The organism is Saccharophagus sp. K07, assembly GCF_014336955.1.
Taxonomy (GTDB): domain Bacteria; phylum Pseudomonadota; class Gammaproteobacteria; order Pseudomonadales; family Cellvibrionaceae; genus UBA5868.
The window spans coordinates 1-57,347 of record NZ_QRAI01000008.1; the positions used below are offsets into that span (position 1 = coordinate 1).

53 protein-coding genes, 1 tRNA gene and 1 CRISPR repeat array (1 of these 55 running past the window's edge) are annotated in these 57,347 nt (G+C 50.4%); of the genes, 14 read left to right on the forward strand and 40 right to left on the reverse strand.

The genetic code is table 11. From position 1 onward, the window contains the following. Positions 1-776: 776 nt before the first annotated feature. Positions 777-938 carry an integrase core domain-containing protein gene (locus DWB84_RS19450; protein ID WP_187411160.1) on the reverse strand — a complete coding sequence of 54 codons (162 nt, stop codon included), beginning with the start codon at positions 936-938 and terminating at the stop codon, positions 777-779. A 1,307-nt stretch (positions 939-2,245) separates the two neighbouring features. Then, positions 2,246-3,604 (reverse strand): RICIN domain-containing protein, encoded by a 1,359-nt coding sequence (locus tag DWB84_RS17755; protein WP_187411161.1) that lies wholly within the window; start codon positions 3,602-3,604, stop codon positions 2,246-2,248. Between DWB84_RS17755 and DWB84_RS17760 the strand changes: the two genes are divergently transcribed. Both DWB84_RS17760 and fumC read left to right on the forward strand, forming a co-directional pair. Further along, positions 3,567-3,902, forward strand: coding sequence for a hypothetical protein (locus DWB84_RS17760; RefSeq protein ID WP_187411162.1), 336 nt, complete (start codon positions 3,567-3,569; stop codon positions 3,900-3,902). The two genes, DWB84_RS17755 and DWB84_RS17760, sit on opposite strands and share 38 nt — an antisense overlap. A gap of 139 nt (positions 3,903-4,041) precedes the next feature. Then, a complete protein-coding gene (fumC, locus tag DWB84_RS17765; protein ID WP_187411163.1) occupies positions 4,042-5,451 on the forward strand; it encodes a class II fumarate hydratase in 1,410 nt (469 codons plus the stop codon). A gap of 128 nt (positions 5,452-5,579) precedes the next feature. On the opposite strand, the gene acnA is transcribed toward fumC, so the two are convergent. Beyond that, positions 5,580-8,249: an aconitate hydratase AcnA gene (acnA, locus tag DWB84_RS17770; protein WP_187411164.1), complete on the reverse strand. Its 2,670-nt coding sequence runs from the start codon at positions 8,247-8,249 to the stop codon at positions 5,580-5,582. 188 nt (positions 8,250-8,437) lie between these two features. On the opposite strand from acnA, the gene DWB84_RS17775 reads away from it, so the two are divergent. Next, on the forward strand, positions 8,438-9,841 hold the full coding sequence (locus tag DWB84_RS17775; protein WP_187411165.1) for an MFS transporter: 1,404 nt from the start codon (positions 8,438-8,440) through the stop codon (positions 9,839-9,841). A 232-nt stretch (positions 9,842-10,073) separates the two neighbouring features. Here DWB84_RS17775 and DWB84_RS17780 read toward each other — a convergent pair whose 3' ends face one another. From DWB84_RS17780 to DWB84_RS17800, 5 genes are all read right to left on the reverse strand, one after another. Then, complete coding sequence (locus tag DWB84_RS17780) at positions 10,074-11,621, reverse strand: DHA2 family efflux MFS transporter permease subunit (protein WP_187411166.1); 1,548 nt, start codon at positions 11,619-11,621, stop codon at positions 10,074-10,076. Positions 11,622-11,629: 8 nt separating this feature from the next. Further along, complete coding sequence (locus DWB84_RS17785; protein WP_187411167.1) at positions 11,630-12,703, reverse strand: HlyD family secretion protein; 1,074 nt, start codon at positions 12,701-12,703, stop codon at positions 11,630-11,632. 21 nt (positions 12,704-12,724) lie between these two features. Next, positions 12,725-13,153, reverse strand: coding sequence for a MarR family winged helix-turn-helix transcriptional regulator (locus DWB84_RS17790; protein WP_187411168.1), 429 nt, complete (start codon positions 13,151-13,153; stop codon positions 12,725-12,727). A 142-nt stretch (positions 13,154-13,295) separates the two neighbouring features. After that, complete coding sequence (locus tag DWB84_RS17795; protein WP_187411169.1) at positions 13,296-14,048, reverse strand: TIGR03915 family putative DNA repair protein; 753 nt, start codon at positions 14,046-14,048, stop codon at positions 13,296-13,298. Continuing rightward, positions 14,048-15,286, reverse strand: a complete 1,239-nt coding sequence (locus DWB84_RS17800) for a putative DNA modification/repair radical SAM protein (protein WP_187411170.1) — start codon at positions 15,284-15,286, stop codon at positions 14,048-14,050. The genes DWB84_RS17795 and DWB84_RS17800 overlap by 1 nt, the downstream gene beginning before the upstream one ends. Before the next feature lie 194 nt (positions 15,287-15,480). On the opposite strand from DWB84_RS17800, the gene DWB84_RS17805 reads away from it, so the two are divergent. The 3 genes from DWB84_RS17805 to DWB84_RS17815 all read left to right on the forward strand — a co-directional run bounded on the left by DWB84_RS17805 (position 15,481) and on the right by DWB84_RS17815 (position 17,832). Continuing rightward, positions 15,481-16,545: a glycosyltransferase family 4 protein gene (locus DWB84_RS17805; protein ID WP_187411171.1), complete on the forward strand. Its 1,065-nt coding sequence runs from the start codon at positions 15,481-15,483 to the stop codon at positions 16,543-16,545. A 108-nt stretch (positions 16,546-16,653) separates the two neighbouring features. Continuing rightward, positions 16,654-17,556 carry a DUF72 domain-containing protein gene (locus DWB84_RS17810; RefSeq protein WP_187411172.1) on the forward strand — a complete coding sequence of 301 codons (903 nt, stop codon included), beginning with the start codon at positions 16,654-16,656 and terminating at the stop codon, positions 17,554-17,556. 78 nt (positions 17,557-17,634) lie between these two features. Continuing rightward, the gene (locus DWB84_RS17815; protein ID WP_187411173.1) at positions 17,635-17,832 is read left to right on the forward strand and encodes a type II toxin-antitoxin system ParD family antitoxin; all 198 of its coding nucleotides are present in this window, start codon (positions 17,635-17,637) and stop codon (positions 17,830-17,832) included. 434 nt (positions 17,833-18,266) lie between these two features. Here the strand turns inward: DWB84_RS17815 and cas2 (DWB84_RS17820) are convergent, their stop codons facing one another. The 23 genes from cas2 (DWB84_RS17820) to DWB84_RS17930 all read right to left on the reverse strand — a co-directional run bounded on the left by cas2 (DWB84_RS17820) (position 18,267) and on the right by DWB84_RS17930 (position 42,837). Beyond that, on the reverse strand, positions 18,267-18,533 hold the full coding sequence (cas2, locus tag DWB84_RS17820; protein ID WP_187411174.1) for a CRISPR-associated endonuclease Cas2: 267 nt from the start codon (positions 18,531-18,533) through the stop codon (positions 18,267-18,269). Positions 18,534-18,544: 11 nt separating this feature from the next. Further along, positions 18,545-19,297 (reverse strand): CRISPR-associated endonuclease Cas1, encoded by a 753-nt coding sequence (locus DWB84_RS17825; RefSeq protein ID WP_187411175.1) that lies wholly within the window; start codon positions 19,295-19,297, stop codon positions 18,545-18,547. Positions 19,298-19,301: 4 nt separating this feature from the next. Beyond that, a complete protein-coding gene (gene cas1 / locus DWB84_RS17830) occupies positions 19,302-20,261 on the reverse strand; it encodes a CRISPR-associated endonuclease Cas1 (protein ID WP_187411176.1) in 960 nt (319 codons plus the stop codon). A gap of 11 nt (positions 20,262-20,272) precedes the next feature. Next, positions 20,273-20,554, reverse strand: a complete 282-nt coding sequence (cas2, locus tag DWB84_RS17835; protein WP_187411177.1) for a CRISPR-associated endonuclease Cas2 — start codon at positions 20,552-20,554, stop codon at positions 20,273-20,275. After that, positions 20,547-20,891, reverse strand: coding sequence for a CRISPR-associated protein Csx16 (csx16, locus tag DWB84_RS17840; protein ID WP_187411178.1), 345 nt, complete (start codon positions 20,889-20,891; stop codon positions 20,547-20,549). The genes cas2 (DWB84_RS17835) and csx16 overlap by 8 nt, the downstream gene beginning before the upstream one ends. Positions 20,892-21,055: 164 nt before the next feature. Beyond that, a CRISPR array of direct repeats spans positions 21,056-22,263; the repeat unit is 36 nt; unit sequence GTCTTAATCCCTTCTTTATCAGGGCATTTTTCCAAC. Positions 22,264-22,364: 101 nt separating this feature from the next. Next, positions 22,365-23,504, reverse strand: a complete 1,140-nt coding sequence (locus tag DWB84_RS17845; protein WP_187411179.1) for a Card1-like endonuclease domain-containing protein — start codon at positions 23,502-23,504, stop codon at positions 22,365-22,367. Further along, a complete protein-coding gene (cas6, locus tag DWB84_RS17850; protein ID WP_187411180.1) occupies positions 23,497-24,498 on the reverse strand; it encodes a CRISPR system precrRNA processing endoribonuclease RAMP protein Cas6 in 1,002 nt (333 codons plus the stop codon). Before cas6 ends, DWB84_RS17845 begins: the two co-directional genes overlap by 8 nt. Beyond that, positions 24,495-24,947 (reverse strand): putative toxin-antitoxin system toxin component, PIN family, encoded by a 453-nt coding sequence (locus DWB84_RS17855; RefSeq protein ID WP_187411181.1) that lies wholly within the window; start codon positions 24,945-24,947, stop codon positions 24,495-24,497. The genes cas6 and DWB84_RS17855 overlap by 4 nt, the downstream gene beginning before the upstream one ends. Then, positions 24,944-25,231 (reverse strand): type II toxin-antitoxin system Phd/YefM family antitoxin, encoded by a 288-nt coding sequence (locus tag DWB84_RS17860; RefSeq protein ID WP_187411182.1) that lies wholly within the window; start codon positions 25,229-25,231, stop codon positions 24,944-24,946. The genes DWB84_RS17855 and DWB84_RS17860 overlap by 4 nt, the downstream gene beginning before the upstream one ends. Positions 25,232-25,279: 48 nt before the next feature. Beyond that, positions 25,280-27,400, reverse strand: a complete 2,121-nt coding sequence (locus DWB84_RS17865) for a CRISPR-associated ring nuclease (RefSeq protein WP_187411183.1) — start codon at positions 27,398-27,400, stop codon at positions 25,280-25,282. Between the two features lie 21 nt (positions 27,401-27,421). Continuing rightward, positions 27,422-27,667 (reverse strand): hypothetical protein, encoded by a 246-nt coding sequence (locus DWB84_RS17870; protein WP_187411184.1) that lies wholly within the window; start codon positions 27,665-27,667, stop codon positions 27,422-27,424. A 125-nt stretch (positions 27,668-27,792) separates the two neighbouring features. Continuing rightward, a complete protein-coding gene (locus DWB84_RS17875; protein ID WP_187411185.1) occupies positions 27,793-29,391 on the reverse strand; it encodes an RAMP superfamily CRISPR-associated protein in 1,599 nt (532 codons plus the stop codon). Beyond that, positions 29,388-30,365 (reverse strand): CRISPR-associated protein Csm4, encoded by a 978-nt coding sequence (locus DWB84_RS17880; RefSeq protein WP_187411186.1) that lies wholly within the window; start codon positions 30,363-30,365, stop codon positions 29,388-29,390. Before DWB84_RS17880 ends, DWB84_RS17875 begins: the two co-directional genes overlap by 4 nt. Positions 30,366-30,375: 10 nt before the next feature. Next, positions 30,376-31,122 (reverse strand): type III-A CRISPR-associated RAMP protein Csm3, encoded by a 747-nt coding sequence (gene csm3, locus DWB84_RS17885; RefSeq protein ID WP_187411187.1) that lies wholly within the window; start codon positions 31,120-31,122, stop codon positions 30,376-30,378. A 41-nt stretch (positions 31,123-31,163) separates the two neighbouring features. Then, a complete protein-coding gene (gene csm2, locus DWB84_RS17890) occupies positions 31,164-31,610 on the reverse strand; it encodes a type III-A CRISPR-associated protein Csm2 (RefSeq protein ID WP_187411188.1) in 447 nt (148 codons plus the stop codon). Positions 31,611-31,630: 20 nt separating this feature from the next. Then, on the reverse strand, positions 31,631-34,306 hold the full coding sequence (gene cas10, locus DWB84_RS17895; RefSeq protein WP_187411189.1) for a type III-A CRISPR-associated protein Cas10/Csm1: 2,676 nt from the start codon (positions 34,304-34,306) through the stop codon (positions 31,631-31,633). 9 nt (positions 34,307-34,315) lie between these two features. Continuing rightward, the gene (csm6, locus tag DWB84_RS17900; RefSeq protein ID WP_187411190.1) at positions 34,316-35,497 is read right to left on the reverse strand and encodes a CRISPR-associated ring nuclease Csm6; all 1,182 of its coding nucleotides are present in this window, start codon (positions 35,495-35,497) and stop codon (positions 34,316-34,318) included. 196 nt (positions 35,498-35,693) lie between these two features. Next, complete coding sequence (locus DWB84_RS17905) at positions 35,694-36,740, reverse strand: ABC transporter ATP-binding protein (protein ID WP_187411191.1); 1,047 nt, start codon at positions 36,738-36,740, stop codon at positions 35,694-35,696. 7 nt (positions 36,741-36,747) lie between these two features. Further along, positions 36,748-37,725: an ABC transporter ATP-binding protein gene (locus DWB84_RS17910; protein ID WP_187411192.1), complete on the reverse strand. Its 978-nt coding sequence runs from the start codon at positions 37,723-37,725 to the stop codon at positions 36,748-36,750. A 193-nt stretch (positions 37,726-37,918) separates the two neighbouring features. Further along, a complete protein-coding gene (locus DWB84_RS17915) occupies positions 37,919-38,761 on the reverse strand; it encodes an ABC transporter permease (protein WP_187411193.1) in 843 nt (280 codons plus the stop codon). Further along, positions 38,758-39,783: an ABC transporter permease gene (locus tag DWB84_RS17920; RefSeq protein WP_187411194.1), complete on the reverse strand. Its 1,026-nt coding sequence runs from the start codon at positions 39,781-39,783 to the stop codon at positions 38,758-38,760. Before DWB84_RS17920 ends, DWB84_RS17915 begins: the two co-directional genes overlap by 4 nt. A gap of 154 nt (positions 39,784-39,937) precedes the next feature. Beyond that, a complete protein-coding gene (locus tag DWB84_RS17925) occupies positions 39,938-41,146 on the reverse strand; it encodes an alginate export family protein (RefSeq protein WP_187411195.1) in 1,209 nt (402 codons plus the stop codon). 47 nt (positions 41,147-41,193) lie between these two features. Then, positions 41,194-42,837 (reverse strand): ABC transporter substrate-binding protein, encoded by a 1,644-nt coding sequence (locus DWB84_RS17930; RefSeq protein ID WP_187411196.1) that lies wholly within the window; start codon positions 42,835-42,837, stop codon positions 41,194-41,196. 258 nt (positions 42,838-43,095) lie between these two features. Here DWB84_RS17930 and DWB84_RS17935 point away from each other — a divergent pair, with 258 nt between their 5' ends. The 5 genes from DWB84_RS17935 to DWB84_RS17955 all read left to right on the forward strand — a co-directional run bounded on the left by DWB84_RS17935 (position 43,096) and on the right by DWB84_RS17955 (position 49,609). Continuing rightward, the gene (locus DWB84_RS17935; protein ID WP_187411197.1) at positions 43,096-45,585 is read left to right on the forward strand and encodes a CHASE domain-containing protein; all 2,490 of its coding nucleotides are present in this window, start codon (positions 43,096-43,098) and stop codon (positions 45,583-45,585) included. After that, positions 45,578-47,059, forward strand: a complete 1,482-nt coding sequence (locus tag DWB84_RS17940) for a sigma-54 dependent transcriptional regulator (protein ID WP_187411198.1) — start codon at positions 45,578-45,580, stop codon at positions 47,057-47,059. The genes DWB84_RS17935 and DWB84_RS17940 overlap by 8 nt, the downstream gene beginning before the upstream one ends. A 143-nt stretch (positions 47,060-47,202) precedes the next feature. Continuing rightward, positions 47,203-47,490 carry a PepSY domain-containing protein gene (locus DWB84_RS17945; protein WP_187411199.1) on the forward strand — a complete coding sequence of 96 codons (288 nt, stop codon included), beginning with the start codon at positions 47,203-47,205 and terminating at the stop codon, positions 47,488-47,490. A 135-nt stretch (positions 47,491-47,625) separates the two neighbouring features. Beyond that, positions 47,626-48,303, forward strand: a complete 678-nt coding sequence (locus tag DWB84_RS17950; protein WP_187411200.1) for a response regulator transcription factor — start codon at positions 47,626-47,628, stop codon at positions 48,301-48,303. Beyond that, a complete protein-coding gene (locus DWB84_RS17955; protein ID WP_187411201.1) occupies positions 48,290-49,609 on the forward strand; it encodes a HAMP domain-containing sensor histidine kinase in 1,320 nt (439 codons plus the stop codon). The genes DWB84_RS17950 and DWB84_RS17955 overlap by 14 nt, the downstream gene beginning before the upstream one ends. Before the next feature lie 40 nt (positions 49,610-49,649). Here DWB84_RS17955 and minE read toward each other — a convergent pair whose 3' ends face one another. From minE to DWB84_RS17985, 6 genes are all read right to left on the reverse strand, one after another. After that, positions 49,650-49,931, reverse strand: coding sequence for a cell division topological specificity factor MinE (gene minE / locus DWB84_RS17960; RefSeq protein ID WP_187411286.1), 282 nt, complete (start codon positions 49,929-49,931; stop codon positions 49,650-49,652). Continuing rightward, positions 49,931-50,746, reverse strand: coding sequence for a septum site-determining protein MinD (gene minD / locus DWB84_RS17965; RefSeq protein ID WP_187411202.1), 816 nt, complete (start codon positions 50,744-50,746; stop codon positions 49,931-49,933). The genes minE and minD overlap by 1 nt, the downstream gene beginning before the upstream one ends. A gap of 21 nt (positions 50,747-50,767) precedes the next feature. Then, complete coding sequence (minC, locus tag DWB84_RS17970) at positions 50,768-51,523, reverse strand: septum site-determining protein MinC (protein WP_187411203.1); 756 nt, start codon at positions 51,521-51,523, stop codon at positions 50,768-50,770. A 287-nt stretch (positions 51,524-51,810) separates the two neighbouring features. Beyond that, complete coding sequence (hpf, locus tag DWB84_RS17975; protein ID WP_187411204.1) at positions 51,811-52,119, reverse strand: ribosome hibernation-promoting factor, HPF/YfiA family; 309 nt, start codon at positions 52,117-52,119, stop codon at positions 51,811-51,813. A 295-nt stretch (positions 52,120-52,414) separates the two neighbouring features. Further along, on the reverse strand, positions 52,415-53,125 hold the full coding sequence (locus DWB84_RS17980; RefSeq protein WP_187411205.1) for a 16S rRNA (uracil(1498)-N(3))-methyltransferase: 711 nt from the start codon (positions 53,123-53,125) through the stop codon (positions 52,415-52,417). Positions 53,126-53,138: 13 nt separating this feature from the next. Further along, positions 53,139-53,213: transfer RNA gene (locus tag DWB84_RS17985), tRNA-Arg, on the reverse strand. A gap of 69 nt (positions 53,214-53,282) precedes the next feature. Here DWB84_RS17985 and DWB84_RS17990 point away from each other — a divergent pair. Further along, positions 53,283-54,023 carry a glycosyltransferase gene (locus tag DWB84_RS17990; RefSeq protein ID WP_187411206.1) on the forward strand — a complete coding sequence of 247 codons (741 nt, stop codon included), beginning with the start codon at positions 53,283-53,285 and terminating at the stop codon, positions 54,021-54,023. A 59-nt stretch (positions 54,024-54,082) separates the two neighbouring features. Here the strand turns inward: DWB84_RS17990 and DWB84_RS17995 are convergent, their stop codons facing one another. The 3 genes from DWB84_RS17995 to flgA form a co-directional block, all read right to left on the reverse strand. Next, entirely contained in the window at positions 54,083-54,568 is a 486-nt protein-coding gene (locus tag DWB84_RS17995) for a flagella synthesis protein FlgN (protein WP_187411207.1), read from the reverse strand. Between the two features lie 19 nt (positions 54,569-54,587). Next, positions 54,588-54,902 carry a flagellar biosynthesis anti-sigma factor FlgM gene (gene flgM, locus DWB84_RS18000; protein ID WP_187411208.1) on the reverse strand — a complete coding sequence of 105 codons (315 nt, stop codon included), beginning with the start codon at positions 54,900-54,902 and terminating at the stop codon, positions 54,588-54,590. A 100-nt stretch (positions 54,903-55,002) separates the two neighbouring features. Then, entirely contained in the window at positions 55,003-55,713 is a 711-nt protein-coding gene (flgA, locus tag DWB84_RS18005; protein ID WP_187411209.1) for a flagellar basal body P-ring formation chaperone FlgA, read from the reverse strand. A gap of 264 nt (positions 55,714-55,977) precedes the next feature. Between flgA and DWB84_RS18010 the strand changes: the two genes are divergently transcribed. Together DWB84_RS18010 and DWB84_RS18015 are read left to right on the forward strand one after the other, a co-directional pair. Continuing rightward, a complete protein-coding gene (locus DWB84_RS18010; protein WP_187411287.1) occupies positions 55,978-56,916 on the forward strand; it encodes a chemotaxis protein CheV in 939 nt (312 codons plus the stop codon). Between the two features lie 165 nt (positions 56,917-57,081). Beyond that, on the forward strand, positions 57,082-57,347 hold the beginning of the coding sequence (locus DWB84_RS18015) for a protein-glutamate O-methyltransferase CheR (RefSeq protein ID WP_187411210.1). The gene runs 604 nt beyond the window's last position; only the first 266 of its 870 coding nucleotides appear in the window; the start codon lies at positions 57,082-57,084; its stop codon lies off the right edge, out of view.

Below are 57,347 nucleotides of genomic sequence, written 5' to 3' on the forward strand. Positions count from 1 at the left end.
TTATGTTTTGGGTTACTACAGCCAGACAAGGCCGCATCAACATAATGGTGGATTGCCGCCAGTGTTGGCCGAACAGCGGTATGTAAGTAACTCTTAAATCGTGGCCAAATTCACTTGACCACTACACTCCCGAAGAGGCGTGCGAAGCATTTGCACTCATTCATGATTCTTGGGATTACGGATGGACGTACCGTAGAACAGAGGGGTCTTCATGCGTCGTTGCAGCGGGAGGGTATGATGAGGGAGAGGAATTTGACCATGTCTACGTTCCGATGCATAGCGAGAGAGAATGTCGCTAGGATCAAGATTAATTGTTCACGTATTCTCACGCCTTGTTAGCCCAACGGTTCGACCCATTATAGATAATGGCGGGGTTGCGGCGCCTCGCAACTGCGCGATAAAAAATTGTAGAAGCATCGACTTAATCTGACGCTGATCTTGAAAAAGACGGGGTTACCGGGTTTGATGGTCGTGCGACCAATCATCCACCCCATAGGGGAGTAATCCGGAAAGGTGCCGCAAATCAAATTTAGCGAAAATCTCGCGACCTAATTGTTGGTGATTCCAATTGCAATGAGCGATCTTATCCAGCGACAATGTGAGCGACATGCTCTTGCCCAATTTCTACGGTGCCTTGATGTAAAGTGACCCTCCAATCTCAGTACCACTTCAAGGATGAGATTTTCATGTTAAACCGCCAGCTTGGCAAAAGCCACGGGCGGCAAGTAATTCAGTGAACTGTGTGGCCGTTGGTTGTTGTAGGGTCGTGCCACAGGTTAATCTCGTAAAGCGCTTCTTCTATCGTTCTGAACCAGTGTAGATTCAGACATTCGTTTCTGAATTTTTCCATTTACACTCTCAACAAAAGCATTTTGGGTGGGTTTGCCAGGCTGGATAAATTGCAATTCAATCCCCCGTTCTTTACCCCAGAAGAACATGGCTTTGCTTGTAAGCTCGGTCTCGTTATCGCAGACAATCCAATTGGGTGCTCCTCACGTCTCAATCAGCTGTTAAGAAAGCGAGCCACCTGCTATCCACTAATTGAAAACATAACCAACTGGCCAACCAGCTCTCTGTAATAGTCGTCAATCACATTGAGCATCCGAAAGTGCCTACCATTTGCCAATTGGTCATATACAAAAATCCATCGACCAGCCTCATTCACTTGCTTTAAAGCATCGTTGGTTGGTGTGGCGCTGGAGACGCTTTCGTTTCTTTGTGCGCACCGTTGCAATAAATGCGGTAGGTTCGCTTTTTATTGATGACTATGCCTTCTCTGCGCAGCAAGCTTTGAAGCATCAAATAGCTATATTGGGGATATTGCGCTGCCAACGCTTTTAATGGACCACAAAGATTGTCGTCGCAGCTCATTGTTGGCGAGTATCGATGTGAGCTTCGACTAATACCGATGAGCCTGCATGCCGCGCGTTCCTCAACATATAGTGCTTCATCAAGTGATTTACCATGTGGCGCTTGGCTGCAGGCTTTACCACTTTTTTGAAAACATCCTTAAGCGAGGTCAACTTTTAAGTTCTTGTGTTCCTTTTGCATTTTGCCAAGACATGTTTAGAGTATTCCGCGATAAATGTCTTGCAGAGAATCTTCGGAAAGAGCGATGCGATGTATATCCGCGTTTCTTGAATAGCTTGATCAGAAATTGAAAGGTCATGTAATAGGGATAAATGTTGTTTTTCCAGCTAGGAAGTGCGAATTTTTTGTGTTCTCTAAAGCAAGAATTTCTGATGTCATTGGATTTTTGGTGGTTGTAAAGTTGTTGGTAAAAAATAGATATTGCATGTGAAAAGTTTTTGCTGAGCGCATGTGCAGGCTTGTTTTTGGGTTTGGTTCATAACGGATTTGGATAAGAATTTTGGGGCCACGGACAGTCCTCCTGTTTGGTTGCGACAAGCCTAATCGCAATCTTTCTCCAGAGCCGAGCGAACCTATTTCACGGGTTATTTGTTAAAAGAAATATTGGATGTGTGAAATAGGGCGGCAAAAAATGCCGTTCTGGAGGTGTCGAAGTGAATTCTGTGATAAAGGCAGCAGTTTGCTTTGTCAAAGAGTTGCAGTATGGAGCTGCCGCCTTAGTCAGAACTGGTTCGATTTGCCCTTCGATTGTTTAATCGAAGGGTAGATACAATGGCTCTGATTCAGGCGGTGCTTTTATGCCTCATGCTGAGAGCATTTTTCAACTGGAAAGTCTTCCGTTATCCGCGGCTTTGTGAAAAAGCCGCGGTGCTTTTCAATATTCCTCAAATTTCTGATTTTCTCTTCCTAAACATTCCCATTGCTGCAGGTTGCCACCGTTTTCCGTGCTCCATTTTTCGACATCTAAACATTTACCGCTGTGTTTGGCGATCAGTGAGAAAGATCCATCTGCATGGTTTTGGATTTGCCAGAGTTGGTGATCCTCGCCGTTGCAAGACCATTGCAGGACGTTGGCGCCGTTGTCTTGTTTGCCAGCGGCAACATCCATGCATTGGCTGCTATGCAAGGCTTTGATCTGGAAGTAACCGGGTTGAGCTTCGATAAAGCGCCAGCGTTGGTTGTGGCCGGAGCCGCAGGTCCATTGGAGAATATTGGCGTGCTCGGCGAGGCTTTCGTCGGAAACGTCGACGCATTTACCGCTGTGACGCGAGCGGATGCGCACTTCTTCCATGCCGCTGCCAAATAATTCGCCAGTGTTGACGTCAACAGCGATGCGCGTGGACCAGTTGAGCGACATAGTGTCGCGGGTGGGGAAGGTGATGGGCAGCCAGACGTATTTGGAAGCCTGATAGGTCGGGTCCATCCAGCGATCGCCCATATATAAATAGGACGTGGTTTCGCTGCCTTCGATAGGCAATATGTAGGTCGGCTGAGAATCGTAGGTTGTGCCATTTCCGACGGCTTTGGTGGAACTCCAAGTGCCGGAAAGGCTGGTTGCAGTGCCGTAACGGGCTTGGTTGGGATCCCAGCCGGAGGTGCCGGATGTCAGCAGAAAATAAACGTCGTTGTGTTTAACCAGGGCCGGCGCTTCGCGATGTTGTCCCACCCAGATTTTTTGCACTAAGTGAGAAATTTGCGTGTAATCGTCCGTTAGGCGATAGAGATGTAAATCGGCATTTTCATTGGCGGCAGAGAGGAAATAACCTGCGCCGTCATCGTCCACAAATGCGGTGCAATCGCGGGACATATGATTCAACGGACGGAAGCTGCCGAGATATTGGTAATCGCCGTCGATGCGATCTGATACGGCTACAGCTGCGCGCGCTTGGCCGTAATTATCGCCGCCTTCTTTATGCATCCACATAACATAACGATTGGTTCTTTTGTTGTAGATGATTTTTGGGCGTTCGATTTTGGCGTAATTCAAATCCGCATCGGATTTATCGGTCAGAATATCTTTGACAAATTCCCAATCTTTTAAATTGCGCGAACGGTAAAGGCGTACACTTTTGAAGGATTGATTGTCGTAACGGTTTTCGCCGTACCAGTAATAAAACTCGCCGACTTTAATCATGCCTGCGCCGTGGGCATGCAAAATATTGCCGGACGTGTCGCGCAGGGTTAGGCCATTTTCGATGATTGAAGGCGAAAATTTGGCGGAAGCCGATGCCATCCAGGGTTCTAAAGGTGCGCCGCTGGAAGACGAAGATGAAGAACTGGAGGATGATGAGCTGGATGAAGATGCAGAGCTCGATGATGCAGAGCTTGAACTCGATGACGAGCTGGAGGAAGCTGAGGAGCTTGACGAACTGGACGATGAACTCTTCTCCGCTCCGCCTCCGCACGCGACCAACCCTATACTCAACAGAATCGTCAGCCAGGTTTTATGGGTTATTTGTCTGATCACAGCCATGCAGCCTCTAGGTTTTTATCCGGGAAATCTTGCCGGTTTGTTGGCGCTCTGTCTGTGATTCATATCCAAGTAACGGCGCGAAGCAGGCGTGATAAAGGACGAAAGAAAATGGTCATATGAAACGAATGGTCGGAACCTGAGTAATTGAACGCTTTGATGCGGCTGAATAAGGCATAAGCAAAAACGAGGAATAACGCATGAGCAAGGCAAGAGTTCGAATCGAGACGGATACGCTGGGAAGCGTCGAGGTACCGGAGGAGTGTTATTGGGGAGCTCAGACGCAAAGATCGGTGGAGAATTTCCCCATCGGCGGGCAAAAATTTTCGTCCATTTTTATTCGCGCCTTATTTGTTGTTAAAGCGGCTGCGGCGCATACCAACAAAATATTGGGAAAACTGGATGAAACCTTGGCTAGCTATATCATTCAAGCGTGCGAAGAAGGATTGGCCGGAAAATTCGACGATCAATTTCCTCTGGTGGTCTGGCAAACGGGCAGTGGCACTCAGACCAATATGAATGCCAATGAAGTGATCGCCAATCGCGCCAATGAAATTGCCGGTTTTGCGCGCGGTGGAAAAAAGCCGGTGCATCCCAACGATCACGTCAATTTATCCCAATCTTCCAACGATGCTTTTCCCACGGCTATGCATATTGCAGCGGTTCTTGCGCTTAATGAGCGACTGTTGCCGGCGTTGGAAAAATTAATCGCCAGTTTACAAGCGCGCAGCGAGGAATTTTCTGACATCGTAAAAATCGGTCGGACCCATATGATGGATGCCACACCGCTGACCTTGGGGCAGGAATTTTCCGGTTATGTGGCGCAATTGGAGCTAGCACGTCACAGCATCGAGCAGGCTCGTCACGATTTATACGATTTGGCATTGGGCGGAACAGCAGTTGGTACGGGTTTGAACAGTCACACCGAATGGGCGGTTTCGGTTGCGCTTGCCATCAGTCGTTTAACCAGTCTGCCATTTCGCAGTGCGCCTAATAAATTTATGGCGCTTTCCGCGCATGATGCACTGCTAAAAACCAGCGCCGCATTGCGGCAGTTGGCCAGCGCCTGTTTGGTGATTGGCAATAATTTGCGTTTATTGGCGAGCGGGCCACGCTGTGGTTTAGGCGAATTAATTTTGCCGGCAAATGAGCCTGGCAGCTCAATTATGCCGGGCAAAGTGAATCCGACGCAGATCGAAGCTCTGACCATGGTGGCGGCGCAGGTGATCGGCAACGATACAGCGGTGACAATTGCCGCATCGCAAGCGCATTTGCAATTAAATGTATTTAAGCCGGTGATTATTCACAATGTGCTGCAATCCATCGATTTACTCGCGGATACCTTTGACAGTTTCCGTTTGCGTTGTGTCGATGGCATGAAAGCAAATGAAGAAACCATTAAAAATCATCTGCACAACTCCCTGATGTTGGTAACTGCTCTGACGCCTAAAATTGGTTACGACATGGCCGCAGCTGTGGCAAAACAGGCTTATGCAGAAAATAAAACCTTATGGGATGTGGTGCAGGAGAAAAATCTGATGGATCGGGAAACATTTAATAACTTAACGGATCCAACGCCTATGACAGGGCCGGGTGGGGAGGAGGGCTAATATTCCTTCTGGATTTTTATTTATCTCCCCTGCACGTTTTAATTTGACCCCCTCCCGGCCTCCCTTGCCAGGGGGAGGGGCACTGTTACCTATGTGGCCGGTTTATATAGCTACCTCTCGAGAAAAAATTAACTCTTTGCCAACTGCCGCAACACATAATGCAAAATGCCGCCGTGGCGGTAGTACTCCCATTCCACTGCCGTATCGATGCGCACTTGCACAGTAAATTCCTTGGTTGCGCCATCGGATGACATGGCAGTTACCGTCAATTCTTTCGGCGTTCCTTCAATTGCGCCTATAGAGAAAAATTCATCGCCTTTTAATCCCAGGCTATCGGCGCTTTCACCGGGCAAAAATTGCAGTGGCAGAACGCCAAAACCCACCAAATTTGAGCGGTGAATGCGTTCAAAGCTTTGGGCGATGACGGCTTTTACGCCGAGCAAATTGGTGCCTTTGGCGGCCCAGTCGCGGCTGGAGCCGGTGCCGTATTCCAATCCTGCGAGAATTATGAGCGGTACTTTATCTGCGGCATAACGCATGGCCGCGTCGTAAATACTGGTTTGTTCGTTGGTCGGTAAATAAGTGGTGTAGCCGCCTTCGGTGCCGGGTGCGAGTTGGTTGCGCAGGCGCACATTCGCAAAGGTTCCGCGCACCATCACTTCGTGGTTGCCGCGGCGTGAACCATAGCTGTTGAAATCTGCTGGTTCTACACCGTGAGAAATTAAATATTCACCAGCGGGGCTTTTTTTCTTGATCGAACCTGCGGGCGAAATATGGTCGGTGGTGATGGAATCGCCGACTTTCACCAGACAACGCGCATTGATAATCGGCGGCGGCGGTGAAACCTCCATGGTCATGCCGTCAAAGTAGGGCGGTTTTTTGACGTAGGTGGATTCCGGCCAGGAATACACTTCGTCCTCCGGCACTGGCAGGCTGCGCCATTGTTCGCTGCCGGCAAAAACGTCTGCGTATTTTTCCCGATACAGTTGCGCGGAGATATTGCGCGCTATGCAATTGCTGATTTCCTGCTGGCTCGGCCAGATCTCTTTGAGATAAACCGGTTTGCCGTCCTGGCCTGTGCCCAGCGGCTCTTTGGTGAGGTCGATATTCATATTGCCCGCGAGAGCGTAGGCGACCACCAGCGGCGGGGAGGCGAGGTAATTGGCTTTAACGTCCTGATGAATACGGCCTTCAAAATTGCGGTTGCCGGATAAAACGGCGGCGACCAGCAAATCGTTATCGTAAATGGCTTGTTGCACGGCGTCCGGCAGTGGGCCGGAGTTGCCGATACAGGTAGTGCAGCCAAATCCCACAATATCAAAACCGAGTTTGCTCAGCGGCTCGAGCAAACCGGCCTTTTCCATATAGGCCGGCACCACTTGCGAGCCGGGTGCGAAAGAAGTTTTGACCCAGGGCTGGGTTTTCAAGCCGCGTTCGTAGGCATTTTTCGCCAATAAACCTGCGGCGATCAGCACAGCGGGGTTGGAGGTGTTGGTGCAGGAGGTAATTGCGGCTATAACGACCGCTCCATCTTTTAATTCCAATCCTGCGCTGTTGGATTTTTTCGCGCCGCGATCGCTGGCCAAGGTGGTGGAGCGACGGGTTTGTTCGGCTTGTAATAATTCGCGAAATTCCGCTGCCACTCTGCCAAGAGCTATACGGTCCTGCGGGCGTTTAGGACCGGCGAGGCTGGGCTCGACGGTGCTTAAGTCCAATTCCAGTACAGAGCTGTAGTGCGCCTCTGGTGTGGAATCGTCGCGCCAAATGCCTTGTGCTTTTGCATAGGCTTCCACCAGCTCGATCTGCTGCGGATCGCGGCCGGAGAGGGCGAGGTAATTTAGGGTTTCCTGATCGATGGGGAACAGACCGCAGGTCGCGCCGTATTCCGGGGCCATATTGCCGATGGTGGCGCGGTCCGCCAGCGGCAGGTTGGAAAGGCCGGGGCCGAAAAATTCGACGAATTTGCCGACCACTCCGGCTTTGCGCAACATTTGTGTGACGGTGAGAACAAGGTCCGTCGCGGTAGCGCCTTCACGCAATTTGCCGGTAAGACGAAAGCCGACCACTTGCGGAATTAACATGGTAATGGGTTGACCGAGCATGGCCGCTTCGGCTTCGATGCCGCCGACACCCCAGCCCAATACGCCGAGGCCATTGATCATGGTGGTATGGGAGTCGGTACCCACCAGGGTATCCATAACCAGCACAGTATCGCTGCCGCGTTTTTCCTTCAGTACCACCTGGGCGAGATATTCCAGGTTCACCTGGTGGACGATGCCGGTACCCGGGGGCACAACGCGGAAGTTGTTAAAGGCTTTTTGTCCCCAGCGCAAAAATTGATAGCGCTCGCGGTTGCGCTCGAATTCCAGTTCGATATTGCGCTGTAAGGCTTTGGGGCTGCCGAATTCATCGACCATAACGGAGTGGTCGATCACTAAATCCACAGGCCCCAGCGGATTGATTTTGACAGGATCGGCGCCGAGATCGCGCATGGCGGCGCGCATAGCGGCGAGATCAACCACCGCGGGCACGCCGGTAAAGTCCTGCAATACCACGCGCGCTGGAGTGAAATTGATTTGATAATCCGGCTCCGCTTCTGCTTTCCATTGCAACACGGCTTCGATATCGGCTCGGGTTACGTTGATGCCGTCCTCTTTGCGCAAAAGATTTTCCAGCAGGATTTTCAGCGCATAAGGCAGGCGCCGGAGCTTTTCCTGGGGCAGAGCTTGCAACGAGTAGTAGGAAAAAGTTTTTCCGCCGAGAGAAAGCTGAGATAGCGCCTGGAAACTGTTTGTCATAGGACCTCCGGTAAGTTTTATGGGCGTAAGTGAAACCGTGTTCCTGAAATTGCGGGACTTAATGTCACGCCAGGTAAATCTGACCGTGGTTCCGGTCGCTATACTCTCTAAAAAAGTATAGAAAGGTTTGTTCGGAAGCCGCCGAACGCTGGCCGTTTCGCCAATTCCTTATTCACTGGTGCCTTGGCATGAAATCGAAAGTTCCCCGCGTAGAATGTCGAACCAGCCAAAAAGCCTGGTTGCGCAAAACGCTGCGCTATTCGCAGGTGGAAGCGGTGGCGTCTTCTACTATGACCGCGACGGGCGATAACTTTTTTAACGCGTTCGCCGTATATCTGAAGGCTAGCATAATTCAGATGGGCTGGCTTACGGCATTCCCTCAGTTTTTCGGTGCGTGCTTCCAATTATTGTCCGTTTGGTTGGGCGCGTATATGAGCCGCCGCACTTTGATTGTCGGTTGTGCGGTTTTTCAGGCCGTGATGGTGGCATTGATGGCCGTTCTCGCTCTGTTCCACCCGCAGTGGGGCATGCTGATGCTGATCGGCTTGGCGATTTTTTATCACGCCAGCACCAACGTAATTCAGCCGCAGTGGCGCGCGTGGATGGGCAGCATAGTTCCGCCCAGGCGGCGCGGAGTCTTTTTTGCGGCGCGTACGCGCTTAACCATGGCGACGTCCTTGGTCATTTTTATCGCTGGTGGAGCCATGTTGAGCATCAGTGCTGCCTCTGGCAAAGCGTGGTTCGGTTTTTTGCTGCTGTTCGGCTGCGCATCCACCGGTCGATTGGTGTCGGCCTGGCTGCTGTGGAAAATGCACGATCCCGACCCGCAACCGCCCGCGCAATCGCGCCAGTTTGTCGAAACCATGCGCCAAGTCGCGCATTCACTGCGCGAGCCAACCTTTCGCCATTACAGTTTATTTGTCGCTGGCATGCAGGGAATGGTCGCTATTTCGGCCCCGTTTTTTGCGGTGTATATGCTGTCCGAGCTGAACTTCACCTATTTCCAATACAGCATTAACAGTGTGGCCTCCATTGCGACACAATTTTTAACCTTGGGATTTTGGGGACGGGTGAGCGACCGTTTTGGCAATCGCCTCGTTATGGTGGTGACCAGCTGCCTTTTGCCGACCGTGCCTTTGTGGTGGCTGATCTCGCCTAATTTTTATTTTCTGCTTTTTGCACAGGCACTTTCGGGTTTTGCCTGGAGCGGATTTTCCTTGAGTACCAGTAATTACCTCTACGATATACGGCCCCACAGAACCAATTTTGCTTCCTATGCTGCGGTTCAGTCAGCGTTGAGTGCAACGTTGATTTTTATCGGTGCCTTGGGCGGCGGTTATTTGGCCGCCGCAGCGCCAGCCATTCGCGACATGCTGCCGTTTCACCTGGCCAGTTCCATTTTTGTGGTGTTTATCTGCAGCGCCGTGTTGCGCGGCGTGGTCACCCTCTGGTTTATTCCCCGCGCCGTGGAACCGCGCGTGCGACAACATCCGCAGTTGCTGCAAATCGTCTATCGCGTTGCGCGATTTAATACGATTTCCGGAATGGTTTTGGATTGGTTGACGATTGCCAAACGGAAGGACGAAAAATAGAAATGGATGTGACCGGCCCTTACCCTGAGGGAGAGGGGATTGTGTCCGTTTTCTGTAGAACACAACTCGTCTGAGAACACCGCATAGAAATTCCAACCGCATCTGAATCCATCAACTCGGATTGCAATTGTGCAGCGATGAAAAACCCTCTCCCTCCTGGAGAGGGTTGGGGTGAGGGCATTTGGATAATCAGTGAAATATATTTCAGGATTGGAAAAATTCTTCCGCTTATTTATTCCAAAACTGCTTGATGATTATTCGTGGAAGGTTTGCGCGCGGGATTGCGCAGCAGCAATATCAGCGGAATTGCCGCCAGGGTAATCCACATCATCAGGTGAAAATCCTGCAGATAGGCGAGGGTGGCCGCTTGCCGTGTGACTTCGGCATTGATCATGGCGAGGCCGGTTGGCGTATCGAGATTAAAGGCGCCGGATTGCGCCGCCTGCTGAAGCGGCAGGGTGAACGGCGTAATGTAATCGGCAAAGGCCGCGTGATTGATTTGCGTGCGCTGCGCCAGATAGGTGACCACCACGGAAATTCCAATACTGCTGCCGATATTGCGCATCAGGCTATACAGCGCTGTGCCTTCATTGCGGAACTGCGGTGCCAAGGTGGAAAAGGTAAGGGTGGATAAAGGCACAAAAAGAAATCCCAAACCAAAGCCTTGAACAACACCGGTTCTCACAATGGTGAACGCCGTCGTTTCGGTGGTATATAAAGTCATTTCCCAGAGCGAAAAACTGGTCAGCAGCAATCCCGCTAAAATCAACAAGCGCACATCAATGCGGCTCGCCAATTTGCCCACGGTTACCATGGCGATCATGGTGCCGATTCCGCGCGGTGCGAGCAAAAATCCCACGTCAATAATTGGATAACCCATCAGGTTTTGCATAAACGGCGGCAATAACGCCATGGTCGCGAGCAGAATAATGCCCACTATAAAAATAAAAAGCAGGCCGACGGAATAATTCCGGTCCTTAAAAATGCTCGGCTCAATAAACGGATTGCGGTAGGTAAAAATGTGGGAAATAAACAGATAAAACCCAAGTGCCGCCAAAATAGCTTCGATCACGATTTCATAGCTGGTAAACCAATTTTGCGACTCGCCGCGATCGAGCATCATTTGCAGTGCGCCTATTCCCAAGGCCAGCATGGCAAATCCGAACATATCAAAACGGCGATTGTTATCGGTAGGTGTTTCCTTCACAAAGGCCGCAAGGCCAAACCACGCGAGCAGACCAAATGGCAAATTGATATAGAACACCCAGCGCCAGTTGTAATACTCCGTCAGCCAGCCGCCGAGACTTGGCCCGAGAATCGGTCCAACCATAACGCCGACGCCCCAAATCGCCATGGCGGAAGCGTGTTTTTCTTTCGGATAAGTATCCAGCAGAACCGATTGGGAAAGTGGCACCAGACACGCGCCGAAAATTCCTTGCAGTAAGCGGAAAACAACCAATTGGCCGAGGCTTTGCGCCGCGCCGCAGAGCATTGATGCCGCGGTAAATCCCAGCACCGAAATCATAAAAACTTTTTTGCGGCCAATGCGGGCGCTGAGAAATCCCGTAAGCGGCATAAAAATCGCGGCGGCGACAATGTAAGACGTCAGCACCCAGGAAATCTGATCCTGCGTTGCGCCCATGGCACCTTGCATATGCGGCAGGGCCACATTCGCAATGGTGGTATCCAGAGCCTGCATAATGGTGGTCAGCATCACCGATACGGTGACAAAGCCCGGGTTGGCATTAGACCTGGATAGAGAGCGGGAAAGGGAAGTCATGGTGCGACTTAGATCGACGAACCAAACAGGTGACGTTTGTGGCCGGTTTCAATCTCCACTTCCGCACTCAAACCTGCACGCAATAATTCGTTATCCGTGCCTTCATCAATTTTGATGCGCACAGGCACACGCTGCGCGATCTTCACCCAATTGCCCGTGGCGTTTTGCGCGGGGATAACGGAAAACTCGGCACCAGTGGCCGGACTCAGGCTTTCCACCACGCCGTGCCATACGCGGCCTGGATAAGTATCTATATGAATGGTTACCGGCTGGCCGGGACGGACATAGGTTAAATCCGTTTCCATAAAATTCGCTTCCACGCGCGCGGATTGAGTCACCACTAGTGACATAGAAATATTGCCGGCGTGCACATATTGGCCGACTCGCGGTGGTTGGGTGATGGTGCCAGATTGCGGTGCGCGTACTTCAGTACGGGCGAGGTCCAGTCGCGCCTGATGCAGTCCCGCTTCCGCAGCGCGAAATTCTGGATGTTGTTCAACAGGCGCGCCCACGTCACCGCCGAGCGCTTGCGCAATACGTTGCAAGTCCTGTTCGAGCACGCGAATTTGTTGTTGGGCGATATCGGTATTTTGTTGGGCCTCGGCAAAATTCGCGTCGGAGACAAAATGCTGTTTGATCAGCCCGGCCTGACGCTCCTGTTCTTTTTTGGCAAATTCATAACGTGTGTGAGCGAGCTCGAGTTCCGCCTGTTTTTCCGCGTAACTGGCTTGTAGAGCGGCCAACTCCGTGCGCACTTGAGCCACGCGCGCCTCTGCCTGAGTCACCGCGATGGTGAAACTGGCAGGGTTCAGGCGGAATAGAACCTGGCCTGCTTCCACAGGCTGATTTTCCGCCACCAATGTCTCGACGACTGACCCGGATGCTTCTGCGCTGATCGGCACCAAATCGGCTTTTACATAGGCATTATCCGTCGTCACTGTTCCGCCGCCGCTCAAATAAATCACTCCGCCAATAACGAGCGTGAGCAGCGGAATCACCACCAGCAGTACCAGTCGTTTGTGCGCTTGTCCGCGGGCGACGACTGTAGCGGTTTCAGTTTTGGGAATGGTCATGTCGTTCATGGGTTTCTCAACTGCAGATATTTATTGGCTACAGAGCCGGCTGCGCATTTTTCGCAGGGCGGTGAAAAGGAACTGCACTTCCTGCTCGGAAAAATCCTGAGTGACATCCGCACGAATCGCAGCGGTCACTTCTTCAATGGCATCCAGATGGGGGTGGGCGGCATCGGTCAAATAAATCAGATGGGCACGGCGGTCGGTTGGGTCTGGCTGGCGTACCACCAGCTTCATTTCTTCCAGTTGATCGATCAGCCGCGCCAGCGTGATGGGCTGCACTTCCAGCTGGTCTGCCAGCTCCACTTGGCGCACGCCCTCCTGTTGCGAGATGTAAACCAGCGCGCGCGCTTGGGCTAGCGTCAGATCGCTGCCTTCCAGCCGCTCTTTAAAGGCCCGCCGCAGCAGGCGGGTTACGTCCACCATCAGGAAGCCAAGGCTCTCTCGTCGGTTGTTCATATATCACCCATATAATAAGCATTGCTTACTATATGCTCCGAAGAAGGTCGGGGCAAAGGAGTGCCTAGATCAAATTTTTCTTAAAAAGGATTTGAAAGACGATAAAAGTCTAGCCTCACCCAACCATCTCCCAGCGCGCCAACTATCGCGAGTGTTTTTCCGTTAAATATCGCCAATACCGCTTCGGCATATGGCGCAAATGAAGTTTGGTATTTTTGCGCTCGCGAATATTGACGGAGTTGAAGTAATCCACCCACAACTGCTGATAACAATCTTCCTGTTTAGAGGATTCGACTAGGGTTTTGAGCAGAGGATGGTCAGGTTCGATAAATATCTCCCGCTGCAAGTCGTAATAAATTCCATAATTCCGCACAGCATCCCAAATAATCCATTTCTGATCCGCATAACGTTTGACAAAGTGCTCGCCAATCAGCGGCAGTACATTACAGGAAGGATTAATGATGGCGAAATACATATCGGCGTCGGCAACTTTTTGGAAACGCACAAAAGCGTGCATGCGGTGTACTTCGCGACCGATCATTTTGTCCATCTGATAGGCTTTGGCAACGTAAGGATTGCCGAAGTTGGAAAGAATATCGCCTTTATCGACCAGGTTTTTGACAAGGTGGAAAATCGTCATTTCCGCACCGTCTTGTTCGCTTAAAAACATGTGGTAAATCAAACGCGAGCCGCGATTGTCTGTGCGCTTATCTATGCCGCGCAATACCCTTTCTGCCAATAGCTCGTCGGTGTTCACTGTAAAAGCTGAAGCCAGCAGGCCAAGCTGTTTGTATTCCGTAGAAATTATTTGCTCGGGAATGGATCTGTGTTCGAAGGCCCGGAAAATAACCGTTAAAAGTCCTTCAAAGCTGCCATCGTAGCAATAGGTGGCCATTAGGAAAATAACGCTAATTGTAGGGAGTTTTGCTGTTCACCGCTCAAAATCAGCGAACGCAAATCTTTACTCGAAATATCCGAATTTGCGTTATACAAACCGGGGCACTTAATAAAATACCGCGCACGCTTCATCACAACACCTATGCGTTGCAGATGATCGATATTGAGTTTTTGATAAATGCGCGACGATACTATTTTCTGCGCAGACTTAACGCCAACGCCAGGAATGCGCAAAATCATCTCATAATCGGCTTGATTGATATCCACCGGAAATAAATGCCGATTGCGCAGGGCATAGCTGAGTTTTGGGTCTATATCCAAATCGAGATTGGGCGTTGCCTCATTGACGATTTCATCCACGGAAAATTGATAAAACCGCATCAGCCAATCCGCCTGATAAACGCGATTTTCGCGAATCAGTGGTGGCGCTTTGAGAGCGGGCACGCGGTTGTCGGTGGCGATGGGGATATAGCCGGAATAATAAACCCGCTTGAGTTTTTGCCTTTGGTAAAGAGAATCCGCCAGTCGCAAGACCTGATAATCACTTTCCGGCGAAGCACCGACAATCATTTGTGTGCTTTGTCCGGCAGGCAAAAACAATTGGGTTTTACTGCGTTGCGGACGATGGTCGCTCCGCTCCTCTTTTTCCTCTTTTAAATAATTCATGGGGCCGAGAATATCCCGATATTGTTTTTCCGGCGCGACCTTTTGCAAGCTGGTTTCAGATGGCAGCTCGATATTAACGCTCAAACGGTCGGCGTAAAGTCCAGCCTCTTTCAAAAGCTCGGGACTGGCTCCTGGAATGGCTTTCAGGTGGATATAACCGTGAAAGTTATGATTTAAACGCAACTGTTTGGCAACGCGCACCAAGCGTTCCATGGTGTAATCCGGATTTTTGAAAATACCCGAACTGAGAAAAAGCCCTTCAATATAGTTGCGACGATAAAAGTTGATCGTCAGATCGACCACTTCCTCCACGGTAAATGCCGCGCGCCGCACATCATTGCTGCGGCGGCTAACGCAGTAGGCGCAGTCGTAGATGCAATGGTTGGTGAATAGAATCTTTAAAAGCGAAACGCAACGTCCATCTTCGGTATAGCTGTGACAAATGCCCATGCCTTCAGCATTACCTAACCCTTTGTTTTGGTTAAACCTTTTGCTGCCGCTGGAGGCGCAGGATGCATCGTACTTGGCGGCGTCCGCGAGTACCTTAAGTTTTTCGAAGATTTTGCTCATTTTTTCGGATTGATACTGTTTAAAAATACAGTATCAGAGTTCGAGGTAAAGTCAAATGACTTCGTTATACCCAATATCCATAAGAACATCGGGTTCTTTCAGACCCAAACTAGGTGCTTTATACTCGCCGCCGTTTGCAAGCAATCACACGGCAGCGCTGCGCTGGCCGGATAAAATGTATACGAGGAAGCCGGATGAAAGTACTTGCCCTACGAGAGCAGTTTTCCCATATGGGCCGCCACAGCGGCTACGATCTGCTGTTTAGCGAGCTGGAAAAGAAGCCTTCGATCAGCCTACAAAGTACTTACTTCCGCGCACGCGAAAAATACTGGTCGCCAAAGCGTGCGATTTACCGCTATATCAAGAAAAAATATGTAAATGGCACTCCGTATTACGCATCCGTGCAAAATGTGGCTGCGGAGATTCGCGCTATACGCCAGGCCAAAAATTGCGACTTGTTGCATGTAGGTTATCTGGAAAATAATTACGGCCTGCTGCGTAATGAACGTGTCCGTCGCTATTTGGGCAATACCAAAATTATTGCTACCGCGCACCAACCTGCCAGCTGGTGGCGGTTAAACGGCGGGGCGGAAATGGTCGGCGCGCTGGATGCACTGATTGTGCTGACGCCGGTTGAAAAAGCCTATTTCGAGCAATTCCTGCCGGGAAAAGTATTCTGCATTCCCCACGGCGTTGACAGCCAATTTTTTAAACCTTCAGAGCACAAACCAAAAGAGTTTCGCTGTGTTTTTTCCGGTCAATGGCTGCGCGATATCCCCACTTTGATCAAAGTGATTGAAATGGTGATTCAGCGCAAACCGTCCATTGGTTTTGATTTGATTTACCCCAAGCAGAATCGCCTAAATAACTACGAGTTGTACCGCTTGGCCAAACACTCGCAAGTTGCCTGGCATTCCAATCTGTCCGATGAGGCCTTATGTCGCGTTTACCAAAATGCAAGCGCCTTGTTGTTGCCTATGCTCGACTGCACAGCGAATAACGCTTTACTGGAGGGGATGAGCTGCGGCCTGCCGGTGGTCTCCAGCGATTTGGACGCGGTTCGCTTTTATACGCATCCAGAGGCAACTTTTTTGTTCAAAACCGGGGAAGAGGAACAAATGGCCGCCCGTATTATAGAACTGTCGGAACAGGACGCTAACGCCTATGAAACCTTGTTGCGAAACCATGTAATAAGCCATTTTTCCTGGAATACAATTGCGGACGAAGTGATAAAACTCTACGAAACTATTTGCGCTTAGCTGATGCAAGGGGAAGGTTGGATGCTTAGCCAATGTGAGCCTGCGAACAGTTAGTCAAATCCTTTACCCCTAGCGTGACCTTAAATAACGAATTTAGGGCCAAGCTTTATGAGCGAATTCCGAATCGGCATTTCCGGCTGGCGCTACGCACCATGGCGCAAGCAGTTTTACCCCGAAGGGCTAAAGCAGGATAAAGAACTGTATTTTGCTTCTCGCGCGGTCAATACAATCGAAATCAACGGCTCCTTTTACGCGCTGCAAACACCGGAACGTTATCAAGGTTGGTACAAGGATGTGCCGGATGATTTTAAATTCAGCGTCAAAGCTCCGCGTTTTATCACCCATATTCGCCGTCTGAATGATGTGGAGCATCCTATTGCCAACTTTTTTGCCTCTGGCGTGCTGCACTTAAAAAACAAACTCGGTCCTATACTGTGGCAATTTCCGCCCAGCTTTAGATTCGATTCCGAACTGTTCGAAGCCTTTTTAGCGCTGCTTCCCGTCACAACAACTGAGGCGGCAAAAGCCGTCAAAAAATACCGAGAGGACTTTGAGAATCCTATAAAGAAAAGCGAACGCATACGTCACTGTGTGGAAATCCGCAATAAAAGTTTTATCGAGTCAGAATTTTTCGATTTGCTTGCCAAATATGACGTCGCCTTTGTATTTGCGGATTCGGCAGGACGTTTTCCTTATGCGGAGGAAATCACCAGCGATTTTATCTATATGCGCCTTCACGGCGATACAGAACTGTATAAAAGCGGCTATACCGACGAAGCCTTGGACCGCTGGTTCAGCCGCATGAAAACCTGGAGTCGCGGCAATCAGCCCGGAGATGCGAACCTGGTGCGAGCAAAAAAGGCGCAAACAGCAAACGAAGAGCGCGATATCTTTTGCTATTTCGATAATACCGACAAGCTTTGGGCCCCTTACGATGCGCGTAAAATCCTCGCCCGGCTGGATCTGCTCAAAAACCTTCCAGCAGAGCCTGGAAAACTGATGGATGTTTAGACCGTTTATCGGAGTCCTATCAGGGACTTCGCTGTTTCGGCTAGGATAGCGCCGGATCTACAGAAGAAGGCACTTATCATGAGCACCACGATTGAACTCGACCAGGAACTTCAAGACATTATCGAGCGGCTGATTAACATGGGGCGGTACAGCAACGCTGACGAGGTGGTCGAGGCGGCGTTGAGTTTGTTGCAGCAGTACGAGCAGGAGCGGGAGAAGTTGATGCAAGAACTCCAAAAAGGCTCGGATAGCGACACTAGCGATCGGTCTTTGTAGGATATATCGGACGAAGTGGAAAAGAAGCTCGATACCGCCAAGTCATAAACCTTTGCAGTGCGGGCAATAAAAATTGGGAACATTGGTTGAATCACGTTATACCCAATACGTTGCCCGCTTTGTCATCAACCAATTATTGCCCGCCACTCCCTTTCATTCTGAATCACAGCAATACTGTCCACTAAATCACAGCAGCTTCCCTAACACCGCCCCACTCGGACCTGTGTCAATAACTATGTCTTAATCCCCTCTATATCGGGGCATTTTTCCAACTTGTACCGCTTTAACAGCTGCCCCAGAGTTACCGTCTTAATCCCCTCTATATCGGGGCATTTTTCCAACTGATCTATTGATTAATTCTTTGTGATACAAGGAGTTATAGTAGGGTTTCCCAATTTTTCCAGTATTGCGAAAGTTAATGCGCATGGGTGTCTTTATATCAGTTTTATATCATCTGGCAACCAGGATCTTCCCATTTGGTATGCGTCGGCGAGGGAAGGGATAGTGTAGGCGCGGACGTCGTCTTCGGTTGGGTTGAGTTCTTCGTCGATTTCGTTCAACAGAGCCTGCAATTTTGCTTTATCTCCCTGCAGGTAATAAACGGAATACTGCACAAAAATTGCGTGCTTGACGGCGCGTCGGTGGATGCGGCCAAGACGTTTAGGATTGGCTATGTCGTAGCAGATCAAGTAATGCGCCATGACATTTCACCTCAAATAATCGACTCCAGCCGGGTGGTCAATTGAGCCAGCATTCGCCGGGTAAAATATTCCAATTCATCCGCTTGAGCCTGATAAAACGCGGACATGGTGTAGCCGTTGATATTCAATTGTGTTTTTTGGAGTTGCTTTGCAAGGTGATGATGCAGCCACAATTGATACAAGGGTGTTATATCTTCCATAAGTTTGCGCTTGCCGCGGCTTTGATTGGCGAGACCGAGATTGGTGATGATTTGAGAGAGCTGCGCGTTGGCCATGCCTTCCAGCCAATCCATTGCTTGACGATAGAGTTTTTCACCTAGTTCTTTTTTACATGCGTGGTGGAGTTGATTCAGAATGGATTGTAAACGCCGCTCTATAGAGCCGGTTCTGTAACCCATGCAGGCGAGCAAATGCAGCGTTTGGTGCTTAAGCCAATCGTCATATTCCTGTTGCGCCTGCTGGTCGAATTCAACATGTTCCAACCAATGGCTAATAAGAGAATTTTCCAATACAGGAAAATAAAGCTGGCAGCGCAGTTTGCCGTTAAGAGTAAAAAATGCCACAGGAATTTGATGTTCAGCGCAATAAATCAATGCGTCAAATCCCTGTTGTAATTCGCCGACTATGTGAATGCGCGACAAACGGCGCAATGGAAATAATCGACTGCTCTGTTGTTGCATGCGTATGCGCAGGGCAGGGCCGTCCAGGCGGATTTGTTCGGTTTTTCTCGAATCTATAACGAGACAGGTTTTTGCAATATCCATAGGATCACTCCCCAACGACTTGCCTCAGTTGTGTCAACCAATATCGCGCTGTGCGGCGCATCAGTTTGCGCCAGCGACGCGCCTGCTTATCGTATGCGCCGTAATACACTTCCCGCCCGCGTTTGCCTAACAAGCACGGTTTATCGGAATTTTCAGGCGAATAAGCAAAATATTCGGGGCGCAGAATTTCATTGACGAAAAGACGCCAAATCCAACGCTCCGCCAGTGGTCGGAATAATTCCACCAGATCGCACGCAAGAGACTCCCGGCCAAAATCAGGCTCGTGATAAATGCCAAGCAGCGGATCGAAGCCCGTTGAAAACAGAACTCGCACCGCCTCTGCATGCAAAAGCGTAAACGTAAGAGAAAGAATAACGTTTACCGGGTCGCGCGGAGGGCGGCGGTTGCGGTTGGTAAATTGTAGTGCGGGTGCAAAAAGACTTTGGTACGCTTCAAAATAAGCAGCTCCCGCTGCGCCTTCCATACCTCTCAATGAATCAATCGACGTTGCCGACGGAATATTTTGCTGGATTGCCGTTATACGTCCGAGTGCTTTGAAAATGGGATGCCGGCAGTCCGGACGTTGATTGAGGCCGCGCGTTAACATGGCTTTTTGCAGGCGCACTTTGTGCTCCATCAGCTGTTTTGCGAAATCCAGTCGTACCACATGGTCGCTGATTACCTGATATTGCCAAAGCCGCCGTATAGCATCGTTATGCATCATGCCGGTGGTGATAGTACTGGCTTCGCTTTTACGTGGATTGATAAAAACAGTGACGATATTCTCCTGCGTTAGTTGTGTCATTAGCGTTGAGGAAAAATTGACAGGCGCGCTGATAACCAGCATTTCCAGAACTTGCGTGGGCACAGAAAATATCGGGCGCTGACCGTCTATGCGAATCAACAAGCGTCCGCGATCAACTTCCAGCTCGGCGTTTTTTCGGTCAATAAATAATGTTTGCATAAAACTGTACCTCAACCCAGATAGGTGTAAAACTCATCCGCCGGTTTGACCGCCTTCCCCAAAGTTTCAACCGCATCGCGCGAGGCAAGACGAATGACTAAAAAAGAATCTTCTTCCGCGTCCATAATTTGATCGATACGGCTTATCAATTCCCGCAATTCACCTGCAGAGAGATAGCACTCAAAAGCGGATTTTTGCCCGCCGCAGGCGTAATCCTTTAATACCTGGTGCACTCGCTGCAAACGGCGAGGGTGGCGGACGTCATAAGCAACCAGAAACAACTGCCTACTCATAAAACGACTCGCGCTCTTCTGCCTGTTTCAATATGGATTCATCGCATATTGGACGCAGTGCAATAAATTCCACCAATCTTGCACCCAATTGGTCGAGCTGATCGCTTGTTAGCTCTTTACCTCGCAGATGCGCCGGAATATCAACCAGTAAATGAAAATAATGCGCGCGCAGGGTGCAAATTTCGGCTATCCGGTTAACCGGCAGAGTGCCATAAACCGTATCGCCAGGATTAAGCATCCGCACATCTTCCAGATGCGGCAAATACACCGCCTCCGCGCCAACCTTTTGCCGCAGCCACTCCAGAGCGCCTTTATGACGTGTAACGAGATAGTCCATAAAACCTGCCTATAGAGAACAGTTATGTGGTTGGACTCATTATGTGGAAAAAATAACGGCAGGGGAGTTTTGGCAAGCTTGCAAAAATTTTGGTTGATGGTCGGGGAAAATATTAAGGCAAGGTAATGGTAAGAGAGGAATAAAAGGATAAGTTTTATACCAGTTTGGCAATCCCTTTTAGACAGGGCATTTTTCCAACCTGTAGCGCGCTGATAAATGCGACAAAAGGCAGGTCTTAATCCCTTCTTTATCAGGGCATTTTTCCAACGCAAAAAGGTTGTTGGTTTTAAGGAAAATGATGTCTTAATCCCTTCTTTATCAGGGCATTTTTCCAACGAATCGGCCTCCCCGGTGGTAAAGTTGATCCGTCTTAATCCCTTCTTTATCAGGGCATTTTTCCAACTCCTCTTTACCGGCGACTCAATTCCCGGATTAGTCGTCTTAATCCCTTCTTTATCAGGGCATTTTTCCAACACCTTCCAGGTCGCCAATTAAAAATTGTGGTAAATGTCTTAATCCCTTCTTTATCAGGGCATTTTTCCAACGGGATCATTTGATGGCACTCACGAGCGTAGCCGTCTTAATCCCTTCTTTATCAGGGCATTTTTCCAACAACGCCGCCTCAGCAAGCTTATTACAATTCAGGATGTCTTAATCCCTTCTTTATCAGGGCATTTTTCCAACCTTGTTTATTTCCAAAAATTCAAAATCCAAAATTTGTCTTAATCCCTTCTTTATCAGGGCATTTTTCCAACCCAGCCGAACCGCCGGACGGGCCGTCTTAGCGTCTTAATCCCTTCTTTATCAGGGCATTTTTCCAACTTAATTCGTTTTGTGTTGCAAAACAAAAATAGGTCTTAATCCCTTCTTTATCAGGGCATTTTTCCAACCCTCGAAACAGAACAAGTCTGGCAAGACGAAACGTCTTAATCCCTTCTTTATCAGGGCATTTTTCCAACGCACATTCGAAACGTGTTCAGTGGCGTAGGTCGTCTTAATCCCTTCTTTATCAGGGCATTTTTCCAACAGGAAACAGTAATGCCATCCGTGAAACTTGCGCGTCTTAATCCCTTCTTTATCAGGGCATTTTTCCAACGCATTACGAACACCCAGAGGGCATTATCTTGAGTCTTAATCCCTTCTTTATCAGGGCATTTTTCCAACTGGAACGGAGGAGGAATACAGATGAATTAGTTCGTCTTAATCCCTTCTTTATCAGGGCATTTTTCCAACTTTCTTTCTGTGCTTCTTATCTCGAAAGAGAAATGGTCTTAATCCCTTCTTTATCAGGGCATTTTTCCAACACGGTAGTGAGCTTAGCGTTCACGACCTCCCGGTCTTAATCCCTTCTTTATCAGGGCATTTTTCCAACCGATCTATCAAAATTTCTCTTTATAATCAAATGGCTATGGAGGTGGTTCCCAAAAATTCTGCTATGTAAAAAGTTGCGGTGCATAAACATTGTTTTGGGTATCAGTTTCCTAGAATCCAACGGCGGATTGTTTCCTTGATGCGCTGGATGCCTTCGCCTTGAACAACCCGGATGCGCAAGTCTTGTGCGCGTTGGGCGTCTGCATTTCCCAGGGGGCGGTAGCTGACCAGCATGGATTTTGTTCCCAAGCCACCGAGGTCTCGAATAGAGTCTAGTTTATAGAGGGATTCGGTGCCCGCGCTACCGGCAAACTGGCCCGTTAGTCGGCGGGTTTTGCATTCGATTATGTGCAGGCGGTTATTGGCCATAAATGCAACGTCGACTTCATTGGTGGCATTTTGTGATGCGATTTTAAGGTTGAGATGAGAATTGTCCTGTAATAATCCTTCGCTTTTTAATTCGTTGATGCGGGAATTGATATATTCCTCCAGCCATCCGCCGTTGGCAAAAAAGCGGGCTTCGTCACTGGAAAAACGCAGGCTATTGTTTGTTGGTGTAAAGGTGAGAATATTGGCGGCTTCGCACTCTTTGAGCAGATGTGGTAAATGGGGATCGGCTTTTTCCAGCGCGGTTAAGGAGGCTGTCAGATTGCTATTGTTTTCCGCCATGTGGGCGAGGCGGTTTAATTGGCCGAGGGCTGCTCCCCATTCTGTGATATTGGTGACCAGGCTTTGGCACAGTTCCCGTTGTTCGGCAGTTAGTCCTTTTGCCTGCTTATGGTTGCTGAGAATTTTATAGCCATACGCGCGTAAGTAATTTTCCAGTTTGATTTTTGCTGACAGCGTGTGAGCTTGGCTCGAATCGTCGAGGAATAAAAGCTGGCCGGAATCTATATCCACATAAAACACCGGGCGGTTGTTAAAGCGAAATACTTCCTGCGCGGTTATGGCCATCCATTTTGTGCCGCCCGTGACATTCAAGGCGATTTCGCCCGGTGCGAAGGGTTTTAACAGATCTTCCAGCTGTTGCTGCATGGAGTGGAAGTTGCCCGTTGCAGAAAATGGATGTTGCATAACTTTAATGCCGAGGGGCTGAATTGCCTCCTGCAGGTATTTGGCTTTTTCCCGCATGGCATCGGTTACCAGCAAAATAACTTCTTGCGGTTTAAATTGGTCGTCCAGCAGCGGCAGTAAATTGGGCGCTGCCTGCGCGGATACCATACAGAGGTGGGTTTTAAACATGGGCGGTTATCTCCTCCATATCCACTGTATTGTCGCGGCCGGGGCGCCAGGGCTCTTCCACCCATTCGTATTTGCCCAGGCCAAAAGCCGTTTCTTTACCCAAATGAAGCCATTGCCCCAAATACAAAATTTGCAATAAATCCGCAGGTACTTGTTCCAAATACCAGCGGCCCACCACGCCGCCCAATTGCATTGCCTGCTGCTGACGCGATGAATAGCGACCCCATTCCTGCCAGCGCAGGCGGCGGTCTTCTTTTACTTTGTCGGCAAGCGCATTCAGCTCGCGAATACGTTCCAGTGACCACTGCCAGCCGCCGTGAACCTGTGTGCACAGGCTCGCCCGGCGAATTAATTGCCGCAAAAATTGCGCAGCGTTGATTTCTCGCGGGCCGAGAATTTTGCCTTGGTGTTGCAAGCGCAAAGGCGTAAGCAAATGCAAGTGCAGATCTTGAGATTGATGAAATTCCGGTAACGCAAGAACAGTCGAGTGATCCCGAATAATGGGTTCGTCTTCTGTGTAAATGGTTTGCCAATTTTGTGCGGTGATTTGCTGTTCGACGCAAACCAATTCCGCTTTGCCGTCGCCACTGCCGATGCCGCGCAGCAGTGCTCTGCGCCAGGCGAGAATGATAATGGCCAGTTGGTTTAGCGCAGAACCCAATAACACCTGATGGAAAACCAGAGTTTCGCCGGGTTGATAGCTTCGCGGACCACCAGTTAAGGGTGCTTCTATCACATAGGGAACCGGAAGTTGCTGCAGGCCATTTAGCGGTGCGTTTTCGCCTGTGGTGTTTTGTGGATCAAATATTTGTGCGTAGGGACTTTGCAAAAACAGCGAGTTTTTTTCTTCAATATCCGTTTTGCTTATCCCACTCAACTGCATTAACGCACGCCCGAATGCGCCTCTCAGGGTTGAACCGGCATAAGCCGGTAGATGCAGTGGCTCGGTAACGCGAAAGCTTAGGCGGTAGCGGGTGAGGGGGAGAGCGTTCATAAGGCATCCTGATAGTTCTGTGATGGCTCTTGAATTTGTTGTGGGCCGCGCGAGCGCAATTTGTCGAAAAATTCGCGAGGGGTGTAGACGTTCACACCGTTGCGGCAGTCCGTTGGATAGTCGGCCAGATTACCTGTGACCAATGGCGCAAACGCGGCGGCTGCCGCAGCAATAAATGGCTCATCATCGGGGTCTGGCAGGGGCTGCGGCCAAGGCAGCGGCGCAACGTGCAGGCTGGTGTTTTCCAACGTTTCCAGCAGGACGTCGATCTGTTGTGGGTCGAATTGAAAGTGTGGCCGCAGCAGCACCTCCCGGTATTCTTCGGCGATTAGTGGTGAAAGAACCAATGTGAGCGCGCCATCCAGAACCATATCCAGCAATTGTCCGGGAGGCCCGTAGGGTGACAGCACTCCCGACACCAACACATTGGTATTCATGACCAGAATCATTTACGCCGCTCCTCCCTGGTCGCGTCGATTTGCTGATTGATTGCCTCCAGGTCAAGCTGATCCAACCCCTGGTTGGCGGCCTGCCGCCGCAGTTTTTTAAGCGCCAGCTGACCTTTTGCGCGGCGCACGACCTCCATAGTTTCTTCCAGATTTGTGCTGTCCACGGCGAGCATCAGCGCGACTGGACGCCCGTTGTTGGTCAGCAGCAGCTCTCCGGCGCGAGCCAGCTCTTCCTGGGCTGCTCCGGGATGGTTGCGCAGTTCTCGGATGGTGAGCGTTTCCATTGGGGTCTCCTAAATCAAGGATGGGGGCTTGATTGTGCTACGTGCGTCCTACGTGGACAAGTGGTCGGGAATATGGGTGGGTAGTTGCGGTGCTGAGAGCAGCCAATTTTCAATGATGCTATAAACCCTTACGTCCTGATTTTTGAGAAGGCTTTCGCGAATTTCGGCCGGAGCCATTGCATGCACGAATCCCTGTTTGATGATGGCTAGGCAATCCCAAAGTGTCATGCCTTCCCAAAGTTCAGCTGCAACCAAATATTCCCGGGTGAGATTGGTGCGGGAAATTCCAGGATTGTCTGTATTGATCGTCAATGGCACTCCACTATTCCAGAGTGTGCTGATCGGGTAACTCTTTAAGTATTGGGTTTCAGATATAGCTGGGTGCCTGTAGCCGATAACTTCAATATTGCTGGTGGGGCAGAGTTCCAGACAAATATTGCGGTTGCGGAAGCGGGTTAGTAATTCTGGTTTTTCAGCCAAGGTAAGTCCGTGGCCAATGCGGTCCGCATGCAGGTGATAAGCCGCTTGCCAGATATTGTCCGCCGGTTGGCCTTCTCCTGCGTGGATGGTTAGCGTCAGGCATTGCGCAAATGCAGGTTTGAAGGCAGGCGCCAGTTCTTCGGGTTGTGTCTGCTTTTCGTCGCCCGCCAGGTCCAGGCCGACAACAAAATCCTCTAATTGTGGCGCTTGTCTCGCCGCAACGGCCAAATTGACAATTTCGTCGATGTTTTTTTGTCGTCGATCGAGAATCCAGATAAATCGATATTCGCAATTGCCGGGGGATGTTTCGATCAGGACGCGATAGAAATTGGCTAGCCATTCAAGCGGATTTTCCGGCTGGTATTTGTGAGGGCTGCCGCGCAATTCCAGATACACGATATTTTCACGCGCGGTGTATGCATGAATGGCTTGGCAATAAGCCGCTATTGCCGCTGGATGACCGAGAATGCTGGAGCCCGTCAGTTCCCCCGGCCGTTCATAGGCGCTAAAACCGTGTTTATGTTCAGCCAATTGAATTCGGGAACCGTAACTCTCATAAAGGTTGTATTGCAATTGATGCCGGCGAGCCTGCGTTAACAGGCAGGCCGCCCGCTCGGCCTTTTGCAGAGGGTCAACTTGGTTGCGCAAGTATTGTTGCGGCCAATCCCAAGGCCATTCCTCCGCGCTGAGCAGTGGTTTCAACTCGTCCAGCAAATAATTGCGGCGCTCCTCTGCAAGTGTTTGCCACACAGCTGTGCCAATTGCAATTTGCTGGTCGAGGTCTGGAAGTCCGCCCAAATGGCAATGCAGCTCGGCTTTGGGAAGGCTTCGAATCAAGGCTTCGTGTTGTGCGCTGACCCTGATTTTTCGAAGACGCTCGATATCGTTGGGTGGCAGGCGATAGAGATGGCGCCAGTTTTCGTGTTTTTCGGCATTTGCAACGGTGGTTAGGTAATTACTCAGTAATTGACCTGCTTGTCGTTCACGCTCGATTAATTGGCTTGCCAATGCGTTATCCGTAATTGTGACGGTTACGCAATCTCCATCCTGTGTTTTCCCCAAAGGGTATTGTTTGGACAAAAAGGGGGGATCAATATCCAATGTCTCCCGACGCTCGTAGTGGCCAATAAAAGCAGGCAGTAATTGACCGCTTAAATCTTTACTGAGAGGTCGTGACCAGAATTCGGGATCGTTACTGCGTAACGGCTCCGGCAAAGGCTCTGGAGCCACAATATGCAGCAGGGCGCGAGCGCCAAATACGCTGGCTGCGTATTGCAAATCAGCGCTCATGGTTTTACGGCCTCCCGCCAGCGAGCAGATAACCTCGCCGCGTTCGGTGGCCTGTAACATCACCCGTAAAACAAGCTCCTGCAACGCTTTTAACTCACTTTCGCTGGTGACTTCGTCGGTATCTGCCGCGATGAAAAATGTAATGGCCAAAGGCGAGGGTAAACGAGAGTTCCATTCGCGGATTTTTTTTATCCCATCCTGGGTGCGCAAGCTGCTGGATGTGATAACCCATAGCTCTGTATCCACCGCCTGAGGCTGCCCGCACAGCCTTCGCAGATCTTCCAACTGTTCTTGCTGGGGATGGTCCTTGTAAATCGGACACGCGTCCGGCAGCACAAGACCGACAATTTCGGGAATCACTTGCCAGGTTGCGCCTAGGGTGGCGATTAGGGTGGTCATTGGGTGATCCTGTGTGCGTGCTCAAGTAAATGGCGGAAATTTCTTGTAGTCATCCACGAGTTCCTCATAGTTGGGGTAACCTGAATCTTCATGCCAAAGAGCTTCATACATGTGCTTGAGTTTTGTCGCTACATCGTCAGTGTGCACGATCATTTCCGCAGCATTGTTTGATGCCTCTATATCCGGTCCGTCAATCGCTTTTTGCAGCTCAAAAAGTTCTATTTGTGTAAGACGGATAAGTGTGGCCAAGTCACCTAGGTTTAGCATTAGGGGGTCTCCATTTTTGGTTGGTGGGAGTCCCGACAGTTATGATCAGCACTTTTGTGGTCATGAGTTGTTCCTGTTTGTGTTTTCAAATAAAAAGGGAAATCTTTAATGTTTAACCAGAACATTTATGCCAGCTGTTTCCAAAGCGCTTTTGCTTTGTCGTTTTTCTTGCGATCTACAACCAAATGCTTAAATGCCAATTCAACGCACTCAAGTGCTTTTGCTTTCCATTCCGGTGCCCAACTTTGCGCATTGTTTACTAAATTGCGCAACTCATTTGCCAATGGGCTTCCCAAGCCTTTTCCTGCACTTGCGGTGTCTTTTGATAATATCTCTTTGAATTTTTCCAATTCCTGCAACTCAGGTGGAAGAGCAGCAAATGCAGCTAAACGTTGTTTTTCCGCTTCCGCTTGCGCGGCTTTTTCCAATTCTCGCTGTCGTAATTCTTCAGCTTTTTTCGCCTGTTGTTGTAGTTCATCTTCACGGCGTTTTATCCAAGCTGCTTCCTGTTGGCGGCGTTGATAGGCCGGTTCTGCTTGTTGGCGGAGGAAGGCGTGGGTTTGGGGAAGATCGGTATCCTCAAATTCAACCAATACCCATCCAAATGGCAAAAAGGTGGTTGTTCTATTCACTTCTTTCCTTTCAACGGGTGACGCTAATCGAACCTCGGTGGTTCTTTTTCGATATGCTGGCGATTGTCCTTGGCGCATAATTTTTATATGACGGGCTCCATTGAGGGTTTTGTCCTCAGCACCGCTATGTTTTCCCAATCGTAAAAGCATCGCTTTCCCTTGGTTTAAGGCTTGTCCTAACTCACCGTTGAGTAAATTAAGTAGTGAGTCAAGCCATGCACGGCTAAAATACCCCTCTCTTATCCCTAAGGTATTTAGCTCTTCTATTAGTTTGGGTAGATAGTAGGAGTTACATGTGAAAATAAGTTCGTTGATGCTTGTTGGGATTTTGGACATAGAAGCCCCTTTCATAAGGCGTATATCAAAAGCGAATGCTCTCGACAGCCAAGGGCTTATGCATTCCAGTAAAAAGTTGCCTGAGTATGGCGGGCGTTTGGTTTCAGCCTGATTTCGTTTTTTGCTGATGCCAAACCAAATTTCACGACCACTGATTTCGCTCGATTGTAGGTAGGATGCGTCGCTAATTTTAAGAAATGAAAAGCCATCTTCTTCAACTTTCTTGTATCCCAGAACCCTCTTTTGAAGGCGATCACTTTTTTCTTTTCCATCTCTGCTTTTGGGGTCATCCTCTGCTTCTTTTCCGGCATTTTGCAGATCTAGCCATGCCGTTCGAATAGCGCCTTTTATGGCACTGCCCGCAATTATTGGCTGACATGTATGTGGGTTGGCAAATGTACGGTGAATTTGAAGTTTATTGTAGTCTGATTCTTTTCCCAAAATCCGGTCTTCATAGAAGCTTTGAATCCCCTCAACAGTCCATATGCTGTAGTTGGTAAATGGTAATAAGTTTTCAGCGTTATCGTAAATTAATCGCTGAATTTTGGGTAAAGCTTCTTTGCGAGCCTGTTCAGCCAACTGTGCCAACTGGCTAACACCATTTTTACCCAGTCCAGCCAGAAGCGCATGATCATCAAAGGCATGTAGATATCCTTCTTTGATGACATACCCTGTCGGATAGTAGTCTTCACCGGTACCTAAATGCAGCGGCCCAAGTGTGCTTATACGGCCATTTAACGTGGTGATAAAACTCATGAAATTGCCTCCGATAAATAGGTGGGCAATACAGGTGCATATCCCTGATGGACGGTGGTAGGAATTGCGCGGGAAATACCTGTCAATCCTTGCCCGACAAATAACCGTTCTGGGTCAAATTCCTGTGGCGTTAAGAGAGCGCCCGTTTCTGCCAGAAGAAGAGGATTTTTCCAAGGATTGCCACTTTTGACGGCAGCATCGCCATGGCGACCAAAACGCACATGAATGCTATAAAAACTTCGCAATGGTTGCCATTTATCCCCTTGTGGTGCGCAAGGAGCGAGTGTAAGCCAGGAGTTTGGCTGGCTTGGACATGGCGGTTGCCAAGGAGTGAGCTCGGATATTTCAAATTTACCCGCACCACTGGATGCTTCTTTGCCATAACCCGATTGGCCGATTCGTGCCAAAAGTTGCTGGCAGTCCTGTGGAGACAAGCGCTCGGTATCCAGCAAAATCGGCAACTCAAAATTTAATTGAGGATGGAACCAGGTCAGTTCGCGCTCAAAAGGGGCAAAACCGCTATCCGTTCCCGTAGTGCCGGTACGTCTATCCAGGCTGTTGTGTCCGCGAATCTGGTTTTTCCACAGAGATACATCCTTTGGCAGACCTATGGCTTCCGCCACGTCAATTTCGCTGCGCGCATGCTGGTGCCATTCGGATAAGGGCATGGATAAAGCATTGGTGGCTATCCATCGGCGATTTTTAATCGCTTTGCGCATTTTGGGATCGGATGCATTGAGCCCCAGAAAGTGCAGGGGCAGAGTTGGACGAGGGAGGTGATCGGTTGGAAAAGGATCTCCGATAACAGCAAAGGGCTGACCCTGGGTATAGCCGTCCAGCAAGCGGTTTAGGGCTGCATCACCGAAGGTATGGAGTACGCTCCAGACCAACTGGCCGAATAACAAATCCCCCCTTAAGGGTGTAGCGAACGCGCTGCGAGGTGTAAGTCGCGCGATAAATCGTTGCAGAGGCATTCTTGTCTCCTCAAGCAGCGTTCAATTTGAATGGATCGATTTGATCCAGGCGAGATTGGATATTTTCGCCGTTATAAAGCAGTCCAGTGAAACGCAACTTTCCGTAACCGCGAGAGCTGGAACCGCCAATGCCATCGAGTTCCAGTAGACGCATTCCGGCCAGAACAGTGTCTAGCAATACATTTTCATCGTCGTCATCCAGGACTTTAAGTGTCAGGCGAAAATCGAAGAGGGCGCCGGCGGGGACTCGTTCGGTTTGGCGAGGGTGCTCTGCAACACCGCGTATACGGTCGATGACATTCTCACTTTTGGCTTCAGTGAGCTTTTCTCTATTAGTCTCACGTTCTTTTACCCATTCTGCGGTTAGCGCGGCATCCCAAAATGAAAGTCGACTTGGACCTATTGCTAGAGAGATTTCTTCGCTAGTATCGCCGGAAATTCCAAACAGGCGAACTATGGTTTGTGCTTGCATTTTCTTCTGCGCGTCAGAAGAGCTCTCCAACAGCTTGAGTGTTTTGCTGTCCAGGGGTTTGCCATTTGCTTCACCGACAACACCGGCGCGCCATTCAAGCAAACTACGCATGCGGCCTTTTACACTGGAGCCTGGAATGTAGGGCTGATCTGTATAGGGGTGTTTTATTACAGCATTATCGATTCCGCCTATGTGAATTTCCTGATTGCCGGCGCCAATATGTAAGCCGCTCAGCAGCTCTAGTTTCGCTTCCAAGGTAATGATTTTTAAAAGTTGGGTTGGCATAGTGCACTCCTCAATTAGTTGCCAAAATTTATTAGCTGAAATTAATCTTTAGGGCGTTCAACTTTGTAGAAGCCGTGAAATGCTTCTAAGAAAAGCTTGAAATTGTGAAGATGTTTTTTCTCTTTAATTTGGCTTAGTCCATGACGAATTAAGGAAAAATAGTTTTCATCAACTAAATTGCGACCTTTTGCGTAGGCCACTTTGGCATTTAGCATTTTGATAAGTGGGAGGTGCTCCTGAAAAGTTTCCGGAGTCCATTGTCGACTTCGTTGATCCCAATTAATGATCTCATCGTAAAATCCACGTAGTTGACTTGGCTTATTGGTGTTTCTGTCAGTCGAAATAATTTTGGCCGCTTGTTCAGCTATGGTGTCGAAAAGCTCCGGGGGAGGAGTGTCTAATTGGATCTTTGACCAATCTGCAGCAGGTGTGGTGGGTTTTCGATCACGTTGCTGTTCTGTTGGCCTATTGTGATATTGATTGCTCATAAATGACTCCTTTTTATCTATTAATTACGGTTCAGATACAGATGTGTCGTGACAGCCACACGATAGTTCTTGCCGTGTTTTGCTATACCGTTAGCTCCTATAGCCAGCATGAGTTCTCTATGGATTTCGCGTGGGTCAATGTTTAAATTGTCTTTTACATCCCGACGTTGTAGGTGCCGCCAAAGACGGTAATTCAACCGTGAGCGCCAGAGCGCGCTCTCTGGATTTTTGGTGTCGGTGGCCATATTGCTGAGTTCTAGCAGGCTGTAGATAAAGCCGGTTGACAGTTTTAGATCCCTCGCTTGTTTCTGCAGATTATCAGAGGCTGCGAGCAACTCTTCCAAAGCTTGCCAGGAGAGAGTTTCACCCAGTAAATGCACGGAGTTTTTGTTTTTCTTGGCTTTTTCCAATGCGTCTTCGGTCATGCGTGCAAGCTGAGGTATGGGAAGTCCAGGTTTAGCCAGGGCTATGCCCGCAGAAAAATGTAAGTCAGGATTATTGGCACAATAGTTCTGAAATTGTGCTCTGAGTTCCAGTGCCAGACGGATCAGACTGTACCAGGGGCCTATAAGGAAAAAATCGTCACCGCCGGCAAACACTGTGTAGGTGTTTGGATATTTTTGCTGACAGAGCCATGGCAAATAACTGCTGAAAAAACTGTCCATTTGTCGCGATAGTCCAGCCATGCGAGCAAAGGTGGGATCTTCCAGTCCCTTCTGAAAAATCGCTCCCAGGTTATCTACGTCACCTTTCAATATTCCGAGAGCTTGAATCCCAATAACTTTTTTCTGATCCTGCGATTCGGGATTAAGGCGCAAATCTTCGCAGGCTAAATGGTTTAGGGTTTTCAACGCCCCAAGTTTGCTTGACTCTTCTTCCTTGATGTCTGCGTAGCGCCAGTTGTTGTTAATGTCTTCTTGATTAAATATCGGCACATAGCCGTTGATGTTACGTCGCGCGTAACCATGCCATGCGGTAGGGATAGTTGAATCTGCCAGGGAGAAATCAATTAATCTGCGCAAGTTGCCGTTGGATGCTTCCCGGCCGAAACGTCCAGTAGCTTCCTCATTATTGGTAAAGTGCAAGTGGTAGCCAAATATCGGTAAACGCAATGAGTTATTGTCGGTTGATAGAGGATGGCGCGTAATGGCTAACCGTTCGCGTTTGCCAGAGATAAAGTCGCCTATTTGAATTTGATCCTTGGCGAGAGTGCTTATTCTCTTATCACCATCCTTGTCCGGATGAGTGCCTGGGCCCCAGCCGGTGTATTGGCAAAGGCCACCTGCCTCCCCAACCTGGGCAAGATAATTAGTGAAAACCGGGCTGGGTGCGTTTTCGCCAAGTAAATCAAAACTCTGGTATTTGGCACGTTCCAGCGAGGCAAACAGAGCTTTAATAAGATCGCGGAACCCCCCTTGTCCCTTGCGGGAGACAAACTGCTGACAGCTGGCGGGTATCCAGGCCAAACCCAGGCCTGATTGAGCATAGGTATGCTCCAGAAACCAAGCATTAATGTGTTTCTGAGTTTGCTGTAGAGCCTCGATAGTGGCCGGAGTGTTAGGCGCCACGATCAGAAATTTACCTGCAGCATTGAGTATTTGTGATGTGGCAGGTAGATCCAACGCATCCATTACTTTAAGTGCCGCAGCTTCGGCCAGAAGTGAAACGTAGAGAGAGCGGCCACGCAGCAAGCGTGCAGCGTTCTTATGCGAGGCGTCGCTATCTCCTGCGAAAATAAAATTCTGAATTCCGAAGAAATCGCCTTGGACTAAAAGAAACTTTTCTTCACTCCAGTCGCTACCAGATTTCATGTTTGCTGCGGCAGCATTGCGGTCGTGATCTCGTTCATGATGATAACGCCATAACGCTGTAGCAAGGGCGGCGGTGGTTCGCGAGTGATCGTAAAGAGATACATCAGGTTTGACGTTGAACGCCGTGGCAGATGGTATGGCGTGAGTATGAATTCGCCAAAGAGTGTCGAAGTGATCCAGCCATAATGCGAGGTTGTATCGGTGGCTTTCGGGTATGAGTTCGAGATCTTTCAGGAATGTATTCCATATATCGCGATACTCCTGCTGCGCTTTCTTGTCATCGTCGCATTCTGCTTGTTCCCTGGGCTGAGGAAACAGATTTTCTGGAGTAAGCGAGCGCAAAGGCTGGCGGTACTTGAGATCTTTGCCAGATAGAATTTTGTTATCGTCATTATGTATTCGAATAGCTTCCAGCAAGCTCAGTTGGCGAGCTTGATAATGATTGCGGCCTGTCTCTGTTTTATCCTCGGAATTGTTGTATTGCTCAAAGCTGTCCCGCTCAAAACCGGAAGCTACCCGGTCTGCTGTGGCTATGACCCATTGAAGAAAGTTCTCAGGTTTATGATGTTTGGCTGCTGCGTTTACTAATGAGTCGTCTGCATCACGTGAGCTGCAGCTTGCAAAAGGAAAGAAATCCGCACCTTTCAATGCTGGCAGATGCTCTTCAATGACGTTGAAGGCCAATGCTGTGTAGGCGGCGTGTTTGTGGGTGTACCATTGTTTGCCTGCTTTTTCATGGCGCGGGCAATACATCTGGACGTGTGTATCCAAATCGTCTTGAGATACTTCTAGTCGAGCACGTTCTGCCAGCTTTCCCAGGTCGTGCAGATATGCAGCGAGTGCAACTCTTGCGCTCGCATCCATTAGCGAGTGTTTTTCGGTCATAACCAATCCTTACTCAATAAAAATTTCAAGATTTTCCGGCAAAGCATAACCGCTGCCGCGTTTATCGTTTCTTATTACAAGCTTGCAAAGTTCTGCCAGCTCCACACCGAGCTGATTTTCCAGTTCTCTATTCAACTTCGCCTTTGTGGTTTCCAAAAACTGCTTGCTAACCCCGCCACCTTTCACGCTGAGGCTGTTCAGGGTTTTGCCATGGAGGTTGAGTTCGTATTTTTGTGCGACGTTTAACAGTTGATCTGTTAGTTCTTCACTTGTCTCACCCTCGACCAATTTCGGTATAGGGCCGAGTTTATGTGTCTTGCGATACGCTGCCCATAAAAGCAAGGCCATTTGCACCGGTGGCAATTGTCCTTCTATACCGTTGAGTGTGTAGCTGCTGGTTGTGGGGAACAGTTTGAGTTCAGATTTTTCGGCCGCAAGCTGTGCCAGTTGAACGGTATCGCTGAAACTATGTTGACCCTGCAGCAAGCTTCTGGGCAGGCCGTTGCGCATTCGTACAAACGGGATTTCCGCCAGCCACACCCTGGCGTTGCGGGTATCCAGCGGGTTTTTGTTGCGGTCGTAAATTTCTTTTGCATATGGGGTTGGGTAGAAGAAATCGGGGTTGTTTTCGTAATGCTCGCTTACCAGCACATGGCTCAAGCGGTCCTGTGGGCGCCCGAATAGTGAGAGCGCATAGCCAGCGTAATAGCCCATGGTTTTACGCCCGCCTGCTAGTGAGACGTGCAATTCATGGTCTGGATTTTGGGTAAATGTGCGGATCACGTTACAGATGGTATCCGCTGCGGCCTCGTTATCCTCCGGAGTACGTAGATCAACGAGAGGAGTGCCTTCGCTGTCGCGGATCAGATGGATGGTGGAGCTATCGAAGCGAATTGGGTGGGCAATTTGATAATCGGTTAAAAATTGGTCAAAACGCTTTTTGTCCTCCAGCAGCTGTAGAACTGCATTGCGCTGTCCCTGCTCAGTGGTGACCAGATGCACTTCGTCCGGAAGCCATGGTGGCGTTTTCTCAACAGCCAGTGCATAGAGGGTTTCCGTAATGATTTGAGGGCTCATGCCACTGACGAGGAGTAAAATGCGCAAGTTTCCGTTCCTTTTTCCGTTAGCTACGACAAAGGTCGAGAGCGTATAGCAAATATATGCAAGACGAGACATTTCGCAAGCTTGCAAATTGATTTTGGTGGTTTCAGCTTAACGTTCGCCGGCGGTATTTGAGTTGATGCGGATCAAGGCTGACATTTCCGCTATTTGGTAGGAGGGAGCTTGGGGGGCGCGCTCTAACAAACGAATTACGAAGAGGCTGTTGGAATAGAAAGTAGCGAGATTAATGAAAAATTCCCGGCAGAGCCGGGAAATCGCAGGGGAATTAAAGGCTGACCGCGGGTATTTGGGCGATAGCTTCAGTCTGAGTTATCGGCTGCTGTGCCAAAAGACAAGCGCTTTTATGCTCGCCGTATTTTTCTAATTCCGGCATTTCTCGCAGACAGCGGTCTTCTCTCGCCGGGCAGCGGCCGTAAAAGCGGCAGGCATGTGGATCGGGGTCGATGGGGCTGGGCAATTCTCCTTGCAGGCGTACGCGCTGAACTTGTCCACCGGCATCAAAATGGGAAATTGCGGCGATCAATGCTTTTGTATAAGGATGGCGCGGGCGCTGGAAGACTTCTTCCACTGGTCCCGTTTCCACAACTTTCCCCAGATACATCGCCATTACGCGATCGCATAATAAGCGCACTACGTTGAGATCGTGGGAAACGAATAAATAACTCAAGCCCAATTCGCGGCGCAGTTTATCCAATAATTTCAAAATCACGGCTTGCACCGATACATCCAGTGCCGATGTAGGCTCATCGAGAATTAATAAATCCGGCTGCAAAGCAATTCCTCGCGCAATTCCCACGCGCAATTTTTGTCCACCGGATAATTGGTGTGGATAGCGGCTTAATAATGTAAGCGGCAGGGACACTTGTGCTGCAATGGCTTCCACCCGTTTTTGCAGAGCTTCGCCGCTTAATTTTTGCAATCGTTTTAATGGATCGGCGATGCAGTCAAAGGCAGTAAAACGCGGGTTCAAACTGTCCGTCGGGTCCTGAAAAACCTGCTGAATTTTGGCGCGCTCCGGATGAATGGCGAATTCTTTTGCGGGTACGTCACCTATGTGGCGATCGTTAAACAAAATGTGACCGCTGGTGGGGTCGAGCAGGCGTGTGAGCAAACGCACTAAGGTACTTTTACCGCACCCGGATTCTCCGACCAGGCCCAGACTTTCGCCTTTGTTGAGCGTGAAGGAAATATTATCGACGGCGTGCAGGTAAGAGGGTTTCTGCTTGCTGCCCGTCAAGCGCTTAAAAATATTTGGCGATGCGGTCAGTGGAAAATGTTTGGTGAGTTTTTCAACATTGAGTAGCGTAGTCATAAAAACCTCACAGTGGATTGCGGCAGGCGATAAGGTGAGAAGCATTATCGCTATAGGGCACCAAAGTAAGCCCCGGCGCTGCGCATTCGGGCACGCAGCGATCGCAGCGCGCGCTGAAGCGGCAGGGCGGTTGTGGTTGGCGCAGGTCGGGCAGTTGCCCAGGTATGGAGGCGAGTTTTTCCAAAGTTATACCGGGTTTTGGTGTGGCGGCGATTAAACGTTTTGTGTAGGGATGGCGCGCACCTTTAAATAAATTGGCAATCGGCGCATCTTCGAGCACTTGTCCTGCATGCATGACGGCGACGCGGCTGCAGTAATTGGCGGCGAGTCTCAGGTCGTGGGTAATTAAAATGGTTGCCATGCCGTGAGCTTGTGCGAGTTCGTGCACTAAATCCATGATGACGACTTGGGTGGTAACGTCTAAGCCGGTGGTGGGTTCGTCGGCAATTAATAATCGTGGTTTGCAGGCGAGGGCGATGGCGATCATTACGCGCTGACACATGCCGCCGGATAATTCATAAGGGTAGGCGTTGTAGCGCCGTGCGGGATCGGTAATTTTTACGCTGGCGAGTTGTTCTATGGCGGCTTCTTTGCGTTCTTTTCCGCTCATGCCAGGGTTGTGTGCTTGCAGAACGTCTTCAATTTGCTGGCCAACTTTGCGGATGGGATTTAATGCTGTGCGCGGGCTTTGAAAAATCATGGCGAGATCGCGCCCGCGCAGTTTGCGCATTTCCTGCGGCGATAATTCCAATAAATTGCGTCCATCAAATTCCACTTTTCCGCTGGTGATTTTTCCTGCAGGGTCGAGAACTCCCAGTGCCGCGTAAGCGGTGACGGATTTCCCGGAGCCGGATTCGCCGACTATGGCGAGGGTTTCGCCTTTGTGGAGATGCAAATTGACGTTGTCCAATACAGCGACGCGGCCATGGCGTGTGTCGAAGGCGACGCTCAGGTTTTGTACGCCTAGGAGTAAATTCGTATTCATAATTTCAACCTCGAAGTCTTTGGGTTGAGCTTCGTAAGCTGGGCCGTGTATTGCCGGAGGTTTTTCTGAAATCGTCGTAAACCCTTCCCTGGGGCCTGCCCCGCGCCCGTCCAGGGCGCGAGGCTTTCAGAAAAACCTCCGGCAACACACTTAGTGCGAATTCGCCATCTCTCTTTCTTTTCAATAAATGGCGTTATGTCCTTCTCCGTGGATCAATAATGTCCCGCAGCCCATCTCCCAATAAATTGAAACAGAGCACCACCAGGGTTAGTGCCAGCCCGGGAAATAATGCGACCCACCATTGGCCGGAAATAATGTAGTGCGCACCTTCGGCCACCATAATTCCCCATTCCGGCGTGGGAGGGCGGATGCCGAGGCCGACGAAGGAAAGGCTCGCGGCGTTTAACATGGACCAGCCCATATTCAGCGACATTTGCACGACCAGTGGAGCGGAGACATTGGGCAATAATTGAAACCACAGAATTCGTTTGTTGCTATTGCCGCATAAGCGTGCGGCTTCGACAAATCCAGCATTTTTGAGTATAAGAATTTCACTACGCACGACGCGCACGTAAAAAGGCATATTGATAATCGCGCTGGCGTAGACAACGTTGATGACGTTATTACCGAGTCCCGCAACTATGGCCATGGCCAGAACAAAAAGGGGAAAGGCCATAATAATGTCCACGCCGCGTCCGACCGCTTGATCAAAGTGCCCACCGTAAAATCCTGCGCAGGCACCAAGAAAAGTTCCAATAGCAGCAGCGAGTGCTACGGCGCCTACGGCAATCCCTAAATCCATGCGCGCGCCCATAATGACGCGACTGAAAATATCTCGACCCAATTGATCCGTGCCGAACCAGTTATTCGCAGAGGGCGGCTGCAACGCGTTGACGGTATCGCTGGCGAAAGGATCGTAAGGCACCAGCCAGGGTGCGAACAAAGCGCAAATCACTACACCGATAAATACGATCAGCGCAATTAAGGTCAAAGGGTTTTGCAATAAAAGGTAACGCCACTCTTCAAACTGTTTCATGCGGCACGCTCCACTCGCGGATCGATGAGGCTGCAGACGAGGTCAACGACAAGATTCAATAAGACATACAGCACGGCGATGGATAAAACAAAACCTTGCACTGGCGCGTAATCGGAAGCAATAAGTGCTTCCAATGCATAGGAACCTATGCCCGGCCAGGCAAATACTTTTTCCACCAGCACGTTAATTCCGAGCAAATAGGAAAGTACCATGCCCATGGTATTAATTACCGGTAATAACGTATTGCGCAGGGCATAGCGCACCAGAATAACCCGTCGTGGTAAGCCAGCGGCTTTTGCGCTGCGGATAAAATCGGAATTAAGTACACCGAGCATTCCCGCGCGTGTCATGCGCGCAAGTGGCGCTAAAGCAAAAAGTGCAAGTGTTATTGCGGGCAAAATCAATTGTGCGAGAGCGCTGCGGAAAATGGCCCATTCACCCGTGATTGCGCTATCGATCAAATAAAAACCCGTCACGTCCTGTGGCGGTGAGGAAAACAAATCAAGGCGTCCCATAGGGGCGGGCGCCCAGCCGAGCAGGTAGTAAAAAATATAAATCAGTACCAGTCCGGTAAAAAACGTTGGCAGACACACGCCGGATGTGGTGAGCAAACGGCAGAGATGGTCGATCCAGGAATTGGGTCTAGTGGCGGCGAGCATTCCTAATGGAAGGCCGATAACAATGGCGATTAAAAGTCCCAATAATGTGAGTTCGAGGGAGGCGGGCAGACGCTCCATTAAATCGTGTGTTACTGGTTGACCGGTGGTAAACGATTTACCCATATCGCCTTGCGCAAGGTCTTTTAAATAAATCCAAAATTGTGTGAGCAGGCTTTCGTTGAGGCCCAGTTGGTGGCGAACTTGTTCCACGGCTTCAGCCGACGCTGCAGCTCCAGCGAAAAATGCGGCGGGGTCACCGGGCAATAAACGCATAACCATAAAGGTGACGACTATGACGGCGAATAGGCTGGGAATAGCGCCTATCAGTCGTCGCAGAATTAAATTGAATGTTGAGTTTTGCATGTGGACCTCTTGCTCTAGCGAGTGCTGCTGAAGTCAGAGGTGGCAAATCAGCTCTCTCCCCTTTTTAAGGGGAGGGTTGGGGTGGGGTTTCGACCTTAGAAAAACAGCCCTCTCCCAGCCTCCCCCTTGGGCAACCTGTTGCCACCTCTATTTTTCAAAACGTATAAGCCACATAAACCGATGTTCTCAGCGCATCTTGAAAAAGATCATCCGCCATATATTGTGCAAATCGCCATCCCAATAAGGTTTTGGCTATGCCTTTGTATTCCAGGCTGAAATCAAACTCGCTGCCGTAATCTGCATCGCCGGTGCTCGGGCTGTAGAGATAATAAAAACCAGTGAAAAACAGATTTTGCGTGCCGGGAATTTTTCCAGATGCACTTAAATAAGCGGCTTCAAGACCGTGGCTGTCGCCCAAACTTGGGTTATTCAGAAATAATTCAGTCCAACCGTTATGTGGATGAGCGAGGGGGGTGATGAATTTGTCGGTTGCGCTGGAGGCTTCGAGGGCGGTTTGGCCTATCACATAGTTGATGCCAGAAACCTGCACTCCGGCTTCTACCAGATAATAATTCTGGTCGATTTCCCTTGGATTTTCCCCAGCATCTTGTTGCACGGCGTAATCCAGTGTGGCTAAAAATCGGATATCGCTCATCGGCATATTGCCTTCAAAGCGTATGCCGAAGGTGTCTGTGGAATTGGTTATTTCCGTGTCAAAATCCAGCAAGACGCCATAGGTTTTAAATACGCCCACATCTTTTACGCTGTAAGCCAGATTATAAAAATGCGATTCCATATTGGCGCGGCCATTGCCGGCTTCTTCGCCGGTGACACGCAATACGCGGCTGAGATAGCCATAATCGATTTTGAAAGAATCTGTTGGTGAAATGGAAAATGTCGCGCCGTTAAAAGACTGGTGGTTTTGTCGCCATGCTGAGTTACTGATAAAGCGCCCATTGTTCAGTACAACTTCTTGCCGGCCTACGCGCAGCTGGGTTTTGTAGCTTGCACTGTTGTAAGCGATATAGGCTTGATTGACTTCCGCACCTTGCGGATCGCCGATGGTGGGATAACCTGCAGTTTCCGGATCTGGAATAAATGGAACCGCGTATTCGTCCTCAAAAATTTGCTCAACCGCTTCAAAATCCGCAAAGGCGCTGAAGCCGGAACCTAAATTGGCTTTTGCAGAAATACTCAAACGCGCGGTTGAGGCTTTTGAGGTGCCCGGCGCTTCGTCGATATCAAAATATTCATAACGGTAACGTAAGCTGGATGCGTATTCTGTGGTGATATCCGCGAGAGCGGACGTGCCGCTTAAAGCTGTGCAAGCGCACACGGCTGCAGAAAGGATATTTCTGTTCATAACAATCCCCAATATTTTGGTTCAAAGTGGAAAAGTGAAATTTGCGTTCAATTCTTTTTCAGCTGGCGATAATCCAATTGCCTATGAAACCAATACTGATATCCGCTGATATTCGGTTGATGCGCGAGGCTGACGACGGGTTGGAATAAAGGCACTCGCGGCACTTCCTCGTAGGCGATCGCGATCATGTCTTCGATTTGTTTGGCGTAAGCGGTGGGATCGGTTTCGAAGCGGGATTGATCGATTAGTGCGTCCAGTGCGGGATTTTGGTAGCTCATGGTGTTAAACACCGCGTTCTGACCGTGGTAAGCCCAGAAGAAAAAATATTCCGGATAGTTCAGCCAGCCGCCGAAATTATTAATCAGCAGTGGCATATCCTTGCGCAAGAGTGCCGCGCGCCAGTTGGCTCCAGGAATTTTTTCAATGGTGGTTTTAATGCCGATGCTGGCGAGAGATTCTTGTACCAGAAGGGCAATAGGTTCGCTGATTAATGAAAGTCCCTGATCGAAGGAAAGCGTGGTGCTAAATCCGTTGGGATATCCCGCTTCCGCCAGTAAAGCTTTGGCTTTGGCAATATCGGTTTGATAAGAAGTTGCACGTGGCCAATCACTGTTGGTGGCGCCGCCAAACAATGGAATACCTTGGCCATAAACTGCGGCATCCATAATTTTTTGATAGGGAATTGCATAGGCGACGGCTTGGCGTACTTTGATATTGTCGAAAGGTGGCTTGGCGGTGTTCATGCCGACGTACCACATGGCATTTTCCACCGGCGTGCCGATTAATTTTGCTTTTTTGCTTTTGGCCAGATCGTTCACCGTGCGTGGACCTAAATCGAAGGCAATATCCACATCGCCGCGTTCAACCAACGCTTGCTGTGCGGAGGCAGAGGGAATTTCTCGCACTATGACTTTGGCAATCGCCGGTTTGGGGCCGCTGCCCCATTGTTCGAAACGCTCGTAAACCGTTTCTGAACCGGGACGCCAGCTGGCGACCTTATAGGCGCCACCGCCAGCGGTATTGTTTTTCAGCCATTCCATTGCCCAAGGGTCTTGGGCGGTTGCGTGTTTTTTGGCGAGTTTGCTGTTGTAGATGGCAGCTACGGGGACGGCGAGATCGGGCAGGGTGAGTTTATCGCTGCGCAGGAAATTCACTTTGATGGTGTGTTGATCCACCACTTCGAATTGATCCGGTGATTCAAGAGATCCCGCTTTCATCTGGAAGGTGGGGAATCCGCCAACGGTTACCGCGCGGTCGAAAGACCATTTCACGTCTTCCGCAGTCACCGGTGTGCCATCGTGAAAAACGGCGTTTTGCCGCAGTTTGAAAATCACCGATTTGCCGTCCTCTGCAATCGTCCAGCTCTCCGCCAGCTCCGGCTCCAGCTTGGTGTAGTCGTACATCACTTTGCCGTCGGGCAGAGTTTTGCTGGCGTAGGTCATCAGCCTGTCGTAGGTATTCCAGGACGCGCCGTAGGAGGGGCGGTTGGCGCCTATGCCGTGAATATCCAGGCTGTTGGGGCCGGATTCCACCACGACCAGCAAAGTATCTTTGCGGCTGTCGGCGGTCGCGGTGAGGCCTAACAGGGATAAAACGGGTAAAAGGCATAAAAGGATGCGTCGCTTTGGTGCGCGCCGGCGACTTGTTTGTGAATCAGGTCGGTTGGGTTTGAACAAAGAGAACAAAGACATGTTTCAGCTCCTCTGGTTGTTGGAGCTGTAAGAGCAAAGCGGTTGCCAAGGGTAAAAAAATATTTGGATTCAATCGGTTAAGGCGATTTTTCCGAGGTTTTGGCAAACCGGTTAAGCGTCGCAATCGTCGCAAAATGCGACAGTCGCGACGGTTCGGCCGGTGGCGTTTGTATGCCGGAATAGGAAAAAAGGCGGCTGGTATATGCCTTGCTGCCGGATAGCTACGGTTAACCACAAGCTCGCAACGATTGCTCTTTCATGTCCAGGACGCACTTGCCACCACCTCGCCAGATTTTGCAGATGCCAGCACTCTGGATTGGTATCTGCCTGTCATTTTTTCTCGCGGTTTATGTCGCCCATTGGGAAAGTTCGGCTCTGCGCAACGAATTGCGCGAACTCGCCAAAGACCGGGCCAGCGTTCTCCATTCCAGCATGCGCAGCTCTGCCGAAGTTCTGCACGCCTTAGCGTCTTTGCATGCGGCGACCGGAGCTATTCGGCAGGAACATTTTCAGTTGTTTGCGCGGGACGCTGTGCGCCGTCATCCGGAACTGCAGGCAGTGGAGTGGATTCCACGAGTGCCGCACGCAGAACGGGAAACCTTTGAACAGCGCAAACGGGCAGAGGGATTTACCGATTTTATTTTTACGGAAATCGGCGAGGCTGGCCTGCTGACGCGCGCGTCTTACCGCTCGGAATATTTTCCTGTGTATTTCCTCGAACCCTTCGACGGCAACCAATTGGCTCACGGATTTGACTTGGGCGCGGACGCGCGCCGGCGCGCTGCCCTGGAGCTGGCGCGGGATACAGGGATGCCAGTGGTGACTGCGCCTATTCGCCTTGCCCAGGAGACCGCGACCCAGCAGGGATTTCTGATGTTCTACCCGGTGTACACCACACCAGAGCCGAAAACCTCGGAGCAGTGGCGCGAAACCTTGGAAGGTTTTGCCCTGGCGGTATTTCGCGCGGGCGATTTGGTTGCAGCAGCTTTGCGGGATATTGCCGAGAAGGGCATCTCCGTCACCCTCTACGATACCGGTGATCCCTATACCGCCTTGGCGCGGCTGCAGGCCGTGGAGACATCGTCTCATTGGTTGCACAAGTTGGCGCTTTTACCGGAGCAGTTGCCGTGGGAAGACTACATCGATATGGGTGGGCGGCGTTGGCGTTTGTTGTTTGAGCCGACCGCCTATGTCACGGGCAGCCGCCAGCCGGTGCAGACCACTTTGGCCTTTGTGGTTGGCTTGATGCTCACCTTGTTGCTGGTGGCCTATCTCGCCAGTGCCGCGCGGCGCGAGCGGGAAATCAGCAGCGCCAACGCAGCTTTGCAAAGCGAAATTGCCGAGCGTGAGAAAGCCGTGGAGGCGGCGCAGGCCGCCAACCGCGCCAAGTCCGATTTTCTCGCCAATATGAGCCACGAGATTCGCACGCCTTTAAATGCAGTTCTCGGTTATGCCCAGCTGTTGCGCCGGGATAGCCGGTTGGATTCGGAACAGCGCCAAGCAGTGGGCGCGATCATTGCCAGTGGCAATCACCTACTTAGCCAAATCAACAGTGTTTTGGATTTTTCCAAAATCGAAATCGGCCGCATGGAAGCGCAAACGGAAGCGGTTTATTTGAACGATTTGCTTAATGAACTGGTGCTGATGTTCCGCCCGCGCTGCCATGAGAAGGGTCTGGATCTGCGCGCCCGGTTATTGCCGGAAGACGCTCCGGCGGTGTTGGTGGACGGCTGCAAATTGCGGCAGATTCTGATCAATTTGCTCGGCAATGCGGTGCGTTTTACTCATCACGGCGAAGTGATGTTGGGATGTCGTCCCGCGGGCGACGGGATATACCGGTTTGATGTGATCGACACCGGTGTCGGCATTGCCCCGGTGGATCTGGTGCGGATTTTCGAGCCTTTTTATCAAGGGCAATCGCACAATCAATCGGGCGGCACTGGTTTGGGTTTGGCTATCGCTCGCCGCCACGCGCAGCTGCTTGGCGGGGATCTGGAGGCAGTGTCGGAAGAGGGCGAGGGCACACGTTTTACCCTGCATTTGCCGTTGCCTGTGGCGGATGCGTCAGTCGTAGCGGTGCAGACGGATGCCACAGACTGGCGTCTGCCAGGAGGTCATTCCATTCACCTATTAGTGATCGATGACGACGAGGCCAACCGCGATATTCTGCGGCGCCTGCTGACGGGCGCGGGTTGCTCTGTCGCCGTGGCGGAAGACCATAAATCCGCTCTACCGCATTTGGCTGAACGATCCTTCGATGCAGTTTTTCTCGATATCCGTTTACCCTGCGGCGACAGTTTGACGTGGCTGCCCAAACTGCGCGAAATCCGCCCACATACGCCAGTAATTGCCTATACCGCACTCGAGTTCGAGCAGGATCGTGAGCGTTGTCTGGTAGCGGGATGCCAAGCCTTTATTGCCAAACCCGTGCAGGCCGAAGTGGTTTTTCAGACGTTGGAGAACTTGTTAGGCATAACGTTCGAGCGGCAGTGGCAGGAGGAGGGCGGAACTGCGTCGCTGGATCTCAGCAAAGTTGTTCTGCCTGCCAATTTATTGCAGCGGCTATTAACTGCAGCGGAGTTGCACAGCAGCACCGCGTTAAAAGCCGGTATGGAGGAATTAATCGCCCTCGGCCCTAATACGGCACCACTGGTGGATCGCCTGCGCCAGTTGATGCGCGCCTACGATATGGATGAAATCGCCCGCCTGTTACTCACCTTGCCGGTAATCGAGGTGGCCTGTGCCTGAACGCATTCTGGTGGTGGACGATGTGGTGACCAACGTGCAATTGCTCGCCCAGGCATTGGAACCGGCGGGTTACGAGATCTTGGTGGCACAGAACGGTCGGGACGCTTTGCGCATCGCCGAGCGGGCGCAGCCGGGGTTGATATTGATGGACGTGATGATGCCCGGCCTCGACGGCGTCGCTACCTGCCGCCTGCTCAAACAGAACCCCGAATTGGCCGATATTCCGGTGATTTTTATTACAGCGCTGGATGAGCGGGAAAGTGTGGTGAAAGGATTTACCGCTGGCGGCGTGGACTACATAGTCAAGCCGTTCCATCCCGAGGAAGTACTGCGCCGGGTGGAGAACCATTTGAACCTGCACCGGCTCGCCCGCAGCCTGGAGCAGTCCAACCGCGAGCTGAAACTGCGCCTAGCTGAACTGGAACGCGCCAACCGCGCTCTGGCCGAGGAGCGCGACAAGCTGGCGCGCACCGAATACGCCCTGGAAACTGCAGACAGCCGCTTAAATGCCCTGGCGCAGCGCGAGCAACAGCGCTGGGGAATGGACGGGCTGGTCGGCAAAAGCGCCACCATGCAGGCCATTCTGCAGAACATCCGCAAGCTCCATCACAGCGCTGGCACCAGTGTGCTGATCACTGGCGAGAGCGGCACCGGCAAGGAATTGATTGCCCGCGCCATTCACTACAGCAGCCCGCGCGCGCAAAAGCCGTTTATTCCGGTCAATTGCGTCGCTATACCGGCGGAACTCGCCGAATCCATGTTTTTCGGCCATGTCAAAGGCGCGTTTACCGGCGCCAGCGGTGGGCAGAAAGGTTTTTTTGAGCTGGCCGACGGCGGCACCCTGTTTCTCGATGAAATCGGCGATATGCCTCTGGGATTACAGGCCAAATTGCTGCGCGTATTGGAAGATGGGGAAGTGCGACCAGTGGGCAGCCAGAAAGCGATCAAAACCGACGTGCGCGTGGTGGCCGCCACCAACGTCAATCTGCAGGAAAAAATCGCCGCCGGATTATTTCGCGCTGATCTGTTTTACCGCCTGGCGCGCTTCCAGGTGGAGCTGCCGCCATTGCGCCAGCGACGCGGCGATATTCTTCTGCTTGCGCAGCATTTTCTCGCTCTGTTCGCCCGGGAGATGGGCGTGCGCGCCCCGGATATCAATGCGGCGGCGCAGGAGGCGCTGCAGAATTATCATTTCCCCGGCAATGTGCGCGAGCTGAAAAACCTGATCGAACGCGCTCTGATCCTCAGCTCTGGCAAAACCGTGGAGCCGGAGCATTTGCAGTTTCAGACTCTGTCTCAATCCCCTCAGACCAGTTCCGTCACCAGCCTTCCTCCCTTGCCATTGAACCTGAAAGAAGCGGAACAAGTGCTGATGCGGCGCGCCTTGGACGCAGCCAGCGGCAATATCACCGAAGCTGCCCGTTTGCTCGGTGTGCACCGCAGTAAGCTCTATCGGGTAATGACAATCGATTGACCTTCTGTCTTATCTCGAACCAACGGATTACAAAACCGTATAGTACTGTCCAACAAGCGGCGATTTGGTCTTTGATATAAATGATTCCGTGGTCAGCGATAAAGCTGACAATCAACAAAGATTCAGAGAGTGTGGAGATTGGTATGAAAAACGTATTTAAACCTGTTGTGTTGACCGCGGCTGTTTTGTTTTCTGGCGCTGCCCTGGCTGATAAGGACGATATCCGTCTGCTGTCCGAAACCAAAATCACCTTGGTGGAAGCCATCAATATAGCGGAAAAGCATCAGAATGGTCGGGCATATGAAGCCAGCCTGGATGACAAAAAATTTACCCCGGTATACGAAGTCAACGTTGTGGTTGGTGATGTGATTTATGAGGTAGACGTAGACGGAATTACTGGAGAAGTTCGTAAAGTTAAAGTCGACGACTAAGCAATACTCAAATCCGGGCGCGGACGAAATAAACAAAAGGGCCATTAAATGGCCCTTTTTTGTCATGTCGCTCAATTGAGTTCCTTCCGGTAAGCTAAGCAGGCCCTAAAATCACTCGAACTTGGCAATTCTTTTATGAAGCTGTTATTGGTTGAAGACGACAAAGCGACCGCTGAATTTATTATTCAGGGGTTAAAAGAGCAGGGCCATACCACAGATCATGCAGCAAACGGATTGGATGGTCTTATGATGGCACAGGACGGCCACTACGATGTTTTGATTTTGGACCGTATGCTGCCTCGCTTGGATGGTTTGACTTTATTAAAAACGCTGCGCGATGCCGAAGATCACACTCCGGCGATTATCTTGAGTGCGATGGGCAGCATTGATGACAGAGTTACCGGTTTGGGCGCGGGTGCGGAAGATTATCTGGTCAAGCCATTTGCTTTTGCTGAGCTGTATGCGCGCATTTGTTCGCTGGCTCGTCGACCGCCGATTCGCCAGATTGAAACTATTTTGCGCGTTGGCGATTTACAAATGGATTTGATCAAACGCCAGGTAACCCGCGCAGGAAAAACCATTGATCTGCAACCGACCGAATTTAAATTGCTGGAATTTTTACTGCGGCACCGCGGCGAAGTGGTAACGCGCACCATGCTGCTGGAAGGTGTGTGGGATTTTCACTTTGATCCCAAAACCAACATAGTGGAAACCCATATCAGTCGTTTGCGTGGAAAAGTCGATAAGGATTTTCCTACCTCATTAATTCAAACAGTGCGCGGGGCGGGTTATAAAATCGATGTCTCTGCCTAGAATATTTCGCTCGGCGACTTTCCGGTTTGCTGGTCTTTATCTCTTATTTTTTACGATTTCCGTTGGTTTGCTCGCCGTTTTTTTGTTTTTCCATGTCCGCGACAGCTTGGAAGACGATGCACGCAATCAAATCAGCAATGAATTTAATTTGCTGTTGTTTGAATTTCACGAGGACGGGCTGGATGAATTATTGGAAGAAACCGAAGAGCGTATCGAAAAAAATTCCACCCCAAACCGGCTTCTCTATATGGTGCAAAGTCCATCTGGACGCGTGATTTTTGATCGTATAGATCCAGTGTCTCCGCCTTATGGATGGCAGTACATCACTAGCGGTCGCTCAGCTTTGTTTTATTTCGAGGAACTCAGCAATGGCTATGTACTGGGGGTTGGTAAGGATCTGGCTGCGCTAACGACCGCAGAACGGGCCATTCAAAATGTCTTTTTGTGGGGAGCCGTCGTTGTTTTGCTTATTGGCGCACTTGGCGGATTTCTATTGAGTCGCCGTTTGCTTGCCATAGTCGACGCCATTACACGAACAGCGAAATCCATCAGCGACGGACATTTAAACGAGCGAATCCCCTTGCAGAACACCGGTGACGAATTCGATGAGCTCGGTAAAACGTTGAACCAAATGCTGGATCGCATCGAACTCTTGGTTGCCAATATTCGCCAAGTCTCCACTGGCATTGCCCATGATTTGCGAACACCGCTTGCACGCTTGCGCGGGCGTCTGGAGACCATGCGACAAAATCCGTCATTGCCCGCGGATGATGTGGACAGCGCCATTGCGGAAGTTGATGCCATTCTGCAGACATTCGCAGCGCTTTTGCGCTTGGCTGAATTGGAGACAGGCACTTTAAAAGCGGGTTTTGGATCTGTGGCGCTGAAAGATTTGGTTGAACAGATGGTAGAAGCCTATGGTCCGATCGCAGAAGACAGTGGCAAACAGTTGGTCCTCGAAGACGCACGATCGGTCTCTATTGCCGGGGATAAAAATCTGTTGCAACAGTTACTGGCCAATTTATTGGAAAACGCCCTTGAACATGGTGGAAGCACTGTCCAAGTGAGTTTGCAACTCAAAGGAAAAACGGCTTATTTGGAAGTTGCCGACAATGGTCCGGGAATTCCTGCAGAAGCGCGTTCGCAGGTCATCAAACCTTTCCAGAAAGGGGAGACCAGTCATGGCACAGGCTTGGGGTTGGCACTAGTGGTGGCAATTGTCCAATTGCATGGAGGGACATTGGAACTGGCTGATAACCATCCTGGCTTGCTTTGTCGCGCGACATTCCCAATTTTTGAGGTTTAAGCCTTTGGCGTTAGAAAGCGGAAAAGGGAAACAACCGTTATTAGCGGCTGTTTCCCGTTTTTGCGGCAGGCAATTTATCCGGCAGGGTAACGTTCAGTTCTAATACCGAAAAATTGCCGTGGTTATCGAGCTGGACTTCAATGCTATCGATATCGATATCCACGTACTTTTTGATCACTTCCATAATGTCTTTCTGCAGCGCGGCGAGGTAATCCGGCTGTTTGTTCTGGCGGCGTTCATGCGCAACTATGACCTGCAAACGCTCTTTTGCGATGGATGCCGTATTGTTTTTCTTGCGGGAGAAATAATCGAACAGACTCATCATGCAGTTCTCCTGAACAGGCGTTGAAAGAAGCTCTTGTGTTCAGGATTCAAGAAGCGATGTTCAACTTGTTCACCCAGTAAACGTGCTACGGCATCAGCGTAAGCTTTACCGGCTTTGCTTTCGGTGTCGTGGATAACAGGAACGCCCTGGTTTGACGCTTTCAATACAGACTGGCACTCGGGAATCACACCGAGCAGTTTGGTCGCAAGAATTTCTTCCACGTCTGCCACACCCAACATTTCGCCGCGCGCGACACGATGGGGATCGTAGCGGGTAATCAGCAAATGCTCGATCACTCGTTCGCCCTGTTCGGCTTTGCGCGATTTGCTCTGCAAAATACCGAGGATGCGGTCGGAGTCGCGCACTGAGGATACTTCCGGGTTGGCGACGACAATCGCTTCATCGGCGAAATACAGCGCCATAAAAGCACCGTGCTCGATACCGGCAGGGGAGTCGCAAATAATGTATTCAAAACCCATATCTTTGAGTTCATTGAGAACTCGTTCCACGCCTTCTTTCGTCAAGGCGTCTTTATCGCGGGTTTGTGAAGCGGGGAGAATAAACAGGTTTTCGCAGCGTTTGTCTTTGATCAGCGCTTGTTTCAAAGTCGCTTCTTCGTTGATGACGTTGACGAAGTCATACACCACGCGCCGTTCGCAGTTCATGATCAGGTCCAGATTGCGCAGACCTATATCAAAATCGATGACCGCAGTTTTATGACCGCGCAAGGCCAATCCCGTGCAAATCGCTGAGCTGGTGGTTGTCTTGCCAACACCACCTTTTCCGGATGTCACTACAATTATCTTTGCCAAAGTCGTAACCCTTTTGCTTGGTTAATTTTGTTTGGGCAGAGGGCTGATTTGAATGCGCCCTCCTGCCAGATAGATCTGTACACTTTCTTTCCAATGGTTGGTGCGCAGCACCTCGTCCACCATGAATTGTCCTGCGATCGCTACCAATTCGGCTTCCTGACTGGTGCAGAAAATACGGGCATTTTCGTCGCCTTGAACACCTGCAAGCGCGCGTCCGCGCAAAGCGCCATATATATGAATGTTGCCATCTGCCAGTACTTCTGCCCCGGCGGAGACGGCCGCCATAACGATCAAATCTCCACCGCGGGCATAGATCTGCTGGCCAGAGCGTATGGGGGTGGTGATGATTCGAGTGGGAGAGGTGGCGACAGGTGTTTGTTCCGGTTCGGCAGTGGGAGCAGTTGCTTCGCTCGTTTCACTGTTTTTACTGCGCCCCTTTGGCAATACCGCCAGCTGCAGTCGGATGGCCTCACCTTGCAATCTGGCGTTGCCTCCGCGGATCGCGGTTGGCAACAAGGTAAGGTTGCGACAGATGCTGCACAGCTCAGCTAAATCTAGCTGATTTTGCTCGGGTTCAGCTAATTGCTCGAAACCGAAAACAAGCGGGGAGCGCTGGAAGAACGCGGGAGACTGAGCAACTTTTTCTGCCAGTTCCTGTTGGATGGATTCGAGGTCGGCACTTTTCAGTTCCAATAAATTCATTGGAAACAAGCCGCCTTTTAATTGAAAACTTTCAGGGCGGTCCACGCTGGACGCGCGTTGGGCAGATTTGCTCATTGGCGCAGGTAGTTCCTAATGGACAGATTCAGGGAAAATCGTTTTTTTATGGCCTGTTGGTTTTTTTTGAACCAATCTGCATTATCAATTGAACAAGAATAATCCAAACAAACGCAAACCGAAAGGGATGAAGCAGTTTGTATTCTGATCAAATACATTCTTCTACTTATTTGCGCATCATCTGATGCTTGTTTGGTTTTTATGCGGAGTAAGTTTTTTAATTGGCTGTTCGAATTATTGGAGTGGATCGCTGGCGGCAGGTCTGGTGCCTGCCGCCTTTGCTTAAATCAACCTGCAGGTCTTTCGTGGCGGTGTGAAGCGTTTGCGCCTTTGCGGTGAGCAAGTGCCGCTTCGAGTTTTTTGGCTGCATCAGCTATGGCCACATAAAGATCGTTATCCGTTGCTTCGACTGCCACAGACGCACCCATAAACTGGGTTCTGGCCTCCACGCTTTGTTCATTGCGCTCGACTGTAAGCACGACGGAAAGAGCCCCCATGGAAGGATAGTGGGACTGAACTTTCGAAAATTTGCTCTCTACCGCTGTTCTGATACCGTCGGTGATTTCGACATGATGGCCAGATAGGTTAATTTGCATAACAGCCTTCCTTCTTAAGTGGGTTACGGGCTAAACATGAATCTAAATAAAGAAAATATCAAGGATCTTCCTCGTTAATTTATTGGACCATGCGCAGTCACAAGTGCTCTTGATACAAGTCATGCTTAGATTCATGAAGTCGGAAATTTTCGCAATTTGGCGGAAATTCCTTGATTTCAGAGTCGTTTCGTTGAGAGATGTTCCTCTGGCCTTCGTCAACACACCGAAAAAGGTCAAAAAATAATCTATGAAAACCCTGCGCAGACGGGGTATAAACGCAAAGTGCAGGAGCGAATCAGAAAAGTTTTGCGAGCAAAACGGGAATTGCGGTTTCCACCCGCAGAATTCGTTGTCCCAATTGAATGGGCTCGAATCCGAGATCAATAAATTGCCGCACTTCGTTCTCTACAAAACCGCCTTCGGGGCCTACGGCAAGTATCGTCGGCTCCATACCCACAGAATGCGCATGGGGATAATCCCCCGGGTGAGCGATCAATCGTCGGAAATTCTGGCATTGGGTCGGAAGGACGTCTTCAATAAAAGGACGGAATCGTGGGTAATATTCAACCAGCGGAAGCTGTGTGGCTTTGCCTTGTTCGAGGCCTAACACCAATTGTTCTTTCACAGATTCGGGTTTGAGCAGAGGTGTTTGCCAAAAACTCTTTTCCACCCGACTGGTTTGAATCAGACACAGCTTTTGTACACCCATGGTGGCGATGGTCTGTAAGGTGCGCTGCAACATTTTCGGTCGCGGCAGACCTAACACCAGAGTGATGGGTAGAGCAGGTGGCGGAGGCAGGTCGAGCTGATCGACAGTCAGCAGAACTTCGTTCTGGTCGACGGCGGTAACCGTGGCGTACCCCATGGCACCATTCAGTAAGCCAACGCTAAGGCGGTCCGCTGGCTTTACCTTGAGAATGGTGGTGAGATGAACAAGACGGCGATCTGTGAGGCGGACTAGGGAAGGGTTAATAAAGTCCCCGTCCTCCAAAATGATTAGATTCATGCGTTGTACCGTTTGGCGTTCCCGACAGGAATCGAACCTGTATCTAGCCCTTAGGAGGGGCTCGTTCTGTCCATTAAACTACGGGAACGGGGGCGCGCATTGTATCAATTAACCCTTATGGGTCAAAACATAAGGCGTGGTTAGCGAGGTCGTAACTATGACGGCACTCAGTATTATCGTTCCTGTGGGGCCGGGGGCTCCGCATTTGAAATCCTTTCTTAATCATGTGCTGCTCGCGGTAGCGCCGCTAAACGGCGTGGAAATCATAGTTGTCGACTCCCCTGATAATGATCGCGCTGATGCTATTTGCCGGGCGATGGGTATTTGCGTCTACCACTCCAATGGCTCCCGCGCGGTGCAGATGAATATAGGCGCAGCCCATGCGCGCGGCGACTATTTGCTGTTTTTGTTTCCTGAGTGTCGCTTGCCACAGAACTTCGCCGATATGTGGCGAATCGTGCGCCGCCGCGGCGAAACCTGGGGATTTTTTGCCTTGCGATTTGCCCATCCGGCGCGCCTGTCCCGTTGGTTGGGGCGGGGAATTTCCTGGCGGTCAAAAATCAGCGGTATCGCCCGAGCAGAGCAGGCGATTTTTGTTCAGCACAAGGCGTGGCTGTTGACGGAGGGTTTTGGTGAGTCTGCGTCCCGTGTGGACGATGTGGCGTTCTGTCGGCGCTTGCGGCAGATGAGAAGGCCTTTTGTGGTGCGACAGCCAGTGGAATGTCTTGCGGCACCGAACCGCAACGGTGGATGGCTCGGCTTTTTCTATCGATCTTTGTTCAAACGTTCCAATTCGTCCGTGGATCCCCACGAGCTATCGCCCAATCACAGCACTTTTGAGGAAGAAGAAACGAAGCGGATACAGAGGGATCAGCGGAAACGCAAAACTTGGCACTGAGCGGCATAGCCGCCGCTCATTGTTAAAAGGGCGCTTACTTTTTCCTAACTAAAAAGGATCTAGGCTTCACCAAGTTTGTGGGCCTGATAACCAGTTCCACGGCTTCCTTTGGGGGTGTAAACGGAGGCTTGTTCATCCTGCCCGCGCACAATGGAAAGCAAGCGGCTAAATACCTGCTGATTGCGCGCTAGCAGTTTGCCGTTGATTTCGTTCTGTTCTTGGCACTGTTGCAACAGCTGCTTGAACTCATCCCAGTCCTGCTCGATGCCTGGTTGGATGTTGCGAATCAAAGCAACCCAAAGCGTTTCGGGCTTTGCGTCGGTTTTTCCCTGTTGCGCGACCCAGTTGGTGCGTTGGTGGGCGCTTTGCTCCAGATGCTGCAGATTGGCAGCCTTGTTTTGGATGATGGTTTCGAGCTTGTCCAGGTCGCGGGACTTGAGTGCTTCACGCTCTTCATCCAGCAGTTGCAGGAGTTGAGTGCAGGCGTGGATATCCTGCTTGATGTGGTTTTGTAAGGTTGTTTGAGAGAGTGCAGTTTGCGTCATGGGATCGCTCCGGTTTGTGTTATGACAACCCATCCTGTGCGAGCATGCGTTCAGCGATCTTGTTGCTATCCACCTGATATCGACCTTCCGCTATGGCTTGGCGGATGGCGGCTACTTTGGCTTCGTCAACATCACTGCTTTTTTGCACGGCCTGTTCGAGACGACCGAGCGCTTGTGCTTGGCTACTCAAAGAGACGTTGTCTCCCGCGGCAGGCTTGGCTGAGGATTTGCCCTCATTGGGCGCTCCTACGGCCGGGGCATACTTCGCCTTGATGCCGTTGGAGGCGGTGTTGGCAGTCCTGTTCAGACTTGGGTTGCTTGGATCAATAACCATAATTCTTAACCGTTGGATGGCGAAAACTGTACTTCTCAGACAGCTTATCGGCATCTTGCCAGGAAACTTTAAGCCTTAATGAGATTTTTTGTCCGGGCCGTCAAAGGTGCACCTTTACTTTCCCCGGTCCCACGATTTCCGCATCCACTATGCGCTTGGATTTCTCATTGCGTACCTGAATCTGCTCGCCAACCTGCCCACTGGCCAGGGCTGTGGCGCTGGTGACGACAGAGACGGCGCCGGTGCTGGCCTCCAGCACTACCCGATCTCCTTTGCGCACCACTTGTGGCTGTTTGACATGGGACAGCCGCACTGGCTCGCCAGCCTCTAAACGGCGCTTCAGTTCCATGCCGACAACCTGATTGGTGTCGCGAATATTGCCGAAACCGGCCTGGGCCAGGTTCATTCTCATCAGGGTGACATCATCCTGCGTCAATACGGTGCCGCGTTCCAGGCTGCGCGCCAAAACAACTATTTCGGCAAACACATCCACCCGGGCAGGAACATAAATCGTCCAGGGACTCGGCCCGCTGCAATTAACCTTAACTGACAGGTTACTGCCGTACGGGCGAGGGGAGGTGATCTCGTAACGCAATGGGTTGAGACATTTGCTCAAGCGCAGGCGCGGGTCGAGATTTGAGGCGTTCACCTCCAAATTCTCCGGCGGTATGCCGACATATTCATTTTGCAAAGTGTCGAGCAGGAACGCATTTACTTGCGCGCGCAGTTCATTTGGATCTTCAAAACTATCGGCGTAAGTCACGGCAGCGCATAGCAGAGCCCAGCAGAAGAAAAAAATGCGGTATCCCATTTTTCATGTCCTATGCTTAGTGGTGATGGCACCTGCGGGGCGCGTCAAAATTACGTCACCGCTCTGCAAATACATATGGTTGCGACGCTGATTGCAAAGCATATGCCGATTTGGCAAATCATATGCCGTAGCTGACAAGCATGTGCCGGTTAAACAAAGCATGGCCGGCAATAGAACAGCGTCGAACAGAGCAGGCCCGGAAGTAGGCCGGGCGAATTCATTGAATGATGGACCGCAGGTATGAAAGAAAACCGAGGAAGCAGTATGGCCGGTGTTCTCGACAGCGTTAACCAACGTACCCAGCTAGTGGGGCAAAATCGCCTTGAGCTGTTGCTTTTCAGCCTCGGTGGGCGTCAATTGTACGGCATTAACGTGTTCAAGGTTAAAGAAGTTTTGCAATGCCCGCATTTGAGCGAAATTCCCAAGCGAAACCCAGTGGTACGTGGTGTCGCACATATCCGCGGTGGCACCATTCCCATCATGGATATGAGTCAGGCAACTGGCGCGGGCAGATTGGACAATCTTGAAAATTGTTTCGTGATTATCACGGAATACAACCGCTCCACTCAGGGCTTTCTCGTCAGCTCTGTTGAGCGCATTGTGAATATGAACTGGTCGTCGATTCATCCACCACCGAAAGGGGCGGGAAAGGAAAACTATCTGACAGCGGTCACGGAAGTGGACGGACGTTTGGTGGAAATTATTGATGTGGAAAAGATTCTCGCAGAAGTGTCACCGCGGCCGCAGAACGTGAGTGCGGAAGTGATACGGGATGTGGATTCCACAAAATCCGTCAATAAGCACGTTTTGATAGTCGACGATTCTACGATTGCAAGAAAGCAGATTCAGAAAGTCATTGAATCCATGGGCGTGCAAACCACTGTGCTGAAAAACGGCCAGGAAGCTTTGGGTTTTCTCAACGATCTGCTGCGTGAGGGCAAGGATCCCTACAAAGAACTGCTGATGGTGATCTCGGATATCGAAATGCCCGAGATGGATGGCTATACGTTTACTGCGGAAGTGCGAGCCAATCCGAAGCTCAATCGATTGCATGTGATTTTGCATACATCGCTGAGTGGCGTTTTTAATGAAGCCATGGTGAAGAAAGTCGGTGCAGATGATTTTCTCGCGAAATTTCACCCAGACGAGTTGGCGAAAAGAGTGCGGGATCGAATACAAGAAGCGGCCGGGCAAAACGCTTAATTAAAAAGCTAACGCGTTTAATTGACAGTTAAAGACGGCTGACATTTGATTTTGGGGGCGTCGGTCCGTGCACCATAAGTGCTAGGCCACCGCGCGGGTTTGGTTCGAGGAAGCCATCTCAAAAATTAGCCGAGGGATAGCTTGTAAAATCCGGAACCGGTTGGAATGAGTCAATACGAAGGGGACGACGCAGTCCCCGTATCTGCAAGTGAATATCAGGCATTTGTCGCTTTTTTACGAACGGCGTGCGGCATAGATCTGGGTGCTAACAAACAATACCTGGTGTCCACCCGCATCCGCAGAATCATGTTGGAACACCGGCTCCAGAGTCTTACTGAATTGACTCAGCTGGTTCAGCAAGACAGTCAGCGACTCCTGCGTCAAAAAGTCATCGATGCCATGACCACTAACGAGACTTTCTGGTTTCGTGA

Excerpts from the sequence above, each read along its gene's own strand:
- DWB84_RS19450 (WP_187411160.1), bottom strand. The coding sequence starts at position 938 with ATGTTCTTCTGGGGTAAAGAACGGGGGATTGAATTGCAATTTATCCAG.
- DWB84_RS17760 (WP_187411162.1), top strand. The coding sequence starts at position 3,567 with ATGATTGAAGGCGAAAATTTGGCGGAAGCCGATGCCATCCAGGGTTCT.
- DWB84_RS17755 (WP_187411161.1), bottom strand. The coding sequence starts at position 3,604 with ATGGCATCGGCTTCCGCCAAATTTTCGCCTTCAATCATCGAAAATGGC.
- fumC (WP_187411163.1), top strand. The coding sequence starts at position 4,042 with ATGAGCAAGGCAAGAGTTCGAATCGAGACGGATACGCTGGGAAGCGTC.
- acnA (WP_187411164.1), bottom strand. The coding sequence starts at position 8,249 with ATGACAAACAGTTTCCAGGCGCTATCTCAGCTTTCTCTCGGCGGAAAA.
- DWB84_RS17775 (WP_187411165.1), top strand. The coding sequence starts at position 8,438 with ATGAAATCGAAAGTTCCCCGCGTAGAATGTCGAACCAGCCAAAAAGCC.
- DWB84_RS17780 (WP_187411166.1), bottom strand. The coding sequence starts at position 11,621 with ATGACTTCCCTTTCCCGCTCTCTATCCAGGTCTAATGCCAACCCGGGC.
- DWB84_RS17785 (WP_187411167.1), bottom strand. The coding sequence starts at position 12,703 with ATGAACGACATGACCATTCCCAAAACTGAAACCGCTACAGTCGTCGCC.
- DWB84_RS17790 (WP_187411168.1), bottom strand. The coding sequence starts at position 13,153 with ATGAACAACCGACGAGAGAGCCTTGGCTTCCTGATGGTGGACGTAACC.
- DWB84_RS17795 (WP_187411169.1), bottom strand. The coding sequence starts at position 14,048 with ATGGCCACCTATTGCTACGATGGCAGCTTTGAAGGACTTTTAACGGTT.
- DWB84_RS17800 (WP_187411170.1), bottom strand. The coding sequence starts at position 15,286 with ATGAGCAAAATCTTCGAAAAACTTAAGGTACTCGCGGACGCCGCCAAG.
- DWB84_RS17805 (WP_187411171.1), top strand. The coding sequence starts at position 15,481 with ATGAAAGTACTTGCCCTACGAGAGCAGTTTTCCCATATGGGCCGCCAC.
- DWB84_RS17810 (WP_187411172.1), top strand. The coding sequence starts at position 16,654 with ATGAGCGAATTCCGAATCGGCATTTCCGGCTGGCGCTACGCACCATGG.
- DWB84_RS17815 (WP_187411173.1), top strand. The coding sequence starts at position 17,635 with ATGAGCACCACGATTGAACTCGACCAGGAACTTCAAGACATTATCGAG.
- cas2 (WP_187411174.1), bottom strand. The coding sequence starts at position 18,533 with ATGGCGCATTACTTGATCTGCTACGACATAGCCAATCCTAAACGTCTT.
- DWB84_RS17825 (WP_187411175.1), bottom strand. The coding sequence starts at position 19,297 with ATGGATATTGCAAAAACCTGTCTCGTTATAGATTCGAGAAAAACCGAA.
- cas1 (WP_187411176.1), bottom strand. The coding sequence starts at position 20,261 with ATGCAAACATTATTTATTGACCGAAAAAACGCCGAGCTGGAAGTTGAT.
- cas2 (WP_187411177.1), bottom strand. The coding sequence starts at position 20,554 with ATGAGTAGGCAGTTGTTTCTGGTTGCTTATGACGTCCGCCACCCTCGC.
- csx16 (WP_187411178.1), bottom strand. The coding sequence starts at position 20,891 with ATGGACTATCTCGTTACACGTCATAAAGGCGCTCTGGAGTGGCTGCGG.
- DWB84_RS17845 (WP_187411179.1), bottom strand. The coding sequence starts at position 23,504 with ATGTTTAAAACCCACCTCTGTATGGTATCCGCGCAGGCAGCGCCCAAT.
- cas6 (WP_187411180.1), bottom strand. The coding sequence starts at position 24,498 with ATGAACGCTCTCCCCCTCACCCGCTACCGCCTAAGCTTTCGCGTTACC.
- DWB84_RS17855 (WP_187411181.1), bottom strand. The coding sequence starts at position 24,947 with ATGATTCTGGTCATGAATACCAATGTGTTGGTGTCGGGAGTGCTGTCA.
- DWB84_RS17860 (WP_187411182.1), bottom strand. The coding sequence starts at position 25,231 with ATGGAAACGCTCACCATCCGAGAACTGCGCAACCATCCCGGAGCAGCC.
- DWB84_RS17865 (WP_187411183.1), bottom strand. The coding sequence starts at position 27,400 with ATGACCACCCTAATCGCCACCCTAGGCGCAACCTGGCAAGTGATTCCC.
- DWB84_RS17870 (WP_187411184.1), bottom strand. The coding sequence starts at position 27,667 with ATGCTAAACCTAGGTGACTTGGCCACACTTATCCGTCTTACACAAATA.
- DWB84_RS17875 (WP_187411185.1), bottom strand. The coding sequence starts at position 29,391 with ATGAGTTTTATCACCACGTTAAATGGCCGTATAAGCACACTTGGGCCG.
- DWB84_RS17880 (WP_187411186.1), bottom strand. The coding sequence starts at position 30,365 with ATGCCTCTGCAACGATTTATCGCGCGACTTACACCTCGCAGCGCGTTC.
- csm3 (WP_187411187.1), bottom strand. The coding sequence starts at position 31,122 with ATGCCAACCCAACTTTTAAAAATCATTACCTTGGAAGCGAAACTAGAG.
- csm2 (WP_187411188.1), bottom strand. The coding sequence starts at position 31,610 with ATGAGCAATCAATATCACAATAGGCCAACAGAACAGCAACGTGATCGA.
- cas10 (WP_187411189.1), bottom strand. The coding sequence starts at position 34,306 with ATGACCGAAAAACACTCGCTAATGGATGCGAGCGCAAGAGTTGCACTC.
- DWB84_RS17905 (WP_187411191.1), bottom strand. The coding sequence starts at position 36,740 with ATGACTACGCTACTCAATGTTGAAAAACTCACCAAACATTTTCCACTG.
- DWB84_RS17910 (WP_187411192.1), bottom strand. The coding sequence starts at position 37,725 with ATGAATACGAATTTACTCCTAGGCGTACAAAACCTGAGCGTCGCCTTC.
- DWB84_RS17915 (WP_187411193.1), bottom strand. The coding sequence starts at position 38,761 with ATGAAACAGTTTGAAGAGTGGCGTTACCTTTTATTGCAAAACCCTTTG.
- DWB84_RS17920 (WP_187411194.1), bottom strand. The coding sequence starts at position 39,783 with ATGCAAAACTCAACATTCAATTTAATTCTGCGACGACTGATAGGCGCT.
- DWB84_RS17925 (WP_187411195.1), bottom strand. The coding sequence starts at position 41,146 with ATGAACAGAAATATCCTTTCTGCAGCCGTGTGCGCTTGCACAGCTTTA.
- DWB84_RS17930 (WP_187411196.1), bottom strand. The coding sequence starts at position 42,837 with ATGTCTTTGTTCTCTTTGTTCAAACCCAACCGACCTGATTCACAAACA.
- DWB84_RS17935 (WP_187411197.1), top strand. The coding sequence starts at position 43,096 with ATGTCCAGGACGCACTTGCCACCACCTCGCCAGATTTTGCAGATGCCA.
- DWB84_RS17945 (WP_187411199.1), top strand. The coding sequence starts at position 47,203 with ATGAAAAACGTATTTAAACCTGTTGTGTTGACCGCGGCTGTTTTGTTT.
- DWB84_RS17950 (WP_187411200.1), top strand. The coding sequence starts at position 47,626 with ATGAAGCTGTTATTGGTTGAAGACGACAAAGCGACCGCTGAATTTATT.
- DWB84_RS17955 (WP_187411201.1), top strand. The coding sequence starts at position 48,290 with ATGTCTCTGCCTAGAATATTTCGCTCGGCGACTTTCCGGTTTGCTGGT.
- minE (WP_187411286.1), bottom strand. The coding sequence starts at position 49,931 with ATGAGTCTGTTCGATTATTTCTCCCGCAAGAAAAACAATACGGCATCC.
- minC (WP_187411203.1), bottom strand. The coding sequence starts at position 51,523 with ATGAGCAAATCTGCCCAACGCGCGTCCAGCGTGGACCGCCCTGAAAGT.
- hpf (WP_187411204.1), bottom strand. The coding sequence starts at position 52,119 with ATGCAAATTAACCTATCTGGCCATCATGTCGAAATCACCGACGGTATC.
- DWB84_RS17980 (WP_187411205.1), bottom strand. The coding sequence starts at position 53,125 with ATGAATCTAATCATTTTGGAGGACGGGGACTTTATTAACCCTTCCCTA.
- DWB84_RS17990 (WP_187411206.1), top strand. The coding sequence starts at position 53,283 with ATGACGGCACTCAGTATTATCGTTCCTGTGGGGCCGGGGGCTCCGCAT.
- DWB84_RS17995 (WP_187411207.1), bottom strand. The coding sequence starts at position 54,568 with ATGACGCAAACTGCACTCTCTCAAACAACCTTACAAAACCACATCAAG.
- flgM (WP_187411208.1), bottom strand. The coding sequence starts at position 54,902 with ATGGTTATTGATCCAAGCAACCCAAGTCTGAACAGGACTGCCAACACC.
- flgA (WP_187411209.1), bottom strand. The coding sequence starts at position 55,713 with ATGGGATACCGCATTTTTTTCTTCTGCTGGGCTCTGCTATGCGCTGCC.
- DWB84_RS18010 (WP_187411287.1), top strand. The coding sequence starts at position 55,978 with ATGGCCGGTGTTCTCGACAGCGTTAACCAACGTACCCAGCTAGTGGGG.